47 protein-coding genes (1 of these 47 running past the window's edge) are annotated in these 57,671 nt (G+C 72.2%); 25 read left to right on the top strand and 22 right to left on the bottom strand.

Annotated elements, in window-relative coordinates:
* Positions 1–53: 53 nt before the first annotated feature.
* From ACTWPV_RS37475 to ACTWPV_RS37460, 4 genes are read left to right on the top strand one after another with little or no spacing between them, the layout of a single operon-like run.
* Positions 54–1,265, top strand: coding sequence for a glycosyltransferase family 4 protein (locus tag ACTWPV_RS37475; protein ID WP_347643350.1), 1,212 nt, complete (start codon positions 54–56; stop codon positions 1,263–1,265).
* Positions 1,262–5,422 (top strand): alpha-(1->3)-arabinofuranosyltransferase, encoded by a 4,161-nt coding sequence (locus tag ACTWPV_RS37470; protein ID WP_443155415.1) that lies wholly within the window; start codon positions 1,262–1,264, stop codon positions 5,420–5,422. The genes ACTWPV_RS37475 and ACTWPV_RS37470 overlap by 4 nt, the downstream gene beginning before the upstream one ends.
* Positions 5,419–7,269, top strand: a complete 1,851-nt coding sequence (locus ACTWPV_RS37465) for a hypothetical protein (RefSeq protein ID WP_443155414.1) — start codon at positions 5,419–5,421, stop codon at positions 7,267–7,269. Before ACTWPV_RS37470 ends, ACTWPV_RS37465 begins: the two co-directional genes overlap by 4 nt.
* Positions 7,270–7,274: 5 nt before the next feature.
* Positions 7,275–8,243 (top strand): DUF3068 domain-containing protein, encoded by a 969-nt coding sequence (locus ACTWPV_RS37460; protein ID WP_443155413.1) that lies wholly within the window; start codon positions 7,275–7,277, stop codon positions 8,241–8,243.
* Here the strand turns inward: ACTWPV_RS37460 and ACTWPV_RS37455 are convergent.
* Positions 8,184–8,924 carry a class I SAM-dependent methyltransferase gene (locus ACTWPV_RS37455; protein WP_443155412.1) on the bottom strand — a complete coding sequence of 247 codons (741 nt, stop codon included), beginning with the start codon at positions 8,922–8,924 and terminating at the stop codon, positions 8,184–8,186. The two genes, ACTWPV_RS37460 and ACTWPV_RS37455, sit on opposite strands and share 60 nt — an antisense overlap.
* Before the next feature lie 113 nt (positions 8,925–9,037).
* Between ACTWPV_RS37455 and ACTWPV_RS37450 the strand changes: the two genes are divergently transcribed.
* A complete protein-coding gene (locus tag ACTWPV_RS37450; protein WP_443155411.1) occupies positions 9,038–10,867 on the top strand; it encodes a hypothetical protein in 1,830 nt (609 codons plus the stop codon).
* On the opposite strand, the gene ACTWPV_RS37445 is transcribed toward ACTWPV_RS37450, so the two are convergent.
* Positions 10,804–12,057 carry an acyltransferase family protein gene (locus ACTWPV_RS37445; RefSeq protein WP_443155410.1) on the bottom strand — a complete coding sequence of 418 codons (1,254 nt, stop codon included), beginning with the start codon at positions 12,055–12,057 and terminating at the stop codon, positions 10,804–10,806. The genes ACTWPV_RS37450 and ACTWPV_RS37445 overlap by 64 nt on opposite strands.
* 119 nt (positions 12,058–12,176) lie before the next feature.
* On the opposite strand from ACTWPV_RS37445, the gene ACTWPV_RS37440 reads away from it, so the two are divergent.
* The 5 genes from ACTWPV_RS37440 (at position 12,177) to ACTWPV_RS37420 (ending at position 17,221) form a co-directional block, all read left to right on the top strand.
* Positions 12,177–13,097: a DUF3068 domain-containing protein gene (locus ACTWPV_RS37440; protein ID WP_347643357.1), complete on the top strand. Its 921-nt coding sequence runs from the start codon at positions 12,177–12,179 to the stop codon at positions 13,095–13,097.
* Positions 13,094–13,981, top strand: coding sequence for a decaprenyl-phosphate phosphoribosyltransferase (locus ACTWPV_RS37435; protein ID WP_347643358.1), 888 nt, complete (start codon positions 13,094–13,096; stop codon positions 13,979–13,981). Before ACTWPV_RS37440 ends, ACTWPV_RS37435 begins: the two co-directional genes overlap by 4 nt.
* A complete protein-coding gene (locus ACTWPV_RS37430) occupies positions 13,978–15,297 on the top strand; it encodes an FAD-binding protein (protein ID WP_443155409.1) in 1,320 nt (439 codons plus the stop codon). Before ACTWPV_RS37435 ends, ACTWPV_RS37430 begins: the two co-directional genes overlap by 4 nt.
* A complete protein-coding gene (locus ACTWPV_RS37425) occupies positions 15,294–16,031 on the top strand; it encodes an SDR family NAD(P)-dependent oxidoreductase (RefSeq protein WP_347643360.1) in 738 nt (245 codons plus the stop codon). Before ACTWPV_RS37430 ends, ACTWPV_RS37425 begins: the two co-directional genes overlap by 4 nt.
* Positions 16,032–16,114: 83 nt before the next feature.
* The gene (locus ACTWPV_RS37420) at positions 16,115–17,221 is read left to right on the top strand and encodes an NAD(P)H-dependent flavin oxidoreductase (protein ID WP_443155408.1); all 1,107 of its coding nucleotides are present in this window, start codon (positions 16,115–16,117) and stop codon (positions 17,219–17,221) included.
* Here ACTWPV_RS37420 and ACTWPV_RS37415 read toward each other — a convergent pair.
* Both ACTWPV_RS37415 and ACTWPV_RS37410 read right to left on the bottom strand, forming a co-directional pair.
* Positions 17,218–17,634: a peptidase inhibitor family I36 protein gene (locus ACTWPV_RS37415; RefSeq protein WP_443155407.1), complete on the bottom strand. Its 417-nt coding sequence runs from the start codon at positions 17,632–17,634 to the stop codon at positions 17,218–17,220. The two genes, ACTWPV_RS37420 and ACTWPV_RS37415, sit on opposite strands and share 4 nt — an antisense overlap.
* 244 nt (positions 17,635–17,878) lie before the next feature.
* Positions 17,879–18,688: a crotonase/enoyl-CoA hydratase family protein gene (locus ACTWPV_RS37410; RefSeq protein WP_443155406.1), complete on the bottom strand. Its 810-nt coding sequence runs from the start codon at positions 18,686–18,688 to the stop codon at positions 17,879–17,881.
* A gap of 117 nt (positions 18,689–18,805) precedes the next feature.
* Here ACTWPV_RS37410 and ACTWPV_RS37405 point away from each other — a divergent pair, with 117 nt between their 5' ends.
* Genes ACTWPV_RS37405 through ACTWPV_RS37385 form a run of 5 tightly spaced genes read left to right on the top strand, consistent with a single transcriptional unit; the run spans position 18,806 to position 25,053 of the window.
* On the top strand, positions 18,806–20,353 hold the full coding sequence (locus ACTWPV_RS37405; protein ID WP_443155405.1) for an acyl-CoA synthetase: 1,548 nt from the start codon (positions 18,806–18,808) through the stop codon (positions 20,351–20,353).
* A complete protein-coding gene (locus tag ACTWPV_RS37400) occupies positions 20,343–21,242 on the top strand; it encodes a Zn-ribbon domain-containing OB-fold protein (protein ID WP_443155404.1) in 900 nt (299 codons plus the stop codon). The genes ACTWPV_RS37405 and ACTWPV_RS37400 overlap by 11 nt, the downstream gene beginning before the upstream one ends.
* Entirely contained in the window at positions 21,239–22,258 is a 1,020-nt protein-coding gene (locus ACTWPV_RS37395) for a lipid-transfer protein (RefSeq protein WP_443155403.1), read from the top strand. The genes ACTWPV_RS37400 and ACTWPV_RS37395 overlap by 4 nt, the downstream gene beginning before the upstream one ends.
* Positions 22,258–23,406: a thiolase domain-containing protein gene (locus ACTWPV_RS37390; protein ID WP_347643366.1), complete on the top strand. Its 1,149-nt coding sequence runs from the start codon at positions 22,258–22,260 to the stop codon at positions 23,404–23,406. The genes ACTWPV_RS37395 and ACTWPV_RS37390 overlap by 1 nt, the downstream gene beginning before the upstream one ends.
* Before the next feature lie 45 nt (positions 23,407–23,451).
* A complete protein-coding gene (locus ACTWPV_RS37385; RefSeq protein ID WP_347643367.1) occupies positions 23,452–25,053 on the top strand; it encodes an acyl-CoA synthetase in 1,602 nt (533 codons plus the stop codon).
* Between the two features lie 82 nt (positions 25,054–25,135).
* Here the strand turns inward: ACTWPV_RS37385 and ACTWPV_RS37380 are convergent, their stop codons facing one another.
* The 3 genes from ACTWPV_RS37380 to ACTWPV_RS37370 form a co-directional block, all read right to left on the bottom strand.
* Positions 25,136–31,267, bottom strand: a complete 6,132-nt coding sequence (locus tag ACTWPV_RS37380; RefSeq protein WP_443155402.1) for a hypothetical protein — start codon at positions 31,265–31,267, stop codon at positions 25,136–25,138.
* Positions 31,268–31,358: 91 nt separating this feature from the next.
* Positions 31,359–31,985: a LysE family translocator gene (locus ACTWPV_RS37375; protein WP_347643369.1), complete on the bottom strand. Its 627-nt coding sequence runs from the start codon at positions 31,983–31,985 to the stop codon at positions 31,359–31,361.
* 21 nt (positions 31,986–32,006) lie between these two features.
* Entirely contained in the window at positions 32,007–32,879 is an 873-nt protein-coding gene (locus ACTWPV_RS37370; protein WP_347643370.1) for a LysR family transcriptional regulator, read from the bottom strand.
* 100 nt (positions 32,880–32,979) lie between these two features.
* Here ACTWPV_RS37370 and ACTWPV_RS37365 point away from each other — a divergent pair, with 100 nt between their 5' ends.
* The 3 genes from ACTWPV_RS37365 (at position 32,980) to ACTWPV_RS37355 (ending at position 34,491) form a co-directional block, all read left to right on the top strand.
* The gene (locus ACTWPV_RS37365) at positions 32,980–33,504 is read left to right on the top strand and encodes a cysteine dioxygenase family protein (protein ID WP_347643371.1); all 525 of its coding nucleotides are present in this window, start codon (positions 32,980–32,982) and stop codon (positions 33,502–33,504) included.
* Between the two features lie 153 nt (positions 33,505–33,657).
* Complete coding sequence (locus ACTWPV_RS37360; protein WP_443155401.1) at positions 33,658–34,245, top strand: ArsR/SmtB family transcription factor; 588 nt, start codon at positions 33,658–33,660, stop codon at positions 34,243–34,245.
* Positions 34,246–34,308: 63 nt separating this feature from the next.
* Positions 34,309–34,491: a hypothetical protein gene (locus ACTWPV_RS37355; RefSeq protein ID WP_347643373.1), complete on the top strand. Its 183-nt coding sequence runs from the start codon at positions 34,309–34,311 to the stop codon at positions 34,489–34,491.
* Positions 34,492–34,503: 12 nt separating this feature from the next.
* On the opposite strand, the gene ACTWPV_RS37350 is transcribed toward ACTWPV_RS37355, so the two are convergent.
* A complete protein-coding gene (locus tag ACTWPV_RS37350) occupies positions 34,504–35,688 on the bottom strand; it encodes a DegT/DnrJ/EryC1/StrS family aminotransferase (protein ID WP_347643374.1) in 1,185 nt (394 codons plus the stop codon).
* Positions 35,685–36,047 (bottom strand): hypothetical protein, encoded by a 363-nt coding sequence (locus ACTWPV_RS37345; protein ID WP_443155400.1) that lies wholly within the window; start codon positions 36,045–36,047, stop codon positions 35,685–35,687. Before ACTWPV_RS37345 ends, ACTWPV_RS37350 begins: the two co-directional genes overlap by 4 nt.
* A gap of 303 nt (positions 36,048–36,350) precedes the next feature.
* Between ACTWPV_RS37345 and ACTWPV_RS37340 the strand changes: the two genes are divergently transcribed.
* Positions 36,351–38,192, top strand: coding sequence for a glycoside hydrolase family 15 protein (locus ACTWPV_RS37340; RefSeq protein WP_443155399.1), 1,842 nt, complete (start codon positions 36,351–36,353; stop codon positions 38,190–38,192).
* A gap of 76 nt (positions 38,193–38,268) precedes the next feature.
* Here ACTWPV_RS37340 and ACTWPV_RS37335 read toward each other — a convergent pair whose 3' ends face one another.
* Positions 38,269–39,669, bottom strand: coding sequence for an MFS transporter (locus ACTWPV_RS37335; RefSeq protein WP_443155398.1), 1,401 nt, complete (start codon positions 39,667–39,669; stop codon positions 38,269–38,271).
* 119 nt (positions 39,670–39,788) lie between these two features.
* Positions 39,789–40,298, bottom strand: coding sequence for a hypothetical protein (locus tag ACTWPV_RS37330; RefSeq protein ID WP_443155397.1), 510 nt, complete (start codon positions 40,296–40,298; stop codon positions 39,789–39,791).
* 528 nt (positions 40,299–40,826) lie between these two features.
* Here ACTWPV_RS37330 and ACTWPV_RS37325 point away from each other — a divergent pair.
* Positions 40,827–41,348 carry a DUF7144 family membrane protein gene (locus ACTWPV_RS37325; protein WP_347643379.1) on the top strand — a complete coding sequence of 174 codons (522 nt, stop codon included), beginning with the start codon at positions 40,827–40,829 and terminating at the stop codon, positions 41,346–41,348.
* A 67-nt stretch (positions 41,349–41,415) separates the two neighbouring features.
* Here the strand turns inward: ACTWPV_RS37325 and ACTWPV_RS37320 are convergent, their stop codons facing one another.
* The 7 genes from ACTWPV_RS37320 to argH form a co-directional block, all read right to left on the bottom strand.
* On the bottom strand, positions 41,416–42,555 hold the full coding sequence (locus tag ACTWPV_RS37320) for an AI-2E family transporter (RefSeq protein ID WP_443155396.1): 1,140 nt from the start codon (positions 42,553–42,555) through the stop codon (positions 41,416–41,418).
* Positions 42,556–42,841: 286 nt separating this feature from the next.
* Entirely contained in the window at positions 42,842–44,131 is a 1,290-nt protein-coding gene (locus tag ACTWPV_RS37315) for an MmgE/PrpD family protein (protein WP_443155395.1), read from the bottom strand.
* A gap of 29 nt (positions 44,132–44,160) precedes the next feature.
* The gene (locus ACTWPV_RS37310) at positions 44,161–45,003 is read right to left on the bottom strand and encodes an ABC transporter substrate-binding protein (protein ID WP_347643382.1); all 843 of its coding nucleotides are present in this window, start codon (positions 45,001–45,003) and stop codon (positions 44,161–44,163) included.
* Positions 45,004–45,011: 8 nt separating this feature from the next.
* Complete coding sequence (locus tag ACTWPV_RS37305) at positions 45,012–45,764, bottom strand: amino acid ABC transporter ATP-binding protein (RefSeq protein ID WP_347643383.1); 753 nt, start codon at positions 45,762–45,764, stop codon at positions 45,012–45,014.
* On the bottom strand, positions 45,761–46,582 hold the full coding sequence (locus ACTWPV_RS37300; RefSeq protein WP_347643384.1) for an amino acid ABC transporter permease: 822 nt from the start codon (positions 46,580–46,582) through the stop codon (positions 45,761–45,763). The genes ACTWPV_RS37305 and ACTWPV_RS37300 overlap by 4 nt, the downstream gene beginning before the upstream one ends.
* 10 nt (positions 46,583–46,592) lie before the next feature.
* Positions 46,593–47,159 (bottom strand): helix-turn-helix domain-containing protein, encoded by a 567-nt coding sequence (locus ACTWPV_RS37295; protein ID WP_347643385.1) that lies wholly within the window; start codon positions 47,157–47,159, stop codon positions 46,593–46,595.
* Positions 47,156–48,574, bottom strand: coding sequence for an argininosuccinate lyase (argH, locus tag ACTWPV_RS37290; RefSeq protein ID WP_443155394.1), 1,419 nt, complete (start codon positions 48,572–48,574; stop codon positions 47,156–47,158). The genes ACTWPV_RS37295 and argH overlap by 4 nt, the downstream gene beginning before the upstream one ends.
* A 106-nt stretch (positions 48,575–48,680) precedes the next feature.
* On the opposite strand from argH, the gene speB reads away from it, so the two are divergent.
* Positions 48,681–49,613, top strand: a complete 933-nt coding sequence (gene speB / locus ACTWPV_RS37285) for an agmatinase (protein ID WP_347643387.1) — start codon at positions 48,681–48,683, stop codon at positions 49,611–49,613.
* Complete coding sequence (locus ACTWPV_RS37280; RefSeq protein WP_443155393.1) at positions 49,610–51,184, top strand: thiamine pyrophosphate-binding protein; 1,575 nt, start codon at positions 49,610–49,612, stop codon at positions 51,182–51,184. Before speB ends, ACTWPV_RS37280 begins: the two co-directional genes overlap by 4 nt.
* Before the next feature lie 22 nt (positions 51,185–51,206).
* Here the strand turns inward: ACTWPV_RS37280 and ACTWPV_RS37275 are convergent, their stop codons facing one another.
* Entirely contained in the window at positions 51,207–52,562 is a 1,356-nt protein-coding gene (locus ACTWPV_RS37275) for a dipeptidase (RefSeq protein ID WP_443155392.1), read from the bottom strand.
* 266 nt (positions 52,563–52,828) lie between these two features.
* On the opposite strand from ACTWPV_RS37275, the gene ACTWPV_RS37270 reads away from it, so the two are divergent.
* The gene (locus ACTWPV_RS37270) at positions 52,829–54,211 is read left to right on the top strand and encodes an aspartate aminotransferase family protein (protein WP_347643390.1); all 1,383 of its coding nucleotides are present in this window, start codon (positions 52,829–52,831) and stop codon (positions 54,209–54,211) included.
* 58 nt (positions 54,212–54,269) lie between these two features.
* Entirely contained in the window at positions 54,270–55,379 is a 1,110-nt protein-coding gene (ald, locus tag ACTWPV_RS37265) for an alanine dehydrogenase (protein WP_443155391.1), read from the top strand.
* On the opposite strand, the gene ACTWPV_RS37260 is transcribed toward ald, so the two are convergent.
* Both ACTWPV_RS37260 and ACTWPV_RS37255 read right to left on the bottom strand, forming a co-directional pair.
* Positions 55,376–55,825 (bottom strand): VOC family protein, encoded by a 450-nt coding sequence (locus ACTWPV_RS37260; protein ID WP_347643392.1) that lies wholly within the window; start codon positions 55,823–55,825, stop codon positions 55,376–55,378. The two genes, ald and ACTWPV_RS37260, sit on opposite strands and share 4 nt — an antisense overlap.
* On the bottom strand, positions 55,822–56,139 hold the full coding sequence (locus ACTWPV_RS37255) for a PadR family transcriptional regulator (protein ID WP_347643393.1): 318 nt from the start codon (positions 56,137–56,139) through the stop codon (positions 55,822–55,824). The genes ACTWPV_RS37260 and ACTWPV_RS37255 overlap by 4 nt, the downstream gene beginning before the upstream one ends.
* Before the next feature lie 56 nt (positions 56,140–56,195).
* Here ACTWPV_RS37255 and ACTWPV_RS37250 point away from each other — a divergent pair, with 56 nt between their 5' ends.
* Positions 56,196–56,567 carry a VOC family protein gene (locus ACTWPV_RS37250; RefSeq protein WP_443155390.1) on the top strand — a complete coding sequence of 124 codons (372 nt, stop codon included), beginning with the start codon at positions 56,196–56,198 and terminating at the stop codon, positions 56,565–56,567.
* 98 nt (positions 56,568–56,665) lie between these two features.
* Here the strand turns inward: ACTWPV_RS37250 and ACTWPV_RS37245 are convergent, their stop codons facing one another.
* Positions 56,666–57,671 carry the 3' portion of a tetratricopeptide repeat protein gene (locus tag ACTWPV_RS37245; protein ID WP_443155389.1) on the bottom strand. The gene runs 380 nt beyond the window's last position, so only the last 1,006 of its 1,386 coding nucleotides appear in the window; its start codon lies off the right edge, out of view; the stop codon is at positions 56,666–56,668.

The raw sequence follows: 57,671 nt of genomic DNA, 5'->3' as shown, positions 1-57,671 counted from the left end.
ACAGCACAAGGGTTGGCTTCGCCATGCCCGCACGCCCGCTGTGAGGAGTGACGGTGGTCTTTACCGGTGACCCGGAGGCGGCGGCCCCGCCCGCGCCACGGGCCGGCGGCGAAGGGGGAGAGCGGCCGCTCGCGGGAATCCGCGTGGCCATGCTCAACTTCCGCGAGCCCCGGCAGTCGACCGCCGGCGGCGCCGAGGAGTACGCCTGGCAGGTCAGCCGGTTCCTGCTGGCCCAGGGCGCCGTGGTGACCTTCGTGACCGGCCGGCAGCGGGGACAGCGGCGCGCCGAGGTCCTGGACGGCGTCCGGCTGCGCAGGATGGGCAACCCCTACCTGGTCTACGTGCTGGTGCCGCTCTGGTTGTTGTTCCACCGGCGCCGGGTCGACGCCGTCATCGACACGATGAACGGCATCCCCTTCTTCTCCCCCCTCGTCGTACGCCGCCGCACACCCGTGCTCTGCCTCGTCCACCACGTCCACGACCGGCAGTTCCACGCCTTCCTCCCGCGCTGGCTGGCCAGGATCGGCTGCTTCGTCGAAGGGCCGGTCGCCCGGCTGCTCTACCGCCGCTGCCTGACCGTCACCGTCTCGGAGTCGTCCAAGCGGGAGCTGGCAGGGAAGCTGCGCTGGCTCGCCCCGATCACCGTCGTGCCCAACGGCTGCGCCGAGCCCGAGACGGGCGCGCCGGAGCCGGGACAGGGCGAGCCCACGATCGTTTACGCGGGGCGGCTCGTCGGGCACAAGCGCATCGAGCGGGTCGTCGACCTGGCCGCCCACCTCGACGCGTCGTGGCCGGGGCTGACCGTGCACGTCATCGGGCGCGGCCCGGAACAGGGCCCGCTGGCCCGGCGGATCGCGGACCACGGGCTCCACGGGCGGGCCGTGCTGCACGGATACCTGCCGGCGGCGCGCAAGAACGCGCTGCTCGGCGCCGCGCGCCTCAACGTGACGGCCTCGGAGTTCGAAGGCTGGGGGCTGACGGTGATCGAGGCCGCCGCCCTCGGGGTCCCGACGGTTGCCTATGACGTGGCGGGCCTGCGCGACTCCGTGCGACACGGCGTCACCGGATGGCTCGTGAGCGAGGACGAGTGCCTGGCCGACGTGGTCGAACGGGCGCTGAAGGAACTGTCGGACCCGTGTCGCAGGGCCGAGGTGGCCGGCGCCTGCCGGGAGTGGGCGCGCGAATTTACGTGGGCCCGAACTGGGGCTAGCATAACCGGACTTATCCTGGCGAAACTCCAAGATCGCGGCGGAGCCCATCAGTGACCCAAGCCTCGCCTGGCCTCCACGAAGAGCTCGCGGAGGCCGCCGCCGAGAGCTACGAGATCCGGGTCAGGCACAGGCTGCGGCTCCTCGCCTCCTGCCTCCTGCTCGGCGCCATCGCGTTCAACACCGCGACCGAGAAGATCATCCCCGAGACCAAGCTCGACATGGCGGTCAATCCGCTGGGATTCCTCGGCCGGGCCCTGCACCTGTGGGACGGCGCGTACTTCGGCCACCTGCAGAACCAGGCCTACGGCTACCTCTTTCCCATGGGACCGTTCTACGCGCTCTGCCTCAAGCTGGGCATGGACTCCTGGGTGGTCCAGCGGTTGTGGATGTCCCTGGTCCTCTGCACCGCCTTTCTCGGAGTGGTGCAGCTCGCCCGCGCCCTGCGCATCGGCGGCCCGTACACCCGTGTGATCGCCGGCTTCGTGTACGCGCTCGCGCCGCACGCGCAGGCGCTCATCGGCATCAACTCCTCGGAGTTCCTGCCCAGCGCGGTCCTGCCGTGGATCGTTCTCCCCCTGGTCAAGGGCGCCAGTGGCGAGCTGCCGGCGCGCCGGGCGGCCGGGTTGTCGGCGCTCGCCTTCCTCTTCTGCGGAGGCGTCAACGCCGTCGCCGAGTACGCCGTGCTCGCCGTGCCACTGCTCTACCTGCTGACGCGGCGCGGCGGGCCGGACAAACGGCGGCTCGTCGCCTGGTGGTTGCCGCTCATCGTGTTCGCCTCGATGTGGTGGCTCGCCCCGCTGCTGACGCTCGGCGGCTACATCTTCTCCTTCCTGCCCTACATCGAGACCGCCAGCGCGACCACAGGCGTCACCTCGCTCGTCAACACGTTGCGCGGGACGTCGAGCTGGCTCAGCTTCCTCAACGTGGACGGGCAGACCTGGCTGCCGGACGCCCACCAGCAGTCCACGGTCCCGTGGCTGATCGTGGTCACCGCCGCCGTGGCGGCGGCGGGCATGGCGGGTCTCGCCTCCCGCAGGATGCCGGAGCGGGCCTTCCTCCTCATCAGCCTGCTGTGCGGGGTGGCCGTCATCACCACCGGCCATCCCGGCACCCCCCACCACGAGCTCATGGTGCAGCTGCTGGACGGCCCGCTCGCCGCCTTCCGCAACCTGCACAAGTTCGACGCGCTGATCAGGCTGCCCGTCGCGCTCGGGGTCGCCGGCCTCCTCGCCACGGCGCGCCCGCGCCTGCGCGTGCCCCTCACCGCCGTCACGGCTGGGCTCGTGGGGCTGTCGGGCCTGCCCATCCTGTACGCCGGCCTCGCGCCGGCCGGCGGCTTCACCACGATCCCCGACTACTGGAAGCAGGCCATCTCCTGGGTCGGCCGCAACGCCGGCGACGGGATGGTGCTGGCCGTGCCGGGGGCCAAACGCGGAGAGTACCTCTGGGGGCGCCCGCTCGACGAGCCGATGCAGGCGCTCTCGCAGGTCCGCTGGGCCACGCACACCATCGTGCCGTGGGGGTCGGCCGGCATCTCCCGGCTGATGGCGGCCGTCGACGAGCGCCTGTCCGCCGGTGTGGGGTCCGCGGGGCTCACGGCCACGCTGCGCCGCATGGGGGTGACGTACCTGGTGGTCCGTAACGACCTGGACCGCGCCACCATCGGCACGGCCTGGCCGGCCCGCGTGCACCAGGCGCTGGAGGACTCGCCCGGCATCGAGCTCGCCGCCCGGATGGGCCCGGGCGTGGGCATCGGCCAGTACGGCAAGGCCGCCGCCTGGCTGGACCAGCCGTACCCCGCGGTCGAGATCTACAGGGTGCCAAGGGCCGCGCCGCTCGTCGGCACCGTCGACGCCACCCGCCCCTTGCGCGTCGGAGGAGCCCCCGAGGCCGTGCTCGACCTGGCCGAGCAGGGACTCCTGGACGACGACAGGCCCGTGCTGCTCAACGACGACGACGGGCATGTCGAGGTGCCAGGGCGCGACACCGTGCTGACCGACACGCTGCGCCGGCGCGAGCTCGCCTACCCCGACCTGCGCGGCAACGCCAGCGCCACGCTCACCGCGGCCGAGCCGTTCCGCGGCGCCTCGCCGTCGAACGACATCCTGGACCCGGGATGGGAGCGGTATCTCGCCACGGCCACGTTCACCGGGATCGCGGGCGTCACGGCGTCCAGCTCCGAGGCGGACGTCACGGCGGCGCCGCGCAGCAGGGAGCCCGGCCACCAGCCGTTCGCCGCGCTCGACGGCGACCGGCGCACCAGCTGGCGCTCCACCGGCTGGAACGGCGCTGCCGGCGAGTGGATCGAGGTCGCCTTCACCGAGCCGCTGGAGGTCGCCACGTTCCAGGTCTCCTTCGAGCACTCGGCCATCAGCCCCGCGCCCGCCGAGGTGGTGGTGGAGACCGGCACCGGCGCCCTGCGCCAGAAGGTCCGGGCCACCTCGGACGCCCAGGAGCTGGTAATGCCGGCGGGCCCGGCCGACCGGTTGCGCCTGAAGGTGGTGGCCACCGCCGGCGAGCCGGAGCGCGGGCTCGGCGGCCGGGTCGGGATCACGGAGCTGACCATTCCTGGGGTGCACCCCACCCGCTCGATCACCGTGCCGGACCCGGACCCGGACCCGGGCACGGGCACGGGCACGGTTGGCGGGGAGCCCGCGGCGGTCGCGTTCAGCAGGACGGGTGACGTTCCCGGCTGCGTCAGGGGCTCGCTCGCCTGGAGTTGCGCCGAGGGCCACGAGGTCCTGGGCGACGACGGGCACGGATTCGACCGCTCCTTCACCGTCAGGAAAGACGGCTCGTACGAGCTCTCCGGCCGTACGGTGCTCACCGAGCGCACGGCCATCGAGCGGCTGACCACGCTGCCCGGTGACGCGGTGAAGGTGCGGGCGTCCTCGACGGCGGTCGAGCACGGCGCGGCGGCCGGCCGGTGGGCGTTCGACGGAGACCCGAAGACCGCGTGGTTTGCCGACCCGCTCGACCCGAAGCCCACGCTGAGCGTCGAGCTGGCCCGTAAGACGCGGTTGTCGCACATCCGCGTCGTCACGCCCGACTCCTACCTCGGGGCGCCTCCTGTTCGCGTGACGATCCGCGCCGAGGGCGGCGTCAGGCAGAGCTGGGTGGGCCAGGGCGGCATCATCCGCTTCCCCGCCATGGAGGCGAAGAAGGTCGAGCTGGAGTTCGGGGCGTCGGGCGGCCGTCCCGTCGAGATCACCGACGTCTCCTTCCCCGAGGTTCGCCCGCTCGGCGCCCTGACCGGCTTCCCGCTCCGCGTGCCCTGCGGGTTCGGGCCGACGTTCACCGCCGGTGGCGAGACCGTGCACACCAAGATCGTCGACGGCTCGCTGAACGACGTGGTCACCGGCAGGCCCGTCGCGTTCGAGAGCTGCGAGCCGCTGCGGCTGGAGGCCGGCCAGGCGCGGTTGTCCCTGCGGCCGGGCGACGCCTACCGCGTCGAGTCGGCGATCGTCCGCCACGAGGACGGCGGCCAGGAGGTCGCGCCCGTGGAGACGAGCGAGGTGGCCGTGACGTCGTGGGCGGACGGGGAGCGGGTGGTCCAGGTCGGCGTCACGAAGGACTCCTACCTGGTCGTCAACGAGAACTTCAACCCCGGCTGGCGGGCCAGGCTGGGCGCCGTCGAGCTCAAGCCGGTCCGGCTCGACGGCTGGCGGCAGGCGTGGTTCCTCCCGTCGCATGTCGCGGGCGCGGTCACGCTCACGTACGAGCCCGACTCCCGCTACCGCGCGGGGCTGGCCGCGGGCGGCGCTCTGGCGCTGCTGGTCGTGCTGCTGGCCCTGGTCAGGACGGCACCGCCCGCGCGCCACCGGGCTCTGGTCCGTCCAGCACGCCTGCGCGCCGCGCACCTCGCGCCGTTCGCCGTCGCATTGGGCTTCTGGACCGGCGGACCGGTGGGCGCGGGCGTCGCGGGCGCCGCCTACGCGCTGGGGACGTGGTCGCGGTCGTTGCGCGCGGCCGAACACGCGCGCGTGCCGCGGTGGCGGCGCCTGCTGACCGGGCCGCCGGGCGGCGTCGCCCTCTTCATGGCCGCCGCGGTCCTGGTGGCCGCCGGCGCCGGCGGGTACTGGCCGCAGCTCCTCTGCCTGCCCCTCCTCGCGCAGTTGCTCGCCGAGATCCCCGCCAGGCGGGCCGCGCGGACGTCCGAACGTGCCGTACCCGCCGCCGCGGGCGGCCCGGCCATGATGAGCGTTCCGTGAGCCGGACGGCCGAGCCGCGCACCGGGATGGTCATCACCGTCCCGGCCCCGATCGCGCGCACCGCCGCGGCGGCGTCCCGGTGGGCCGGGCGGCACGGGGTGCTGCTGGCCGCGCTGGTGCTCGTCGGCGCGGCCATGGCGTGGAAGGCGGCCATCGCCCAGCACGCCTACTTCAAGGAGGACGACTTCGAGTTCGTGGCCAGGGCTGTGGAAAACGATCTCTTCTTCGACTACCTGACCCGGGTGCACTTCGGGCAGTTCATGCCGGGCGGTTTCCTGCTCGCCTGGCTGTCGGCCAGGCTGGAGCCCTTCGGCTGGGGGTACGCGGCGGGCATGGTCCTGGCGCTGCACGCCTGCGCCGCCCTGGCCGTGCTGCGCATGCTCCGCGTCGTGTTCGGGGCGCGGCCCGCGATCCTCGCGCCGCTCCTCGTCTTCCTCGTCGCACCCGTCACCGTGCCCGTGCTCGTGTGGTGGGCGGCGGGGCTCAACACCGTCTTCCTGCAGATCGCCCTGCCCATGGCGGTCGCCTCGCACTGGCACCACCTGCGGACCGGCCGGCTGCGGCACGCCGTTGCCGCCGCGCTGTGGGTGTTGTTCGGGCTGCTGGGCTTCGTCAAGGGTTTCGCGCTGCCGCTGGTGTTGTTCGCCCTCACGGCGATCTATCACGGCGGTCTCCGCCGCGCGCTGCGCGGGCACCTGGCGGCCTGGTCGATGCAGCTCGTCGTGCTGGCGGGCTTCGGCGCGCTCTACGTCCACCGGTCGTCGTCGGCGCCCGGCACCGGGGCACTGCCGATCTTCGATCAGGCGGCGGGCTTCCTGTGGGAGCTGCTGGGCAGGACCTTCGCCACGACCGTGCTGGGCGGCCCGTGGCGGTGGTTCGCCGGCAACGACTGGGGGGTCGCCTCGCCGCCGCTCCCCGTCGTGATCGCCTCCCTCGTGACCCTCGCGGCCATGGTGGCGGTCACCACGTACTATCGCAGGCGCGCCGGCCTGGCGTGGGCGCTGCTGCTCGGCTACGTGCTCGTCGCCGACGCCCTTCCGGTGCTCTGGGGCCGGGTCCACCTGCTCGGCTCGTTCGCCGGCACGGACACGCGCTACGTCGCCGACGCCGTCCCGCTGGTCGCCCTCGTCGCCGGGCTCGTGCTGCTGCCGCTCCCCGGCGAGGCGGAGCCTTACCGGCGGGCGCTGCCCGCCAGGGAACGGGTGAGCGGGGTCTGCGGGGCGGCGCTCGGGCTGTTCGTGGGCGCGTCGCTGGTGTCGGTCTCGGCCTTCGCGGGGCACCTGGGCGCGGAGCGGCGCCACCGCTACATCGAGACGGCACGCGCCGAGCTGGCCGGAGCCGCGCCCGGCACGGTGATCTACGACCGGCTCGTGCCGCCCGACGTGCTGCCGAGCAGCTACGGCGCCTACAGCCTGACGTCGAAGGTGCTGGGCGCGCTGGCCCCGCCGCGGCTCAGGGCCACGATGCAGGCGCCGCCCGCGGCGCTCGACGGCATGGTCTTCGACGACCAGGGCCGCCTGCGGCCCGTGGACGTGCGGGGCGTCCCGCTCGCTCCGCGCACCCGGGACCGGTGCTGGCCGGTCACCGGCGGAACCGTCCAGGTGCCGCTGGACAACCGCGCCAGCCACCCGGAGGGCACCCTGGTCAGGCTCGGGTACGCCGCCCGCGCGGACACGAGGGTCACCCTGTGGATGGCCGACCGCGCCACGGACGTGGCGCTGCGGGCCGGCCTCGGCCGGGTGTTCGTGCTCGCAGAGCCGGGCGCCGACCGCATCGTCATCGACGACCTGCCGCCGGGCGTGTGCATCGGCGACGTGACACCGGGACAGGCGGTGCCGCGACCATGATCGTCATGAGCCGCAGGAACCTCGCGCTGGTGCTGGCCGGCGTGGGCGCCTTCCTGCTGACCCTCATCCCCCTGACCCGCCTGTACGTGGCCGCCCAGGTGCTCAAAGCGCCGCTGGAGCAGCAGAGCATGACCCGGTCGGTGGCGGAGTCGGCGACCTACCTCGACCCGGCCACGATGCGGCCGGTGGTGGGCGAGCTGGTCCGGACCCGCTGGCTGATCGGCGACGTGCTGGCCGGCGACGAGGACCGCGCGGTGTGGGGCGAGTCGGTCTCCCTGGCCACGCGGGAGGAGGAGCGGCTCCACTACCACGAGCGGCGCCTGGCCTTCGACCGCCGCACGGGCGCGATCGTCAACTGCTGCGGCGAGTACCTGGACGAGGACACCACGATCCGGCAAACCGGCCAGGCGTTCCGCTGGCCCTTCAACGCCGAGCGCCGCGACTACACGCTGTTCGACCTGCGGCTGCGCGTGCCGGTCACGGCCGCCTTCGACGGGGTCGAGCGGATAGGCGGCGTCGAGACCTACCGCTATGTCCAGCGCACGCCGCGCCGGCTGGTGCCGGGCGAGACGGCGCCGCTGCCGCGCCGCCTGGTCGGGCTGCCCGGCAAGGGCGACGTCGGGCTGGGCCGCTACGCCGAGATCCGGCGTACGTACTGGGTCGAGCCGGTCAGCGGGCAGCCGGTCAGGACGGTGGAAGAGGTGAAGGAGACGCTGGTCACGGCCGACGAGCGGGGCCGGCTGACCGCGCTGGACGCGACGTTCCGCACCAGCGAGGCCGACGTCGTGGCGGCGCTGGACACGGCGGCGGCCTACCGCCGCTGGATCCTGCTGCTGGGCACGGTCGCGCCGGTGGGCGGCGGCGTGGCGGGCGCGGGCTGCCTCGTGGCCGCGCTCCTGCTCATGCCGCGGCGCTCACCTGCGGCGCAGGACGAGGAGCAGGTTCCAGGTGACCAGCTCGCGGACGCCAGGTAGGTGGACGACATGCCGGGCCCAGCGGGGATGGTAGCGGGGGACCGCGTCCAGCAGCTCGGCGTCGGGGCAGCGCCTGGCCCAGGCCAGCGGGCGGGCCACCCCGACGGCGAACATGCTCTCGCCGTAGACGTTCTTCGGCCGCCTGCCGTGCCTGCGCGTGTACCGCCGGGCGGCGTAGTGGCCGCCCAGGTAGTGCCAGGGGGAGGTCTCGTGGCCGCCCCACAGCGAGAGCCACACCGTGTACGACAGGTAGACGATCCCGCCGGGCCGGGTGACCCTGACCATCTCGGCGGCCATCCTGAGCGGGTCGGGGACGTGTTCCAGCACGTTGGACGAGAAGCACACGTCCACCGAGCCCGTGGCCAGCGGCAGGTCGAGCGCGCTGCCCAGCACGGCGTCGCGCGGCGGCCGGCCGTCGCGCAGGCGCATCTCACCCGCGTCGCAGTCGACGCACACCGGGCGCGCCCCCGCCGCGCGCAGCGCGTCGGCGAAGTAGCCGGGACCGCCCCCGACGTCGGCCACCGTGGCGCCCGCCAGCTCCGTGTACGTGCCGAGCTGGGCGACGGTGTCCATGGCCAGCGTGCCGTAGAAGAAGTCCGGGTTGCTCTGCTCCAGGCGGAAGGCGCGCAGCAGCCGGACGGACCTGCCGAGATCCGCTCGGAACGGTGCGGGGGTGTCCACGGCGCGGAGCCTACCAACACCGAACCCGCCTGCCGGCCTGCCGCGGGCGGGCCCGGCAGAGCCGACACGGCAGTCCGTTCGGGGCATCTCTGACGCAGCGGAAGGAATCGACGATGACGGAAGGCGCCAGGAGCTCCGAACCCGTGCGGATCACGCTGCCCTCGATCCGCACCGGGCCGATCGTGGGCGTCGGCCTGCTCCTCGTCCTGGTCTCGCTGATCTTCAGGGCCCACGTCCTCAGCAAGGCGTACTTCGTCGAGGACGACTTCCTCTTCGTGGCCGGGGCCGCCGACAGCGGGTTCACCTGGGACTACCTGACCCGCGTGCACAAGGGCCATCTCATGCCCGGCTCGCTGGCCCTGGTGTGGCTGCTCACCTGGGTGGCGCCGTACAGCTGGGCGCTGGTGTCGTTCGTGACGCTCGCGCTCCAGGCGGCCGCCTCGATCGTGTTCCTGGTGCTGCTGCGGCGGCTCTTCGGCGACCGCGCCGTGGTGCTGGCCGCCCTGGCCGTCTACGCGTTCGCGCCGCTCACCGTGCCCGCGATGAGCTGGTGGTCGGCGGCGCTCAACGCGGTGCCGCTGCAGCTCGCGCTGGTCGCCGCGCTCGCGGCGCACGTCAGGTACGTCCGCGAGGGCAGGGGCCGCTGGCACGCCCTGATCTGGACCGCCGCCGGGATGGCCTGCTCCACGAAGGGGGTGTTCATTCCCTTCGTCGTGCTGGGGGTCACCAGCGCCTACCTCGGAAGGGGCCTGTGGCTGCGGGCGCTGGGGGCAGAGCTGCGCAGGCCGGTCTGGTGGGCGCACGGCGTGCTGCTGGCCGGGTACGCCGTGCTCTACCTGCTGCGCCGCGACACCGCCGGCCCGGACGCGCTGACCGGGCCGAAGGCCGAGGTGGTGCCGGGGCTGCTGCGCAGGTTACTGGGGGAGACCTTTCCCACGGGCGCCGTCGGCGGCCCGCTGCGCTGGGGCGGGCTGACCTCCACCGGCGGGCTGGCCGACCCGGCCCGGGCCACTGTGATCGCGGCATGGGTGCTGCTCGCGCTGCTGGTCGTGGTCACGTGCGTGTACCGCAGGCGGGCGTGGCGGGCCTGGGCGATCCTGGCCGCGTACGTCGTCGTGGCCGACGCGATCCCCACCACGATCGCGCGGGCGACCGCGTGGGACCTCGTCGGCGCGGAGACCCGGTACGTCGCCGACGCCGCGGTGTTGTTCGCCCTCTGCCTGGCGCTGGCCTGGCATCCGGTCGAGGGCGAGCAGGACGCCCGCCGCCGGCCGGTGGGCGGCGGCCTGTCCATGGCCGCGAGCGTGCTGACCGTGGCCGTGCTCGTCGCGTCGCTGGTCTCGATCAACGCCTACGGTGATACCCTCAGCGGCGACAAAATCAGGAAATATATGGACAACGCGCGGGCCTCCCTGGCCACCGCCGCGCCGGAGACCGACATCTACCCGCGTCCCGTGCCGCCGGAGGTCGTCCTGCCGTGGAACGGCGCCCGCAGGCTGACGTCGTACGCGCTCGCGCCGCTGGCCGATCCCGGGCTCCGGCGGCGCATGCGCGACCCGCGGCCCTCGGCGAAGCCGTACGTGTTCGACTCCACGGGCAAGCTCGTCCCGGTGGGCCGGGTGGCGCCGTTCTTCGACGCGATGAAGGGCGAGAAGTGTTTCGCGAAGGACAAGGTCTTCCCCGTCGAGTCCCCCGGCGGCCCCGGCATGGTGGTGGCCCTGGCCTACACCAGCCCCCGGCAGGTGCACGTGGTGGTGGATCTCGGCGGCGCCGAGCGGGCGGCCACGCTGCCGGCAACCGGCGAGACGGGCGCGCTCTACTACGTGCCGCACGACGGGGCCGGCAAGGGCATGCGGATCAGCGCGGCGGGCGGCCAGGGTCAGGCGTTCTGCCTGAGGGCCGCGGCCTTCGGGGAGCCGGGGCCCGCCCCGCCCGCGGCGTGAGGGACGAACCGGATCAGCCGCCGGGCGGGCTCCTCCACGTAGCGGTGCGTGAGCCCGGCGAGGGCGACGGTCAGGGCGCTGATCGCGACGAGGTTGAGGACGAGGTCGCCGGTCCACGGGCGCTGGCCCGTGAAGTCGTACCAGAGGTAGATGACCACGAACTGCCAGAGGAAGACCCCGTACGAGATCCTGCCGAGATAGCTCATGACCCGGCCGCCGAGCAGCCCGCCCAGCCGGGTGGGCCGCTGGGCCTCCAGCGCCGCGGGCGCGACGAGACAGAAGGCGACGAGCGTGTAGAGCGCCTGCTCGGAGAAGGCCGTCCAGATGCCGCCCAGGCCGACGAAGCGCGGCCCGGTCACCGGGGTGGCGGCGATCAGGTAGGCGAACCCGGCGATCAGCCACAACGTGCCCCACGAGCCGGCCAGGGCCGCGCACAGGCGGCGCACCCGACCGTCCTCCGCCCTGGCCCAGACGGTCAGGACCGCGAGGGCCATGCCGGGCACGAAGAACGTCCACGAGCGTGGCAACCACACGTTCATCCAGGGGCGGTACTCGGGGAAGTACTCGAAGATCGTGTACACGTACGACAGGGCGCCGAAGGCGGCCAGCCCGATCAGCAGGCGCCTGGCCCTGGCCCGCAGGTCGGCTCCCGCGCGCAGCGCGAACCAGCGCAGCGCCGCCGCCATCAGCGGGAGCGTGAGGTAGAAGGTCAGCTCGACCGCGAGGCTCCACATCTGGCCGAGCCCCTTGGGCCCGAGGCCGTACCACCATGGGGCCAGGTCGTAGATGTGCACGAGGAACGCCAGCTGCGCCCACGTCCACGGGTCGGACCGGTGGGCCCCGCCCCACAGCAGGAGGGCCACGGCCACCACCAGCCAGTAGGCGGGGATGATGCGGAAGAAGCGCCGCCACAGGTAGCGGCGCGTGTCCGGGGGCCGCTCGCCGGTCAGCACCTCCGCCGCCCACGGGCGGTAGAGCAGCAGGCCGGAGAGCGTGAAGAAGATCGGCACCCCGATCTCGCCCCTCGACAACACGCCGCCGAGGAACCCCGGCTCCAGCGCCGTTCCCGCCTCCATCGCGACGTGGAAGAGCAGCACGGAGAAGGCGGCCACGGCGCGGATGCCGTCGAGCGGGGCCTGGCGGCCGGAGATCACCGGCAGCCGCGCCGATGTAGAACCTGTTTCGGTCACGTTTCCGCATCCCTGGTGACGATGGTCACTCCCCGCAATAACATACCGGCGAGTAGAAACTTGGTTTCAGTACTTAACCACCCAGACAGGCGTCCGTGCACCTGGCACATGGAGGGTCGATGAACCGGGTCGTCGTTGGCAGCGTCCTCATCGCCGTCGGGGCATTCCTCGTCGTTCTGGCTCCCCTGGTGCGCTTCCAGGTGGCGCCCGCGCTCATGAGCGCCGCAGGCGACCAGTACGGGATCAGCAAGCTGCGGGCGACCGGCGCACAGTACTTCAGCGTCGCCGACGGCAAGGTGCTGACCGCCGACCTCGACATCATCGTCACCACGCGCGGAGACGTGAAGGAGGCGTCCGGCGACCGGGTCGTGTGGGACGAGTTCACCGCCGTGAACGACGTCACCCACGGCAAGCCCGGCATCGACTTCACCGAGCGGCGCAGCGCCTTCGACAAGCGCTCGGGCGTCGGGCTCAACTGCTGCGGCGTCAGCATCGACAAGGAGCCGGTGGAGCTGAAGGGCCAGATCTACAAGTTCCCGTTCGACGTGGAGAAGAAGAGCTACATGGTCTTCAACTCCACGGCGGGCAAGGCGTTCGAGGCCAAGTTCGTCGGCGAGGAGCAGGTCGGCGGGCTGAACACGTACAAGTTCGAGCAGGTCGTCCCCGAGACCGAGACGCAGACGCTCACCGCGCCCGCCGACTGGTTCGACATGGGCGAATCCGGCGACGTGCAGCTCGACCGCGTCTACTCCGGCACCAACACCTTCTGGATCGAGCCCACCACCGGCGCGCCCGTCCGCCAGGAGCAGCAGCGCGACGAGGTGCTCAAGAGCGACGACGGCGTCGAGCGCTCCAAGGCGTTCGTGGCCACGGCCAAGATGACCGACGACACCGTCGACGGGCTCGTCAAGGACGCGAGAGAGGGCAAGAGCCAGATCGACCTGATCAGGGTGACGCTGCCCGTCGTGCTCGGCGTGGTGGGCGTCGTGCTGTTCGTGGCGGGCCTCCTGCTGACCCTGCGCGGCCGCAGGACCTCATGAGCCAGGGCGTGGTGGCTCGTCCCCGGGCGGCCACGCCGGCGCTGGCGCTGGTCAGGGCCGCCAGGCCCCGCCAATGGCTGAAGAACGTCCTGGTCCTCGCCGCCCCCATGGCCGCCGGGGTGCTGGGCGAGCCGCGCGACCTGCTCGCCGCGCTGCTGGTGCTCGCCGCGTTCTGCCTGGCCGCGAGCGGCTCGTACCTGATCAACGACGCCTCCGACGTGGCGGCCGACCGGCTGCATCCGCGCAAGCGGCGGCGGGCCGTCGCGGCGGGAGCGGTGTCGGTGCGGGCCGCCCGGGTGACCGGCGTCGCGCTGCTGCTCCTCGCGCCCGCCGTCGCCGCGCTCACCGGGAGCTGGAAGCCGCCCGCCGTGGTCGCCGGCTACCTCGTCCTGACGTTGTCGTACACGCTGTGGCTTAAGCACCAGGAGGTCGTGGACCTGATCGCGGTCGCCGGGTGCCACGTGATCAGGGCGTACGCCGGAGCCGTGGCGGTCGACGTGCCGGTGACCGGGTGGTTCCTGGTGGTCGTCTCGCTGGCCGCGCTGCAACTGGTGGCGGGCAAGCGCGAGGCCGAGCTGCGCCTCGTGGAGGCGGCGGGGACGCGCGCGACGCTGGCCGCCTACTCGCCCGCCTACCTCGCCCAGGTGCGGACCATGTGCTCGGGCGCGATGATCGTGACGTACTGCCTGTGGGCGCTCAACGCGCACGACGACCTGTTCTACGGGCTCAGCATCGTCCCCTTCGTCCTGCTCGTGCTCCGGCACAACCTGCTGGTCGAGCGCGGGGGAGGCGAGGAGCCCGAGGAGATCGCCCTGCGCGACCGGCCGACCCTGCTCTTCGCCGCCGTGCTCGTCCTCCTCGTCGGCCTGGGGATCTACGCGTGACCACGTTCCTGACCGGCTGGGGGCGTACGGCGCCCACGCCCGCGCGGCTCGCCAGGCCCCGCACCGTCGGGCAGCTGCGCGAGCTGGTCGCGTCCGCGCCGCGCCGGGGCGTGGTGGCGCGGGGCCTCGGCCGCTCGTACGGCGACGCCGCGCAGAACGCCGGCGGGCTCGTCCTCGACTGCACCGGCCTGGACGCGTGGCACTTCGACGAGGGCGGCGGCCTGGTGACGGCCTCCGGCGGTGTGAGCCTGCACACGCTGATGACGGCGCTCGTCCCCAGGGGCTGGTTCGTCCCCGTCAGCCCCGGCACGCGGCACGTCACCGTCGGCGGCGCCGTCGCGGCCGACGTCCATGGCAAGAACCACCACCGCGACTCCTCGTTCGGCGCGCACGTCCGCTCGCTGACCCTGGTGACCGCTGGCGGCGAGGTCCTGACCCTCCGCCCCGGCCACCCGCTCTTCTCGGCCACGGTCGGCGGCATGGGGCTGACCGGGGTGATCGCCGAGGTCACGTTCGGCTGCGTGCCGATCGAGACGTCCATGATGCGGGTGGACGTCCAGCGCACCGCGGACCTGGACGAGACGATGGCGGTCATGGCGGGCACCGACGACCGCCACCGCTACTCGGTGGCCTGGATCGACCTGCTCGCCCGGGGCCGCCGGATGGGGCGCAGCGTGCTCACCAGGGGCGATCACGCGACGCCCGCCGAAGTGGGGCAGGCGTCGCCGTTCGCGCCCGGCGCGCTGGTGCGGGCCCCCGCGTGGGTGCCCGGCGGGCTGCTCAACGGGCTGAGCCTGCGCGCGTTCAACGAGGTCTGGTACCGCAGGGCGCCGCGGCGCAGGACCCTCACGCAGGGCATCGCGCCGTTCTTCCACCCGCTCGACGGCGTCGAGGGCTGGAACCGCATGTACGGCCCGCGCGGCTTCGTCCAGTACCAGTTCGCGGTGCCCTTCGGCGCGGAGGAGACGCTGTGCGGCATCGTCGCGACCCTGTCGGAGCACGGCAGCCCGTCGTTCCTGACGGTGCTCAAGAGGTTCGGGCCAGGCTCGGGCGGCCTGCTGTCGTTCCCCATGCCCGGCTGGACCCTGGCCCTGGACCTGCCCGCCGGCGGGCGCGGGCTGAGCGGCCTGCTGCGCGGCTTCGACCGGCGGGTGGCCGAGGCGGGCGGGCGCGTCTATCTCGCCAAGGACGCGCGGCTGGGCGCTGCCATGATGGCGGAGATGTATCCCGAGCTGGAGCGGTGGCGGCGGATCAGGGACGAGGCCGATCCCGCCGGGCTGTTCCGCTCCGACCTGGCCAGGAGGCTGCGGTTGTGAAGAACGCTCTCGGCGGGGTCGACACCGTGCTGCTGCTCGGCGGGCGCAGCGAGATCGGGCTGGAGATCGTCAGGCTGCTGGCGGGGCTGGGCGCGAGCCGGGTGGTGCTGGCCGCGCGGGGCGGCTTCGACCCGCCCGACCTCGGCGCGGAGGTCCATGTCGTGCCGTTCGACGCGCTGGACGTCCACGGGCACGGCGCCGTCTTCGCCAGGGCGACGGAGCTGGTGGGCGACCTCGACGTGGTGATCTCCGCGTTCGGCGTGCTGGGGACCCAGGAGCGCTACGACGCCGATCCCGTGGCCGCCGCCGAGGCCGTGGCGGTCAACTACGGCGCGCACGTGTCGGCAGGGCTGCACGCGGCCAGGGTGCTGCGCGAGCAGGGCCACGGCACGCTCGTGGTGCTGTCGTCGGTGGCGGGCGCGCGCGTGCGCAGGGCCAATTTCGTGTACGGCTCGGCCAAGGCCGGGCTCGACGGGTTCGCGCAGGGGCTGGGCGACGCCCTGCACGGGTCGGGCGCGAGGGTGCTGATCGTGCGGCCGGGCTTCGTGATCGGGCGGATGACGAAGGGGCTGGCGCCCGCGCCGTTGTCCTCGACGCCGCGGCAGGTGGCGCTGGCCACGGTGGCCGCGCTGCGTGACGGATCGTCCTCCGTCTGGGTGCCGCGGGCGCTCGGGCCCGCCTTCGGCCTGCTGCGGCTGCTGCCCCGCCCTCTCTGGCGCAGGCTGCCTCGTTAGAACGCATTCCATGAGGCTGACCGAGCGAACGTTCTAGAGTAGAACGCGTTGCAGTATGGCTCGCCCGGACTTATCGTCGGTCCATGCGGACACGGGTCACGGACATGTTCGGAATCGAGCTCCCGATCTTCGCCTTCAGCCACTGCAGGGACGTGGTCGCCGCCGTCAGCCGCGCGGGCGGCATGGGGGTGCTCGGGGCTCTCTACTTCACGCCGGAAGAGCTCGAGGTGGAGCTCAAGTGGATCGACGACCACGTGGACGGCCGCCCGTACGGGGTGGACGTCGTCATGCCCGCCTCGTACGAGGGCGCGGACTTCGCCCCCGATGAGCTGGTCGGCCGCCTCCAGTCGATGATCCCCGACGGGCACCGCGCGTTCGTGGAGAACCTGCTGTCCAGGCACGGCGTGCCGGCGCTGTCCTCGGACGCCGACCCGGGGCGGGTGCTGCTCGGCTGGACGGACGCCACGGCCCGGCCGCAGGTCGAGGTGGCCCTGCGGCACCCGACCGCGCTGCTGGCCAACGCGCTCGGCCCGCCGCCCGCCGACGTGGTGGACCTCGCCCACGCGCGGGGCGTCAAGGTCGCCGCGCTCGCCTCGACGCCCCGCCACGCGCTCAAGCAGGTGGAGGTGGGCGTGGACGTCGTCGTCGCCCAGGGCACGGAGGCCGGCGGGCACACCGGCGAGATCTCCACGATGGTGTTGATCCCGCAGGTCGTGGACGCCGTGGACGTGCCCGTGCTGGCGGCGGGCGGCATCGGCAACGGCCGCCAGATGGCGGCGGGGATGGCGCTGGGGGCGGAGGGCGTGTGGACCGGATCCCTGTGGCTCACGGTCGAGGAGGCGGACACGCCGGAGATGGCCAAGCGGCGCATCCTGGCGGCCACGTCCCGCGACACGGTGCGCTCGCGCAGCTGGACCGGCAAGCCGGCGCGGCTGCTCAGGAACGAGTGGACCGAGGCGTGGGAGTCGGAGGAGTCGCCGGGCACGCTGCCGATGCCGCTGCAGTTCATGCTGGTGTCGGACGCGCTGCGCCGCATCGGCCGCTCGGACGTGTCGGAGCTGGCCACGTTCCCCGCCGGTCAGATCATCGGCGTCACCAACCAGGTCAGGTCGACCAAGGACGTGGTGTTCGGGCTGGTGGAGGAGTACGGCGAGGCGCTGGAACGCCTGGGGCGCATCACCGGCGACTAGATGCCTTTGAATGCCAGCGAGCTCGTGCGGTTGTCGAAAGACGGGTTGCCGGAGTTCTTCGTCAGATCAGCGTCGCTGGAGTACGGCTTCGCCTTGTAAAACGTGCCCTTGTAGTTTCTGCCGTCATATAGAAAGACCCAGTATCTACTGTTGTTCTTCACTGAACTCGCGCCGTTCTCGACCGCTCGATTCGTGCCATTCCAATTTCGCCCTACCCCGTCTTCCCCTCCGGTCCACGACAGGTCCCAAGCGTGTGAACCAAAACAGGCCTGTCCACCCTTGTAGTTGTCGTGCTCGTAGAGGCAGATCACCCCATCCCGGATAGAATTCCGAGAATCGGCGTGCGCAGCCGCCCCCGAAGTCCACGTGAAAGTGGCCATGGTGAGAAATGTGCAGACGAGGGCCTTCTTCATGAATGTCCTTTCCGTTCGGCCTCATGGCCGACGTCGAATAGTTAGTGTCGATCATGACTACATCAACACCGAAACTCAAGGACGAGGGCCCCTCGGTTTCGGACATGAACAGAGACTGCTCATCCGCTGCGAAACATCGTCAGGGATGACGCTCAGCGGCCGTGGCCGCCACGCGATCCGCTGCGGGCTGATCACGGCGTGGTGGACTTGATTGGCGGCATCTGGACCGCACCAACCACTAGCACTAGCGGGCGCGGTAGACGGGAGAGCGCTTCTCGCGGAAGGCGCGGGTGCCCTCCTTGGCGTCCTCCGAACCGATCACCGGCCAGCCGAGCTCGTCCGAGACCTTCAGCGCCTCGGGCTCGGCCAGGCCGAGCGTGTCGCGGTAGGTGCGCAGGATCGCTTGGACCGCCAGCGGGCCCGAGGCGGCGACGTCCTCGGCCAGCTCGCGGGCGGCCGCGAGCGCCTGCCCGTCGGGGACCACCCGGTTGACCAGGCCCATGGACAGCGCTTCCGCGGCCGTGATCGCGCGGCCCGTGAGCAGCAGGTCCATGGCGTGGCAGTACGGGATCTGCCGCGGCAGGCGTACGGCGCTCCCGCCCATGGGGAACAGGGCGCGCTTGGCCTCGAACAGGCCCAGCGTGGCCGACTCCGCCACCACCCGCAGGTCGGTGCCCACCAGCAGTTCGGTACCGCCCGCGACCGCGTACCCCTCGACCGCGCTGATGACCGGCTTGGCGGGCAGGTCCTGGCGCAGCAGCCCTTTCCAGTGGAAATCGGGGATCCGCGCGGCCCTGGCCTGGACCTCGGGGTCGGTGGACGGCTGCCCCATCGCCTTGAGGTCGGCCCCGGAGCAGAACGTGCCCTCGGCGCCGGTCAGGACGGCGACCCGGATCTCCGGCTCCGCCGACGCGTACGCCCAGGCCGAGGCCAGGCCGACCAGCATGTCCGAGGAGAGCGCGTTGCGGGCCTCCGGCCGGTTCATGGTGACGGTCAGGACGTGGCCGTCGCGTTCGACCCGGCAGTGGGGGGTGCTGATCGGCAGGAGCTCCACGGATGCCTCCGAATTGCTGAATCAAGCGCTTGCTACAAACTTTCGCCCCAGGATACGCTCCCCCCATCAAACGAGAACAGGTTCCTGTTTGGGTCCGGCCATGAGCAGGGGGAGTAGATGGGCACGCTCGGCTTCTGGAGGCTCGCGCAGGCCGACCCCGAGTGGATCGCCGCCGTCGACCCCGACGGTACGGAGCACCGCGCCGGCGACCTGCTGGCCCGCTCGAACCGGCTCGTGCACGGCCTGCGCGGTCTCGGGCTGGAGCCCGGCGACGGCGTCTGCGGGCTGGTTCCGAACGGCGCCGACGGGCTCGTCCTCTACCTGGCCGCGTTGCAGGCCGGGTGGTACTACACCCCGGTCAACTGGCATCTGACCGGCCCCGAGATCGCGTACATCGTCTCCGACAGCGAGGCGAAGGCGTTCTTCGTGCACCCGCGCTTCCTCCAGGAGGGCGCGAGGGGCGCCGAGGCCGTCGAGCCGGGGCGCCGGTTCGTCCTGGGCGGCCAGGCCGCCGGCTTCCGCCCGGCCCGCGAGCTGACCGACGGGCAGCCCGGCACCGCGCCCGATGACCGCACCGCCGGCGCCACCATGCACTACACCTCGGGCACCACCGGCAAGCCCAAGGGCGTCAGGCGCCACCTGAGCGGGATGGATCCGGACGACTCGGCCGAGCTGATGACGGGTCTGCTCGGGCTGTTCGGCATCACGCCGGGCCGCCCCAACGCCCACCTGGTGACCTCGCCGAGCTACCACACGGCAGTGACCCAGTTCGGCGGGAGCGCCCTGCACATGGGCCACACGCTCGTCTACATGGACCGGTGGGACGCCGAGGAGATGTTGCGGTTGTGCGAGCGGCACCGCGTCACCAGCTCCCACATGGTCCCGACCCACTTCAAGCGGCTCCTCGCGCTGCCCGAGGAGACCAGGCACGCGTACGACCTCTCCTCGCTGCGGTGGATGATCCACGCCGCCGCTCCCTGCCCGGTCCCGGTGAAGTGGGCGATGTTCGAGTGGTGGGGCGACTGCGTGTACGAGTACTACGCGGCCACCGAGGGCGGCGGCACCCTGGCCACGCCCGAGGGCTGGAAGGCGCACCCGGGCACGGTGGGCTCGGCCTGGCCGATCAGCGAGCTGCTCGTCGTGGACGACCAGGGCGAGCCGGTGCCGGCCGGCACCCCCGGGACGATCTACATGAAGATGATGGGCGTCCCGTTCGAGTACAAGGGCGATCCCGCCAAGACCGCCGCCAACCGGCTCAAGGACTACTTCACCGTAGGGGACATCGGATACCTGGACGAGGAGGGCTTCCTCTACCTCTGCGACCGCAAGGCCGACATGATCATTTCGGGCGGCGCCAACATCTACCCGGCCGAGATCGAGAACGAGCTCATGGTCCACCCGAAGGTGGCGGACGTGGCCGTGTTCGGCATCCCGGACGAGGAGTGGGGTGAGCAGATCAAGGCCGTGGTCGAGCCCGCGCCCGGCATCGAGCCGGGGCCGGAGCTGGCCGCCGAGCTGCTCGCGTCGCTGGAGGGCCGCCTGGCCAGGATGAAGTGGCCCAGGAGCATCGACTTCATCGCGGAGATGCCCCGCGACCCCAACGGCAAGCTGGTCAAACGCAAGCTACGCGACCCGTACTGGGAGGGACACGACCGTGCCATCTGATCCGCTGGTAGCCCGGCACGTTCTGGAGTTCCCGGGCGGTTACACGCGCACCACGGGCCCGGTGATCGGCCGGTTCCTCAGCGAATTACGCGGCCGCCGCATCGTCGGGGTGCGCACGAAGGAGGGCAAGGTGCTCGTGCCGCCCCTCGAGTACGACCCCGCGACCGGCGAACCGGTCACCGGCGAGTTCGTCGAGGTCGGCCCGGCGGGGACGGTGACGACGTGGGCGTACGTGCCCGAGCCCGGTGCGGGCCACCCGCTCGACCGCCCCTTCGCCTGGGCGCTGATCAGGCTCGACGGCGCGGACACCGCGCTCGTGCACGCCGTGGACGCGGGTGATCCTAGAAGGCTGCGGGCGGGCCTGCGGGTGTGGCCGGTCTGGAAAGACCGCCCCACCGGCCAGATTACCGACATTTCGTGTTTCGTTCCTGAGGTCACCGACATCGTGGCCAACGTCCGCACCGAGTACCGCCTCCAGGCGGGCGGCGCCCTCCGCGTCTTCCTGGAGGGCATCGAACGCGGCGTCTTCCTCGGCGGCCGCTGCGCCACCTGCGCCAAGGTGTACGTGCCGTACCGGCTGACCTGCCCGGAATGCGGAGACGCCATCCCGGAGACGCTCGAACTCCCCGACACCGGGACGATCACCACGTTCGCCATCAACAACCTGCCCGACCCGCGGGCCCCCGAGGTGCCGTTCGTGTCGGCGTACATCCTGCTCGACGGCAGCGACATCCCCATGATCGCCCTGATCGGGGACATACCAGCACACGACGTACGCCAGGGCATGCGCGTCAAGGCCGTCTGGGTCCCCGAGCACGAACGGACGGCGTCCATGGCGAACATCCGCTGGTTCGCCCCCACCGGCGAGCCCGACGTGGAGCGGCCATGAGAGACGTAGCGATCGTCGCGTTCGCCCAGACGCGGCACACGGGCCACGACACCGGCCTGACCGAGCCCGAGCTCATCGGCCCCGTGATCGGCGAGGTCAAGGAGCGCACCGGGCTCAAGCGGTTCGGCTTCACCTGCTCCGGCAGCTGCGACTACCTGGCGGGCGCCCCCTTCTCGTTCGTGTCGGCCCTCGACGCGCTCGCCGCCTGGCCGCCCATCTCCGAGAGCCACGTCGAGATGGACGGCGCCTGGGCCCTGTACGAGGCATGGGTGCGCCTCCAGCACGGCGACGTCGACTCGGCCCTGGTCTACGGCTTCGGCAAGTCGTCGCTGGGCGACCTGCGCACGATCATGACCCTCCAGCTCGACCCGTACTACCTGGCGCCGCTCGGGCTCGACCAGCTCTCCTACGCCGCGCTCCAGGCGAACGCGGCCGGCGCCGACCGGGCGGAGCTGGACGAGATCGTCAGGCGCAGCCGGGCCGACGGGCGGCGCAACCCGTACGCGCTCGACCTGCCGGACCCCGAAGGCGAGGACGTCGCCGTCCGGCCGCTGAAGACGACGGACGTGCCGCCCATCACCGACGGCGCCGCCGCCGTCGTGCTCGCGGCGGGCGACCTGGCGAGCCGGCTGTGCCCCCGGCCCGCCTACATCCGGGGGATCGCCCACCGCACGGAGCCCCACTACCTGGGCATGCGCGACCTGGCGCGCTCGGCCTCCGCCGCCGACGCCGCACGCGCCGCGGGGGTCGGCAAGGGCCCCGTCGAGGTGGCGGAGCTGCACGCCCAGTTCCCGCACGAGGAGATCATCCTGCGGGAGGCGCTCGGCCTGCGCGACGAGACGGAGATCAACCCGTCCGGCGGCCCGCTGGCGGCCAACCCCGTCATGGCCACGGGCCTCATCCGCGTGGGCGAGGCCGCGCGGCGCATTCACGACGGCGCCGCCCGCCGCACCGTCGGGCACGCCACGAGCGGCCCCTGCCTGCAGCAGAACCTCGTCACCGTGTTGGAGGCGTAGTGGGAAACCGTTGTGCTGTCGTCGGCATCGGGCAGACGCGCTACCGCAGCAGGCGCACGGACGTCTCGATCGCCGGGCTCGTGCGCGAGGCGGCGCTGCGGGCGCTGGAGGACGCCGGGCTGACGTTCAGGGACATCGACGCCGTCGTCATCGGCAAGGCGCCCGACCTGTTCGAGGGCGTGATGATGCCCGAGTCGTACCTGGCGGACGCGCTCGGCGCGGCGGGCAAGCCGATGATGCGGGTGCACACCGCGGGCAGCGTCGGCGGCTCGACGGCCCTCGTCGGCGCCTCGCTCATCCAGGGCGGGGTGCACGAGCGGGTGCTGGTCGTGGCGTTCGAGAAACAGTCGGAGTCGAACGCCACCTGGGCGCTTTCCACACACCTGCCGTTCAGCGCGTCCCTGGTAGTGGGCGCGGGCGGCTACTTCGCGCCGCACATCCGCGAGTACATGCGCACGTCGGGCGCCCCCGGCCACATCGGCACGCTCGTCGCGGTCAAGGACCGGCTGAACGCGCTGAAGAACCCGTACGCCCACCTGAGGATCCCCGGCATCGACCGGGCCATGGTCGAGTCCACGCCCATGCTCTGGGAACCCATCCGCTACCTGGAGACCTGCCCGTCCAGCGACGGCGCCTGCGCCATGGTGCTGTCGTCCGAGTCCGCGGCCACCGGCACCCCCGCCTGGGTGCACGGCACGGCCATGCGCTCGGAGCCGATCTTCCGCGCCGGGCGTGACACGGTCAGCCCGCAGGCGGGCAAGGACTGCGCGGCCGACGTCTACCGCCAGGCCGGCATCTCCGACCCGCGCCGCGACATCGACGTCGCCGAGGTGTACGTGCCGTTCTCCTGGTACGAGCCGATGTGGCTGGAGAACCTGGGGTTCGCCGCGGCAGGAGAGGGATGGAAGATCACCGAGTCGGGCGCCACGGCACTCGACGGTGACATCCCGTGGAACGCCTCGGGCGGCGTGCTGTCCAGCAACCCGATCGGGGCGTCCGGGCTGATCAGATTCGCCGAGGCCGCGCTGCAGGTGCGCGGGACGGCGGGCGAGCACCAGGTGGACGGCGCCCGCACGGCGCTCGGCCACGCCTACGGCGGAGGATCCCAGTTCTTCGCGATGTGGATCGTCGGACGCGACAGACCGTGACCTGCGAGGCAGGCCCCCACACCCCGGACCATGGGAAGGACTTCGATGGAGTTCAACCACGCTGACCTGTTCGAAGGGCTCGCGGACACGATCGGGGACAGGACGGCCGCCGTCTGCGGTCAGGACCGGCGCACCTACGCCGAACTCGACGCCGAGGCCAACCGGCTCGCCCACTACCTGGCGGACCTGGGCGTCCAGCCGGGCCAGCACGTCGGGATCCAGCTCTACAACGGCATCCCGTACGTCGCGGGCATGCTGGCCACGCTGAAGATCAGGGCCGTGCCGATCAACGTCAACTACCGCTACGTCGAGGCCGAACTGCTCTACCTGTACCGCGACTCCGACATCAGGGCGCTGATCTACGACGTGGAGTTCGACCCGAGGGTGAGCGCGGTGGCCGGTGCGGCGCCGCTGCTCGAGCACCTGGTCGCGGTCGGCGGGCCGTCGTCGATCGGCTCCGCGGTGCCGTACGCGACGGCTCTCGAACGCGGCAAGCCGGAACGGGGCTTCCCGCCGCGCTCCGGCCAGGACGTCTACATCATCTACACCGGCGGCACCACCGGACTGCCCAAGGGCGCGATGTGGCACGTCGAGGACCTGTTCATGGGCTTCGGCGGCGGCAACCCGTACGGCGAGCCGCGCGCCACCCCGCAGGAGGTCGTCGACGAGGCGGTCAAGGCCAACCCGATGGTGATGATGGCCGCGCCGCCGCTCATGCACGGGGCCGCGCAGATGGCCACGTTCATCGCCTGGTGGATGGGCTCGGCCATGGTGTACGTGCGCAAGTTCGACGCCCCGGAGGTGTGGCGGACGATCGAGCGGGAACGCGTGTTCACCCTGAACATCACCGGCGACGCCATGGCCAGGCCGCTGGCGGACGCGCTGGAGGGCGGCGGCTACGACGTCTCCTCGCTCCTCGTGGTCAGCTCGACCGGGGCCATCCTGTCCGGCGCCGTACGTGACCGGCTGCAGGAGCTGCTCCCGAACGTCATGATCCTCGACAACCTCGGCTCCACCGAGTCCGGCTACACGGCCTCGGGCGTGGCCGGCTCCTCGCCGGAGAAGGGCCTGCGCTACCAGCCCAACTCCGTGGTCAAGCTGGCCGTGCTCGACGAACGGCTCAGACCCGTCGAGCCCGGCTCCGGGCAGATGGGGACGGTGGCCAGGTCGGGCCGGGTGGCGTTCGGCTACTACAACGACCCCGCCAAGACGGTCCGCACGTTCGTCACCGACGAGGAGGGCACCCGCTGGCTGCTCACCGGCGACCTCGCGTCCGTCGAGACCGACGGCACGGTGAACGTGTTCGGCCGGGGCTCGCAGTGCATCAACACCGGCGGGGAGAAGGTGTTCCCCGAAGAGGTCGAGGCGGTGCTCAAGGGGCATCAGGCGGTGTTCGACGCGGTGGTGACCGGCGTGCCGGACGAACGCTGGGGGAACAGGGTGGCGGCCGTGGTCGAGCCTCGGGAGGGCGTCGAGGTCACCGAGGAGGAGCTGGACGCGCACTGCAGGACGTTACTGTCGGGGTACAAGGTGCCCCGTTCGTACGCGTTCGTGGCGGAGATGATGCGCTCGCCGGCAGGCAAGGCCGACTACCGCTGGGCACGAGAGATCGCGGAGGGCGGCTCGCCCGAAGCCCCGCGCGGGTGAGAGCGGCGCGGTTGCAGCCGTCACCGACGATCACGCATTCTACGCGCGGGTGAGGTGCCGGGGCTCCGGCTCCCACCCGCGATCACGGAGCCTGCGTGCGGGCGAGGCGGTGTAACTCGTCCTGGATCGCCGTCGCCTCGTCGTTCCGCCCGGCCCGCTCCATGAGCCGCAGCCGGCCGTGCAGCACGTCACGCAGTAACTCGGCCGGCCCCTCGCCGCGCCCGTCGGCCAGCAGGTCGCGCAGCAGCCCCGCGGAGACCCGCAGCGCGGCGTCGGCGGCGTCGTCCCTGGCCAGTTCCTCCTGGCAGAGGCCGAGCTTGGCGTGCGCCACGGCTCTGAACAGCGTGTCCCGGGTGACCTGCGCGGCCCGGTGGAAGACGAGCCCGGCCTCCAGCGCCCGGCCCGCCTCCATGAGGGCGTCGCCCAGCATGAGCATCGCCCTGGACAGCAGACCCAGCAGCATGGGATGGCCGGGCCCATGGCGTTCGAGCGCCGCGACCGCCTCCCGCAGCGGCTGGATCGCGTCGGCGGCCATGCCCCGCATCCTCAGCGCGGAGGCCAGCGTCAGGCAGGCGCCCGCCCGGCCCGTGTGCAGAGCCTGCGCTTCCATGCCCGCGGCCAGCAGCTCGTCGTAGATCGCGATCGCCTCCCGCGCTCTCGTCTCCGCCTCCGTCCCGCCGTCCAGCCCCAGCAGGGGCAGCAGCTCCGAGCTCTGCGCCAGCGAGTCGGCGAGGATCGCCCGGTGGGTGAGGTCGTCCGGCGACCGCCTGGCCAGCGGGATGAGCTGCTCCACGAGCGCGTTGGCCTCGGTGAGCTCGCCGAGCACCAGGTGGCACCTGGCCAGCCGCTGGATGGCCAGCGCGTGCTTGACGGTGCCGGGGGCGTACCCGGTCGCGGCAGTCCTGGCGTACCCGGCGGCCTCCTCGGCCCGCCCCGACGCCAGCAGGTCGTCGGCGATCGTCGCGGCGGTATCGGCGGTGGCCGCGTCGTCGGACAGCTGCACGAACAGTTCCAGCGCCTCCACCAGGTGAGCCAGCGCCTCCTGCCCCCTCCCGAACGCCCGCAGCACCTGCCCGCGCACCCGGACGGCCTCGGCCCGCACGTGCGGCAGCTCCTGTCCCGACGCCGCGGCCCGGTCCAGCTCCGCCAGCGACCAGGTGATCGCCTCCAGCGCGGCCTGCGGACGGTCGAGCACGGACAGGCCGGTGCCGAGCCGGGCGTAGGTGACGGCGGCGAGGGCCGGGTCGTCCAGCTCGTCGCAGAGATCGGCGGCGCGCTCGCAGTGGGCCAGGGCCTCGACGGCCCGGTCCTCTTCGAGCAGCCGGACGGCATAACGGTTGAGCACGTCGACCAGCACGCCGCCGGGCCGGCGGCGCGTGCCGGCCGTCGTGTCGCCCGGCCGTTCGCCGGGCCGACGGGGTTTGCCGCCCGGTCGTTCGCCGGGCCGGTCAGGCGTGCCGGCCGGTCGTTCGGTGAGGAGGTCGATGGCCTGCTCCATGACGGCGAGGTCGGCGTGGCCGATCCTGGCCAGGGCGGCCAGCGCGAGGCCCAGCTCCGTACGGTGCGCGCCTGACGCGGCGGCGAGGTTCCGGTGGACACGGATGGTCAGCTCGGCGGTCAGTTCCGTGGCCCGTTCCGGGGGCACGCGGGTGGTCCCGTCGTCTCCCGCCGGCGCTGCCGCGTCCCGGAACCTCGCGAGGCAGCGCCCGTACTTCGCGTGCAGTTCGGGGCCGGTGCCGCTCAGCGGCACCTCCCGCTCCAGAGCGTCGGTGAACGCCGCCAGCGCCGGCCCCAGGTCCGATACGTCGCCCGCGAAACCGGCCAGGGACTCGACCAGGGCCTCCAGCACGTCCACCCCCGGCAACGGCCGCATGCCGAGAATCCGCGCCCACAGAGCCACCCCGGCGGCGGGCCCTTCCTCAGCCACGCGCAGCCCGGCCAGCCTGATCAGCGCCAGCACGTGCGCGTCGACGAGATCCGGCGGGACACGACCGTGCTTCGCCAGCGACGCCGTCCCCTCCTCCAGCTTCGCCCTGGCCTCGCCACTCCGGCCGAGCTCGGCCAGGCACAACCCGCCCAGCTCCAGGCAGGTGGCGACCAGCAGCCCATCGCCGGACGCCGTGCCCGTGACGTCGAGGGCCCGGGTGACCGACTGGAGCGCGCCCTCGGGGTTCCGCCGGGCGAAGCGGATGCCGCCCTGGAGCCGCAGCGCGCCGGCGTGCGCCAGGGGATCATGGAGCCCGTCCGCCACGAGCCCCTCGTACAGCCCCGCCAGCCGGTCGGCGGCGGCCTCCGCGTCCGGTGGGCAACCGGCACGGGACAGCGCGACGGTCTCCAGGATGGCAAGCTCCGCCAGCTCCGTACGGAAGGCGGCGCTCGTACCGGTCTGCGGCTCGTAGGACTCGATCGCGGTGCGCAGGTGCGGAACGGCCTCCTCATGGCGGCCGAGCCCGGCGAGCGAGCGCCCGAGCGCCGCCGCGACCATGCCCACGGCGATCGCGTGGGGCCGATCCGGTACGGGATAGCGCTGCAACAGTTCGGCCGCCTGCATCGCGAGCGCGAGGCCGTCCCCGGCCCGCCCGGCGTCCGCCCAGGCGCGGGCGAGCGTCGCCTGCGCGGCCAGGTAGGCGTGGATCTCCTCCAGCCCCGGTACGCCCGCGCTCTCGAAGGACTGCCTGCACTCCGCCAGCCGCTGTTCCGCGCCGGACACGGCCTGCCCGGGATCGCGGGCGACCATCGCCAGCAGCCAGGGCCGTTCGACGTCGCGAACGTCCGGCGCCGTGCGCATCCGCTCCAGCCTCGCCCGCACCGCCGCCGCTTGCCGGGCGTGGCCGCCGGCCAGGTCGTACAGCTCGGCGGCGGCCTCCAGCTGCGCCGCGCCGTCGGCGGTCCTGCCCAGCTCGTCCAGGCAGAGGCCGAGCAGCCGCCGGGCGTTCGCCCGCGTCGCGGTGTGCCGCTCCGCCGCCACGCACATGACCTCCTGCAACGGGCCGAGCGCCGCCTCGGGCCGGTCGTCCGCCAGCAGCAACTCGCCCAGCACCAGCAGTTGCCCGGCCAGGCGGGTGCGATGCCCGCCCGGGTCGAGCGCGACCAGGGCACGCAGATTCCGTACGGCCTCCGAGGCGGAACGTGCGGCGGCGTCCAGGTCGTCCAGCCGCGTGTGGAGCCTGGCCAGCATGCACGCGGTCTCCGCCAGCATGGACCGCGGCTCCGGCCCCTCGGCGGCCAGGCCGCGCAGCCGTACGGCGGCCGCGCCCGCGGGGACGAGGGCGTCGGCCGGCTTGTCCCGAGCTTCGAGCCAGGCGGCGAGGAGGTGGAGGCGGCGGGCCACGTCCCTGCTCGTCGGGGCCACGTGCTCGACGGCGGCGGTGGCGGCCCTGGCCAGGCACGCGGCCAGCTCGGGCACCGCCGCGGGATCCGGCCCGTCGAACCGCATCAGCGGCGCGGGCGCGGCGACGGCGTCCGTCGTCGGGAAACCCGTTCCCCCGACCGGAACGCCGAGCGGCCGCACACCGCCCGTCGCCGCCGCTCCCGGCACGGACGGCACCACCCCGCCGGCCCCGGCCCCACCCGTCCAGACAACCGCCGTACCCGCCTCGCCAAGAGGGGAACCGGACCGCCCCAGGCGCGGAGCGGGGACGCTCGGCGGTGCCGGGGGTTGCGAGGTCGTGCCGGGGTGACGTGCGGCGGGCACGGACAGGAGGGCAGCCAGGTGCCCCGCGAACTCGCCGTCCCCGCCCGCCGCCTCGTACGCCCGGACCGCCTCACCCAGCCGCCCGGTCTCCAGCAGCGCGCACGCGAGGTTGTGGTGTGCCCGCGCGGCCGCATCCGCATACCGGGGGTCGTCCCCGGCCAGCTTCCGGAACCTGGCCGCCGCCTCCTGAGCGGGCTTGAGCGCGCCCCCGGCCTCGCCCGCAAGCAACAGGCAGGCCCCCAGGTCGAACAGCGCTTCCGCCCGTCCGGCAACCTCCTCGTACGGGGGAGCGGCCGCGTGGATCTCCACGGCCTCGGCCGCCGCGGCGACCGCCTCGCCCACGCGCCCCGCGGCCGCCAGCCGGCCCGACACCGTGGACAGCGCCTCCGCCAGGGCGAACCGCTCGCCTCGTGCCCGGTGACGGTGCACGGCCAGTTCGCCGAGCGTCACGTCGAGGGCCCGCAGGCCGAGCCGGTCGCCCCCGGCCCGTACAGGTAACGCGGCCATGGCCTCCGGTTCGGCGGGAAACAGCCCGAGTACGGCGTCGACCAGGTCGCCGAGCCGCGTCCCCGGACGGGTCACGGCCTCCTCGACCAGGTTGCCGGCCCTGGCCGTGACGAGCGTCCGCAGCGCCGACCTGACCCGCTCCCCACCCGCGGACACCCGCAGGACGTCCAGCATCCGTACGAGATGCCGGGTCGTCCGGCCGTCGAGGTCGTGCACGGCGAGCACGAGCGATTCGAGGTCCTCGGTGCCGGACAGGAGCTGTTCGGCCACGAGGTCAGGGCCCAGGGGAACGAGCCGCGGGACGAGCCGTTCGCCGCCGGGGAGGATCCGGCGGAGCCAGGCCACCACGTCGTGGACGGGGCCGTCGAGCCCGGGCCCGCTGGACGCGGCGTCGCGCAGTCCCGGCACGGCCGCGAGCAGGCCGGGCAGTTCGGCGGGCGTGGGCGCGGTGAGCGTGACCACCGCCACGGCCTGGCGCGCGGTCGCCGCGTCCACCGCCGTAGCCTGGCGCGCCGTCACGTCGTCCATCCGCTGGTGGCCGGCGGGCCGGGCCGGTGCCCACTCGTGCAGTTCGCGCGCGACGAACCGCTCCAGGAGCCCGCCGCGCGCGTGCTCGCCCTCGTCGCGCAGCCGCATCAGGGCGGCCAGGTGGACGTGGAGCGGCAGGCCGTACTCGGGATCGTCGAGATGGGGCGGGGCGGGCAGCGCGGCCCGGCTGGGGGCGAACGCCTTCATGGCGGCGCGGGCGTGCTCCGTCCGCTCGGGCAGGGTGAGCGGGCGGGTGTTGAGCTGGATCGTCGTGGTGTTGAGCCGCCGCAGCCAGCCGCCCGCCGCCGTGTCCAGGCGCCGCCACCACCCGGGCTCGCCCGGCTCGCGGGCCACGAGCAGGAGCCGTACGCGGGGGTTGCGGACATGCTTGGCCAGCCGCCGGATCAGCTCCCCCACCAGGGGAACGGACGGTTCGGGATGCTCGACGACGAGCAACGTCGGCCGGACGGCATCCAGCGCGGCACCGGCCCGTCCGCCCACCGCCGCGCAGCCGGCGGCCGCGTCCGGTTCGGGGTCCAGGTCGCAGAGCGCGTCGAGGGGGAGCAGGCCGGCGTCCCAGCCGGACCCCGCCAGCTCCGCGCACAGCTCGCCCGCCAGGCGCGACTTGCCGGTTCCCGCGCGGCCGGTCAGCACCGCGATCGACAGCGGGGCCGGTTCGGCGGCCCAGGCGCGCAGCCGCGCCAGCTCCTCCTCCCGCCCCAGGAAGGGCACGACGGCGTGACGGGCCTGCAGCAGCGTCCAGCCGGGGCCGTCCGGCGGCGGGTCGTCACGGGCGGGCGACAGCAGGTCGGCGAGCGGCACGGAGGGTTCGTCGCCGGTCACGGTCTCGAGCCGGCCGGGCGGCACGCCGGCCAGCTCACGGAAACGCGCGTCGCTCAGCAGCGCGGTCACCGGTACGGCGTCCAGCCGCGGTGCGGTACCTGAGGTGATCACGCCGATGAGCTGGCCGGCCGGTTCGGCGAGCAGGGCGGCGCCCGGCAGGCCGCCCCAGAGCGAGCCCGGCACCGCGTGGCTCCCGGGATTCCCCACGGAGACCGTCAGCGCCTTCGACGCCGCGTCGGCCGGGGCGTCCACCACGCCGGCCAGCGTCTCGGCGTCGCGGAACCCGGCCCGCTGCCCCGCCCGCGGAAACCCTCTGGCCAGGCACCGTACGCCGGGTGCGGCGGCCCTGGCCCAGCGCACGTGTTCGATGCCGGGCAGTTCGGCCCACGGGGAGCCGGGCACCCGCAGCAGCACCGCGCTGGCCGCGCCGCGTCCACGCCACACCTGCTCTGCCGCGATCCACCGGGCCGACCAGGGCGCGCGCACCTGGCACGGCCTGCCGGGCCCGACCACCTGGCCGGAGGCCAGCACCAGGTCGGCGCCGATCACGTATCCGGATCCGGTCACGCCGACGAGGTCGTCGTGACCGGAGTAGACCTCGACGACCCGTTCGAGCGCGAGGCGGTGTGGTGGCGTGTCCATGGGTCCGCCCATTAGGTACGTCGCGACGTGTCGTCCCCCTCGAGCCTGTGATCTCAACTATCGCACTATGGCTGGGAAATTTCCGCCCTTGTCATGCCTTCGCGGATGTGAGCCACGCCGCCAGACCCAGATAGACCACGCCGCTCCCTAGCTCGAGCCGCCGGCGCGCCCTGGCGGACCCGCGGATCCGGCCGGCCAGCGCCGAGGAGAGCATCGCGTACGTGCCGTCCGACGCCACACCGAGCACCAGCCAGATCGCGCCGAGCAGCAGGATCTGCGGTCCGATCGGCCCGGCCCGCTGATCGGCGAACTGCGGCAGGAACGCCACGAAGAAGACGGCCGTCTTCGGGTTGAGCACGTTGACCACGAACCCCTCCCAGAACAGCCGCCGCTTCGACTGCACGTGCAGCTCGACGGTGTCCGCGCCGTCCTCGCCGCGCATCAGCTTGCGCACGCCGAGCCAGAGGAGGTAGGCCACGCCCACGTATTTGACCACGGTGAACGCCGTGGCCGAGGCCGCCAGCAGGGCGCTGATGCCCAGCGCCGCCGCGCCGATGTGGACCAGCGAGCCCGCGTGCACGCCGAGCACGGAGATGACGCCCGCGGCGCGGCCCTGCGCGACGCTGCGGGTGACGATGTAGACGACCGCAGGCCCGGGCACGAGCAGCAGCCCGAGGACGGCCACGCAGAAGACGGCGAGCGTCGCGATGTCTGGCATGCGGCCATCGTAGGAACGGCGTCAAAGGCTTTCTCGCAGCGCCTTCACGAGTGCTTCCGTGGCCGGTGGGTGGGGTGGTTCGCCGTAGACGGCGGCGTACACGTGCCGGGTCGAGCCGGGCACCTCGGTCACGTGAACGCCGGGGTGGCGGTGGGCGGTGAGCGCCAGCCCGGGCAGCAGGGTCAGGCCCAGCCCGGCCGCCACGAGGGCCTGCACGGCCACGATGTCGTCGCTGGTGAACGAGATGCGCGGCGTGAATCCCGCCTTGTCGCAGATGTCCAGCAGGTGGCTGCGGCACCGGTCGCAGCCCGCGATCCAGGGTGAGCCGGCATGCTCGGCCAGCCCGCTCTCCAGCCCTCCGGCCGGGGCGCTGGACACCAGGTAGCTGAGTTCGTCGAAGAGGTGGATCATGTGGAGGCCGTTGTCCTCCGGCGCGGTGTCGTCGTACCGGAACATCACCGCCACGTCGGCCCGGCCCGCCCGCAGCAGCCTGAGCGCCTCCGGCGGCTCGGTCTCCATGAGCTCCAGGCGCAGCCCGGGGTGGGCGGCGGCGAGCAGGCCGGCCGCCTTCGGGATGAACGTGCCGAGCGCGGAGGGGAAGGCGGCCAGCCGCACGCGGCCGGTGCGCAGCCCGACGTGGGCGGCCAGTTCCTCGGACGTGGCGTCGAGGCGGCCGATGATGTCGGCGGCGCGTTCGGCGAGCAGCCGGCCGGCGTCCGTGAGCCGGATGCCGCGCCCGGCGCGCTGGATGAGCTTGGCTCCCGTCTCCGCCTCCAGCCTGGCCAGGTGGTGGCTGACCGAGGGCTGGGAGTAGTGGAGTTCCCTGGCGGCAGCGGTGAGCGACCCCGTACGGGCGACCGCGACCAGGACGTGGAGCCGGGTGACGTCGAGCATCTATCAATCCTATCTATCGATAGGCCAGAAGACTTCTGTTGGACCTATCGATGCAAGTGGGACACGGTGGAAGGGAAGGCGATTTTCCAGGGAGTACCTCATGCGCACCGTCACCGCCGTCCGTCCGGGGCTGGATCTGCTCGTGTCCGGCATCTCCGCGATCGTGGCGCGCGAGATAGAGCCCCGCGACACCGCGCACGCCGTCGCCGATCTGCTCCGCGACGGCCTCCCCGGGCTCGACATCCTCACGCCGGAGGAGCGCGCGGGCTCACCCGACGGGTACGTCTCGCACGTGCTGCACGCCCAGGAGCGCTTCTCGGTGGTGGCGGTCGTGTGGCGGCCCGGCCAGTTCACGATGATCCACGACCATGTGGCGTGGTGCACGTTCGGCATCCTCAGCGGCATCGAGTACGAAACCCTCTACCGCGACATGGGTCACCATCTGGTGGAGATCGGGCGCGCGGCCAACCGCCCCGGCGAGGTCAGCGGGTTCGCGCCGCCCGGTGACATCCACATGGTGCGCAACACCAGCGACGAGGTCGGGGTGTCGCTCCACGTGTACGGCGCCGACGTGAGCCGGCTCGGCAGCAGCGTGCGCCGCGTCTACGACCTGCCCGTGAGGTAGCGACCTCCACCGGCCGCCCGGCGCCTGACGGCGCCGGGCGGCCTTTGCGCGCGCTCCCGTCGCTCAGGAGCCGGTCGTCCTCGCGCCCAGATAGGAAGCGAAATTTGTGCAACTTGTATTGCGCAAATTTCCTTTCGCTTCTATGGTGGAATCATGGTCACCGAGAAGAACCATCGCGTCAAGGACATCGACACGCTCAAGGCGCTGGGCCACCCGCTGCGCATCAAGCTCTACCGCGCGCTCTTCATGGTGGGCACGGCGACCGCGTCCCAGCTGGCCGACAAGGTCGACGAGGCCGTGTCCCTGGTCAGCTACCACCTGCGCAAGCTGTCCGCGCACGGCATCATCGAGGAGGCCGAGCCGGGCAGCGGCGACGGCAGGGAGCGGTGGTGGCGGCCGGTCTCCACCACCGTCAGCACCAGGGACGAGGACTGGCGCGACGCCCCAGAACGGGCCGCCGTCCACACCGCCGTCTCCCGCGTGTACGCCCGCCAGCGAAACGAGATGTACGAGGAATACCTCGACAGCAAGCACGCGTGGAGCGACGACTGGCGCGGCGCGTCGTTCAGCTCCGAGTTCCTGTTCACGCTCACGGCCGAGGAACTGCAGGAGCTCGGCCGCGAGCTCGGCGAGCTGGTCGCGAAGTGGCGCGAACGCGGCACGGCGGCCCGCGAGGCCGGCGACACGCAGGGCCGCGAAAATGTCGCCCTGCACGTCAACGCTTTCCCGTTCCGCGTCTGAAGCGACCCGCTCCCCGCCCCGAAGCGATCCACTCCGTGCCTGAAACGACCCCTGGGAGGGCCGATGAACACCGACCTGTTCCTGTACGTCGAGCGCGTCCGCGCCCTTGAACTGCGCGCCGAGGCTGAGCGCAGCCGCCTGGCCGAGACACCCGTCCATGCCGCCCGCCGCTGGGAGACCCGCCTGGGCTGGGCACTGATCGAGATGGGCCTGCGGCTCGTCCACCGCCGCCCCGCCCACTCCTGACCGGTGCCCGCCTCAGGCCAGGACGTCGTGGAGCGCCGGCGCCGGGTGGACGCCGAGCTCGGTGAGCAGCGCTTCGACGCGCTCGGCGTCCAGGGGGTCGACGGGCAGGACGTGGCGGGTCCACCAGCGGGCGTGGGCCTGGGCGGGGCCCGGTCGCACCAGGGCGAGATAGTCGCTCAGCGGCGGGTCGTAGATGAAGCCGGGCACCACGCCGCGCCGTTCGAGGGCCCGCACCACCTCGTCCCGCTGCCGGACGAGCAGCGGGACGCGGAGCAGGGGCAGGGCCAGCCCTTCCTTGACGCCGTCGGCGGCCCAGGGCGTCGCCCGCAGCCTCTCGACGCCGACGATCCTGCGCCCGCGTTCACGTTCGGCCGTGCGCAGGCGGGTCAGCTGGTAGCGGCGCAGCCCCGCGGTCTGACGCGTACGCCAGGCGGCCTGGTCGACGCGGAGCCAGCGGTCGAGCGCCGACAGCCGCGCGTTCTCGTCGCTCAAGGGCATCGCCAGCGTGGCACGCAGCTCGGGCTCGCGCGCGGCCACGCGGTGCCCCTCCCAGCGGGCTCCCCAGGATGCCAGGCCGGTCGCCTTCATCGCCTGCCACACGGGGCCGGTGAGCCCGGCCCGGGCGACGGCTTCGCGGGCCATCGGCCGCAGCAGGTCACGCAGGTGGCCGTGCCAGGTCCCCGGCCGCAGCAGCGTGTCCAGCGTGCCCGCCGCCCCGGCGAGCCGGGCGGTGTCGGCGCTGGTCAGGAAGCCGCCCGACATGGCGCGGCCGTGCTTGGCCAGGCTCAGCACCCCGACGTCGCCGAAGGTGCCCAGCGGGCGCCCCGCCACCTGCACACCCAGCGCGTGGGCGGCGTCGTCGACGAGCACGAGGCCTCGTTCCCTGCAGGCGGCCTCCAGCTCGACGATCCGGTCGGGCTGACCGTACAGGTGGGTGGTGACGACGCAGGCAAGCCCCCGGTAGTCGACCCTGGCCGGGTCGATGTTGCCGTCGCGGATGCTGACCGGGGCCATCACCGGCTCCAGCCCGGCGGCCAGGGCGGTGAACAGCACGGTCTCGCAGTTGGTCGGCGCGATCAGGACCCGGTCGCCCGGCCGCGTCCAGTGGCGCAACGCCAGGTAGAGGCCGAGCCGCGCGGAGGGCACGTGCACGCACGGCTGGCCGAGCCGCCGGGCCATCGCCGCCCGCAGCATCATGCCGCACCCCGCAAGCGGGGGCGGCGCGCCTCTCCCGACGCGATGACGCCCGTGGCGTTGCCCAGCGCGTCCTTGTACTCCGATTCCGCCCTCACGCTGAGGTCGATGGTGCGAACCCCGGCCGCCGCGGCGGCCTCGGCCATCCGTACGTGCTGGATCAGGCCCGCCTTCGTCCGATACTGCCCGGACTTCCACCGGCGCAGCAGGCTGAACTGCTGCGGCCGGCCACGCTGCATCGCCCGCCACGCCGCGAGGGCCTCGGCGGTCAGCTCCCCGGGCCGTACGACGTCCAGCGTTCCCACGTGCTCGGTCCAGCGCGGGTGCGAAGGTTCGTCCACGTAGTACAGAGATTGCGTCACGACGATCACTTTCATGCGACGAGCGCCGCCACCCCCGACGACGCAGCCGGCGCCAGGGGCCGATCAGGTGGCGCACCACCGGACGCCGGTCGGCGACGGTCACGTCTGATCAACCTAGGGAGCGGAGCGCCGGGCGGTCCATGGCCGGGAGTCGCGGGCCCGTTGACTCTGCGTCCACCCGAGGCGGCTCCGTGCCGTGTCCCGTGGTTAGAGTGGAAAGTACTGCTCCGTCCCCTCGGCGGCCGGTCACCCGGCAGGCGTGGAGGCAGTCGCTCGGCACGCCCGGCGAACGACGGAGGAACCATGAACGACTACCCGCAGATCGCGGACCACGGCATGGTGGGGGACCTGCAGACCGCCGCGCTCATCTCCGGAACGGGCGCCATCGACTGGTGGTGCACGCCACGGTTCGACTCCCCGAGTATCTTCGCCTCCCTGCTCGACAGCGAACGCGGCGGTTTCTGCCGGCTCGCCGTCGACTCCGGCCGCGTCGCCGGAGTGACCATCCGGCAGCTCTACCTACCGGACACCGCGATCCTCGTCACCCGCTTCATGGCTCCCGGCGGCGTCGGAGAGGTCGCCGACTTCATGGAACCGAACCCCTCCAGCATCCCCACCGACCGGCACCGTCTGGTGCGGGTCGTCCGGGTGGTCCGGGGCAGCCTGCCCTTCTCCTTTGTCTGCCGTCCCCGCTTCGACTACGGGCGGGCACCGCACACCCTCACTTTCCTCGATGACGGCTCGGCTCTTCTCCGTGGCCCGGGAACGGACCTGCACGTGCAGGTTCCCCCCTCTCTCTCGCTGCGCCCCGACGGCGACGACGTGACCGCCGACTTCGTCCTCCAGGCCGGTGAGACGGCCTTCGTCGTCCTGACCACCGAGAGCGGTGCCGGCGGGAGCGGCGGGCACCACGCGGCAGCCCCTCTGACCGCCGACGAGGTGCGCGCGAGCATCGAATCGTGCCGCGCCTTCTGGCATGACTGGCTGCGCGCGTCCCGGTACCGCGGCCGCTGGCACGATATGGTCAACCGTTCGGTGATCACTCTCAAGCTGCTCACCTACGCGCCCACCGGCGCGCCGATCGCCGCCGCCACGATGGGCCTGCCGGAACAGATCGGCGGCGAGCGCAACTGGGACTACCGGTACACGTGGGTCCGCGACGCGTCGCTGTCCGTCCGGGCCCTGATCGACCTCGGCTTCGTCGAGGAGGCCCAGGCCTTCCGCAGATGGCTGCGCGAGCGCCTGGAGGCCGGCGGCACCGCCTCGGGCGAGCCGCTGCAGATCATGTACCGGATCGACGGCGACCCCTACCTGACCGAGGAGGTCCTCGACCACCTGGAGGGGTACCAGAAGTCCGCGCCGGTCCGGGCCGGCAACGCGGCCGCCGACCAGCTCCAGCTGGACATATACGGTGAGGCCGCCGACGCCCTGGCCCAGGCCCAGGAGATTGGGGACATCCGTGGTTGGCGATCCTTCGCCGGCGTGCTGGACTGGCTGGCCGACGCCTGGGACCGTCCGGACGAGGGCATCTGGGAGACCCGCGGCGGGCGCCAGGACTTCACCTACAGCCGTCTGATGACCTGGGTCGCCTTCGATCGCGGCATCCGCATGGCCACCACCTACTCGCGCCCGGCCGATCTCGTCCGCTGGATGGCCACCCGCGACGCCGTCTTCAGCCAGATCGTCGACCGCGGATGGAACCCGCGCAGGCAGGCCTTCGTCCAGCACTACGCCACCGACGTGCTGGACGCCTCGCTCCTGCTCATGCCCCGCGTCGGCTTCATCTCCCCGCGTGACCCGGCCTGGCTGAGCACCCTCGACGCCATGGACCGCGAGCTGGTCAGCGACAGTCTCGTCTACCGCTACGATCCAGCCGCCTCCCCGGACGGGCTGCGCGGCTGCGAGGGCACCTTCAACCTGTGCAGCTTCCTCTATGTCGAGGCCCTGGCCCGCGCCGGCCGGCTGCAACAGGCCCGCTACGCCTTCGACAAGATGCTCACCTACGCCAACCACGTCGGCCTGTTCGCTGAGGAGATCGGCCCGTCGGGCGAGCAGCTCGGCAACTTCCCGCAGGCGTTCACGCATCTGGCGATCATCGCCGCGGCCGTCGCCCTCGACGAGCAGCTCGACCGCGCCGGCCGGTAGGCGGCGCGGCGCAGCCCAGGGCCGGAGGCCCGCGGCACGGCGGACCGGAGGCGTCCGTACGGCACGGCCCGGCAGGCTATGCCGGGCCGGGCGGCCCCGAACCGGACGGGAGGCTGATGGCGGCGGCGAGGCCGATCAGCGCGAAGACCGCGAGAGCGATCATGGCGAGAGCGTAGGAATGTTCCCCCTCGGCCGACCTGGAGATGAGGATCGTGCCGACGATCGCCGTGCCGAACGACGAGCCGAGGTTGGAGACGCTGCGTGACAATCCGGAAATCTCACCCTGCAGTTCTTCGGGGAAGCTGGACTGCACGACGTTGACCGACGGGGTCAGCATCACGCCCACGCCGAGGCCGATCAGCAGCAGTCCCGGCGCGAAGGCGACGACTCTCGAGGACGCCCCGACCAGGGCGAGCAGGATGCCGATCCCGGCCACGGTCATGGCGAAACCCGCCGAGATCAGCGACTTCTGCGAATACTTCCTGGCCAGCCGCTCCGCTGCCAGCGACGCGACGAGGGCGCCCACGGTCGCCGCGGTGAAGATGACCCCGGTCTGGATCGCGTTGTACCCGCGGACCGTCTGGAGGAAGACGGAGACGACGAACGACGTTCCCATGAGGATCAGCCACTGCATGTTCTGGGTGACGAGGCCGAGATTGGACGTGTGGTTCCGGAACAACCCCGTCGACAGCAGCGGCTCCCGCCCCGCCCGCTCCCGGGATCGGATGTGCAGGAAGAACCAGGCCAGCAGGACGGCCCCCACCGCGAGGAACGCCGCCATCAGCGCGGCGTCGTTGTCGGCCTGGAGGATCCCGAACACCACGAAGAACATGCCGACCGCCGACAGAACCGCCCCGGCGGCGTCGAAGGGGCGTTCCGGATCCGGCGCCACGGGGTCGACGAGCCCCCGGCTGAGGAAGAAGATGAACGCGACGACCACCGCCTGGAAGACGAAGGCGGCCCGCCAGTCGATCGCCGTCGCGATGAATCCTCCGATCAGCGGGCCCGCCGCCGCCCCGACGCCACCCAGGCCGCTGATCACGCCGAAGGCCCGGGCCCGCGACGGGAGATCGTCGTACGCCATCGTCGCGAAGATGTAGACCGGTGGGATCAGCAACGCCGTACCCACCCCTTCGAGCACCGAGTTGCCGAGGATCAGCACGCCGAGACCGGGCGAGAACGCGCTGATCAGGGCGCCGGCCCCGTACAGGGCGAGGCCCGCCAGAAAGCACCGCTTGCGGCCCCAGCGGTCGGTCAGCTTGCTGGCGGGGATCATGAGCACCGCCATGATCAGCAAGAACAGCGTGATCGTGCCCTGCACGCCCTGCACCGTCGTGTCCAGGTCCTCGCCGATGTCGTTGATCATCACGTTCATGTTCGAGCCGGCGAAGCTGCAGATGAACTGGGCCAGGGCGAGGGGCGCCAGCAGCCTCCGCGACGAGGCGGCCGGGCCGTGGGCGGCGGGAATCCTGGTCACCCTGCACTCCGTCCGCCGACCGGCCGGCGCGCGTGCAGAGCACGGACCTCCCTCTTCCACCTGCGCATAGTCACCTCACATCGATCGGCCGCACCCGCCGGTCCGGCGGGCGAGCCTGGTCAGTGGTGGAGTACGGCCTTGAGCGCCACGATGACCAGTCCGAGCAGCAGGTTGATCACGCTCGTGACCGCCACCATCCTGAGGGAGGCCCCGATCCTCACCGCCGCCGTGGCCGCCCAGGCGACCTGCGAGGCGACGGCGACCGCGAGAGCCAGCCATGCGGTGCCCTGCGCCCCAAGCCCCAGCAGCGGGCCGACGGCCACGGCGACGGCCGGCAGGACCGCCGCCTCGACGATCGGCCGCTCTTCCGAACAGGCCCTGCGGATGTCGGCCATGCTCATGGCCCGGAAGACCGTACGGGCACCGAACACCCGGGCGTACACGTGGGCGGCCCAGAACACGACCCCGGTGCCCAACAACAAGATGATCAGTTCCAGCCGGGGGAACCTGCCGAGGCTCCCGGCACCGACCACCACGGAGGCGGCCAGAAGCGATCCGTAGACGGCGCCGGTGTAGTTCCTGTGGACGGCGCCGGCCTGCGGATGAGCCGGCGCGTGCGGATCGGACATGGAGCACCGCCTAGCGGGCGGCCAGGCGGTTCCGCACCGTCACGGCGGTGGCGGCATCGGGACAGGAGATGGCGACGAGGTTGCTCATGGGACGTCTTCTCTCTGGTCGGTGGTGTCACGATGAGGCCACCGCCCAGGACGGGCCGGGCGGCGGTGCCGGATCGGTGCAGCTGCGACCGCTGTCTTCTGCGGCAGGGCAGTTGTCGAAGCTGTCCATGCCTCTCCATATGTCCTGGTGGTCCCCTTGTTTTCGTCGGGCGAGCGCCGCGAAGAGGTAAAAAGTCCAAGGGGGAAAGATGCGTCCCGAGGCCCAGAAGCGAGGTTACGCCTCATTTGCCCACTTTTGGGAGAGGGTGCGGAGAGTGCTGACGTGGCGGGGTAGAGGGGGAGGCGAAAGAGCGGCGCCGAGCGTGCTTCTGAGCGGCTCGACCGTCGCATTCTCGGAGATTGCACGGACGAAGCCGGCGTGCAGGCGCGGTCGCGAACGCGGACCACCTCCCAAGCTCCGCCGTGCGGAGGGAGCCGAGCATGGTAGACCCACGGCACGCGCGCACGCAGCAGCCATCCCGGGACCAGATCCCGGAGCAGGCGACGCCGCCGCGCACGGAGACGGCCCGGACGCAGACGCCGCTCGCGGAAGAGGCGCCTCGGCCCACCGGCTGGGTGGGTTGGGTGATCTTCGCCGGCATCGGGATGATCATCCTGGGCTGCTTCCAGGCGATGATGGGGCTGGTAGGGATCTTCAACACGGATTTCTACCTCGTCACCGCCAACAACCTGGCGATTCCCGTCAACTACACGGCCTGGGGATGGTTCCACCTGATCATGGGTGTGGTCGTCCTCCTCGCCGGCGCCGCCGTCATGTCGGGTAAGACCTGGGGACGGGTGGTCGGGATCGTCCTCGCCTCCCTCCAGGCGCTCGTCAACTTCGCCTGGTTCCCCGCCTACCCGTTCTGGTCGCTGATCGTCATCGCCTTCGACGTCGTCATCATCTACGCGCTGGCGGTCCACGGCCGGGAGATGAAGTCCTTCGACAGAAGCGGCCTGTAGGGGATTTCGCGCCGGGCCTGCGAGGTCCGCGGCGCGAGCGCCGAAGTGACGCGGGTGTGTCCCCGCGTCACTTCGGCGGCGCCGGTTTCGCCGCCGGCGGGGGCGGCTTCTTCGCCGCGGCCTCCAGCACCTCCTGGCGCGTGGCGAACGTGTCGACCAGCGAGAGCAGCATGGCCACCATGGGCACGGCCAGCAGCGCACCGATCGCACCGAACAGCGACGCCCCCAGGATCACTGCCGCGAACGACACCCCGGGATGGATGTCCACCGCCCTTGAGCTGATCTTCGGCTCCAGCGTCAGGTTCTCCACCTGCTGGTACAACAGTCCCCAGCCCAGTGCCGCCAGGCCGATCCAGGGCCGGGGCGAGACCAGCCCCACCACGACCGGCAGGGCGACGGAGATGTAGGTGCCGATGGTGGGCACGAGCTGAGCGACGAGGCCCGTCCACGCCCCGAGCGCGAGCCAGGACGGCATGCCGAGCGCCAGGAACACCAGAGCCGAGGCGGTGCCGTTGATGGTGGCGAGGACGAGCCGGGAAGAGACGTACCCGCCGGTCTTGCTCGTGGACACGTCCCAGACGGTGACGAAGACCTCCTGGAACCGGCCGGGCAGCAACTGCGCGATCCATCGGCGCAGCCGCGGCCCGTCGGCCGAGAAGTAGAACGTCAGCAACAGCAGGGTGAACATGTTGAACACCGCCCCCACCACCGTCCCCAGCAGGCCGAGCACGCCGCTGAGCGCACCCTGGGCGTACTCGGCCGCCTGCTGCGGGGTCAGGTTGACGGAGGCGAGGATGTCGGAGATGTCATAACGCGTGCCGAGACGGGTGTTGAGCCATTCCACGACGCCGGTGATGATCCCGGGCAGCGCCTCCAGCAGTACCGCGACCTGCTGCACGAACAGGCTGCCGAACAGGAGGAAGAAGACCACCACGGCCAGGGTGAACAGCGTCATCACCAGCAGCGTGGCCCTCCCGCGGCTGGTTCGCCGCGACAGGCGGCGCACGGCGGGCTCCATGGCCAGCGAGAGGAACCACGCCATCACCAGCATGGTGATCAGCGATCCCGCGTCGATGAGCACGAAGCGTACGAAGAACACCACGGCGACGACGGCCGCTATGCCGAGCCCGGCGCGCCAGACGTCTGCGGGCGCGATCAGTACCCGCACCGCGGGCGCCTTCTCGCGCGGCACCACCGGCTTCTCCATGACCCTCCAGGGACTCGGCGCCACACCCCTGCGTGGACCGCGCGGCAATCACTGCGAACGGACGTGGCCGGCCGGGGAGGCACCGGACGTCGACCTCTTGGGCGTGCCCGGCATCGAGGACGTGGTCCCGGTCACGCCGGACGCTGAGGTGACGTACTCAACGTACAAGGGCCGGGCGCTCCAGCCGGGCATTCACCGGCCGGTCGGCTCGTCGGCACGCGCGGCCCGGCAGCCAGGGCGGCGCGGCCGGCCTTCGCCGCGGGCGCCATCCGCTCCGAGACGGGCGTCACAGGAGCGGGAGAAGGCCGCGCGCGTCCGGGCGGGAGTCGAGGGCCATGACCTGATCCGCCAGGGGTGTCCGGCCCGGCGCGAGGCCGTGGAACTTGGCGAGCAGCCGCTCGTCGGAGAGGGGGTTGGTGGGAGAGCCGAGCGGGTCGCTCACCCTGGCCCGCCGGACGGCGCCCGTGGTCGTGGTGACGGTCAGGGCCGGCTCGTCGATGCCGCCCATCGTCGGGTCCACCTCCAGGTCGATGCGCTCCATGAGCTCGGTGGCCCGGGGGTCGCCGCGCCGTTCGGGGGAGTAGGCGGCCAGGTCGGCGTCGCCGTACAGGATCCTGGCGGCGATGGCGTACGGCAGGCTCAGCTGCGCGCGGGGAAGGGTGGTCGCGTCACGGCCGCCGCACATGCCGGCAACGAGCGGGCTCAGGCGCACGTGGATACGGTCGATCTCGCCGGCGTGCAGGTCCAGGCCGCCGATCGCGTCGATGGAGGAATGGGTGCTGCGGCACGACGCGTACGGCTTGATGGAGCAGCGCGAGATCCGCCACGCCGTGCCGAGGTCGCGGGTCAGGGCACCGGGATCGGCGCCGGCGCCCGCGTAGGTCCGCAGGAAGCCGCCCCACACGTCGTCGAAGATCCGGCCGGGCCCGCTCGTGCCGGACGCGGCCAGCAGTGCGGCGGTCAGCCCGCCCTCGGCGGCGCGGCCCGCGTGCAGCCGCTTGCTCGCCGCGCCGTCATGCACGAACGCCCACAGGCCACCGGAGAAGCCGGCCGCCAGCCCCAGCGCGTGGGCGGCTCGCGCGCTGTCCAACCCGAGCAGCCGCGCGCTCGCCGCCGCCGCGCCGAACGTGCCGCAGGTGCCCGTCGAGTGCCATCCGGTCTCGTTGTGCGCGGCGTACCCGCCGCACGCCTCCAGCGTCCGGCGGGCCACGTCATACCCCAGGACGACCGCCTCCAGCAGCTCGGAGCCGCTGACCGGGCGGTCGGCGAGGCTCAGGCAGGCCAGCGCGGCGGGCACCACCACGGCCCCGGAATGATCGCAGCCGCCGGTGTCGTCGAGTTCGAGCGCGTGCGCCGCGACGCCGTTGAGCAGTGCCGCGTCGCGCGGCGCCACGGCCAGGCCGGTTCCCCAGACGGGTGCGTTCCCGGGCGCGGCCAGGCCGGGAGCGGGGGAGGAAGCGCCGGCCATGGCGGCGCCCAGCGTGTCGAGGAGGTGCCGCTTGGCCCGCTCGATCACGTCGCGTGGCAGCGGCGGGGGCTCGGCGACGACGGCGGCGAGCGCCCGGAGGGGTGTCACGTGGGCGGCGTCCTCATGGGCCGGCGTCCTCACGGGGCGGCGGTCCCGTTGAGGGTGACCTGCTTGATGGCGTTGCCCTTGAGGCCCCACTTGTCGAGCAGGCTCGCGTAGGTGCCGTCCTGCTGCAGGGCGCGCAGTGCCTTGACGACCGCGTCGCGCAGGCGCGGGTCCTGCTTGGCGAATCCCATGGCCTGGTTGACCTCGGTGAACGGCTCGCCGATGAGGTGGAACTTGCCGGGGTCCTGCTGGGAGATGTAGGGGAGGGTCTCGCTGCCCTGGACCGCGGCGTCGACCCTGCCCTGGGTGAGCTGGGTACGCGCGTCCGCGGAGCCCTCCGTGCCGACGACCTTGATCGGCTTGCCGGAGCAGTTCTCCTTGCTCCACTTCTTGATCTCTCCGGGGAAGGAGGTGCGGCGGCTGGCCCCCACGGCCTTGCCGCACAGGCTCTTCGGATCGGCGACCTCGCTCGTGGAGAAGAACTGCGCGCCCGAGCTCAGGTAGCCGACGAGGTCGAGCGTCTCGCGGCGTTCTGGCAGGTCGCTCATCCCTGAGAGGATCATGTCGATCCGCCCGGTGGTGACCGCGCTCTGCAACTGCTCGAAGGACGTCTCCTGCCATTTGACCGTGACTCCGAGCTGCTTGCCGATGGCGTTGCCGAGATCGATGTCGAAGCCGGTGAGCTGGTTGGTCGAGGGGTCCTTGAACTCCAGCGGCGGGTAGTTGGGGACGTTGCCGACCACCATGGTCCCGGACTCGGCGATCTTCGGGGGAAGCCCGCCGTCCGACGCGGTCGCGAGGTTCTTCGGCGCCTGCGCGGTGCAGGCGGTGGCGGTCAGGGCGAGGCAGGCGAGCAGAAGCATGGGACGGGACAACGGAACTCCTAGAGAACTGCTGAGAGGAAGGTCTTCGTACGCTCGTGGGCGGGGTTGACCAGGACCTGGTCGGGGGGTCCCGTCTCGATGACGCGGCCGTCGTCCATGAACACCACCTGGTTCGCCACCTCCTTGGCGAAGCCCAGTTCGTGGGTGACGACGACCATGGTCATGCCGGACGCGGCCAGGTCGCGCATGACCGCGAGCACGTCGCCGACGAGCTCCGGGTCGAGCGCCGAGGTGGGTTCGTCGAACAACATCAGCCGCGGCCGCATCGCCAGCGCGCGGGCGATCGCGACCCGCTGCTGCTGCCCGCCGGACAGGGTCGTGGGGTAGGCGCCGGCCTTGTCCTCCAACCCCACCCGCTCCAGCAGCTCCAGCGCCCGCGTCCTGGCGGCGTCACGCGGTTCGCGCAGCACCCTGATCGGCCCCTCGATCACGTTCTCCAGCGCGGTCATGTGCGGGAACAGGTTGAAGCGCTGGAACACCATCCCGATCGGCCGCCGCTGCCGGGCGATCTGGGCGTCGCTGAGCTGGTGCAGCTTCCCGCCGCGCTCGACGTGGCCGAGCAGCTCGCCGTCGACCCAGACGGCGCCCTCGTCGATCGTCTCCAGCTGGTTGACGCAGCGCAGGAACGTGCTCTTGCCCGAGCCGGACGGCCCGATGACGCACAGCACCTCACCCGCCGCCACCTCGAGCGAGATGCCCTTGAGGACGTGGTGGGCGCCGAAGCGCTTGTGGACGTCGACTGCCTTGATCATTTCTTCACCCCTCGGGAGAAGCGGCGCTCGATGACCATCTGGCCCAGGCTGAGGATGGTGACCACGATCAGGTACCAGAACGTCGCCACGAACAGCAGCTCCATGACGCGGTTGTTGGCGTAGTAGATGTTCTGGGAGCTGTGCAGCACCTCCTGGTACTGGATCGCGCTGGCCAGAGACGTGAGCTTCACCATGCTGATGAACTCGTTGCCGATCGGAGGCAGGATGACCCGCATGGCCTGCGGCAACACGATCCTGCGCAGCGTCTGGAAGCGCGTCATCCCGACCGCCTGCGCGGCCTCCGTCTGCCCCTGGTCGACCGAGAGGATGCCGCCGCGCACCACCTCGGAGGTGTAGGCGCCCTGGCAGATGCCGAGCCCGAGCAGCGCGGCCACGAACGGGGTCATCAGGTCGACCATGCGCGCCTCGACGATGCCGGGGATGACGACGTAGGGGAAGACCAGCGCCAGGTTGAACCAGAGGAACAGCTGCAGCAGCTGCGGCGTGCCGCGGAAGATCCACGTGTAGAGGTACGAGACGCCGCGGGTGACGGGGTTCCGCGACATCCGCATCACCGCGAACAACACGCCCAGGGCCACTCCGAGGATCATGGCGAGCACGGCCATGACGAACGTGTTGACCACGCCGGTCAGGATGGCCTGCGCGGTCAGATACCGCCCGACCACGCTCCACTCGATCTGCGCGCCGGCGAACGAGGAGACGATCGCCACGAGGACGGCCACGACGACGATCGCCGCCACGTAGCGGCCGTAGTGCTTGCGCGCCACCCGGGGCAGGTGGGCGACATCTGTGGACATGTGGATCTCCTCACGAGCGAGAGGTCAGTGCGGGTGACAACACCCACAGAACTCGGGTGATCTCGTCGCCGGGGTTGGTGAAGGTGTGGGGAGTGTCGCCGGGGAACAGGAACGAGTCGCCCTCGCGCATCTCGACCCGCTCGCCCGAGGCCTCGATCGTGAACAGTCCTTTGAGGATGTGCACGAACTCGATGTCGACGGGAAGCGCGTACGGCTCGTGGCCCGACCCGCCGCCCGGCTCGATCTCGCTGAGCAGGACCAGCAGCCTGCGCTCGTCCTTCGGCGTCAGCTGGTACTCGGTCATTCCGCTGCCGCCGAACTCGAGCCTGGCCCGGCTCTCCGACCTGACCAGCCGCCCGCTGGAGCCGTCGAACAGGTCGGCCACGTCGAGGTCGAGCGCCTTGCACAGGCGCAGCAGCGAGGCGACCGAGATGGACACCTGGCCGCGTTCGAACCTGGACAGGAAGCCCTTGGTGAGCCCGGCCCGCTCGGCCGTCTCGGTCAGGCTCAGCCTGCTCCGGCGGCGCAGTTCGCGGGCCCTCGGTCCGAGACTGGGGGAGTCCGGGATCGAGATCACGTCGCGGGTCCCCGGTAGGCGCGGGCCCAGGCGCGCTGCCGCGCCAGCAGGTCGGTGAGGCGGTCGATCTGCTCCAGGACCCGGTCCGGCGAGGTGGCGCCGTAGCCGGTGCGCGCGGCGAGTGCCGCCTCGACGGTGAGGTGCGGGCGCACGTCCGGGGTCAGCCGCGCGTCCACCGCGGCGAGGTCCTCGTCCGGCAGTTCGTGCAGGTCCAGCCCTTTGTCCTCGCACATCCGCACGAGCGCGCCGGTGATCTCGTGGGCCTCGCTGAACGGCACGCCGCGGCGCGAGAGCCAGTCGGCCACCTCGGTGGCCAGCGTGAAGCCCTCGGTCGCCTGCCTGCGCAGCTCGTCGACGTTCACCGACAGCGTGCGCACCAGCCCGGCCATGGCGGGCAGCACGATCGTGAGGGTGTCCACGGTGTCGAAGACGGCCGCCTTGTCCTCGGACAGGTCCCTGTTGTAGGCCAGCGGCATCGCCTTCAGCGTCGCCATCAGGCCGCCCAGGTTGCCGAGCAGCCGGCCCGCCTTGCCCCTGGTGAGCTCGGCGATGTCGGGGTTCTTCTTCTGCGGCATGATCGAGCTGCCGGTGGCGAAGGAGTCGTGCAGCTCCACCCAGCCGAACTGGCGCGAGGCCCAGGTGGAGATCTCCTCGGCCAGCCGCGACAGGTTCACCCCCAGCATGGAGGTGGCGAACAGGAACTCGGCCACGTGGTCGCGACCGGCGACGGCGTCGATGGAGTTCTCGCACGGCCCGTCGTAGCCCAGCTCCGCGGCCGACAGCTCAGGGTGCACGGCTATCGCCGAGCCGGCCAGGGCCGCCGAGCCCAGCGGGGAGCGGGCGGTGCGCCGGTCCCAGTCCTCGAGCCGGTCGGCGTCGCGGGCGAACGCCTGCGCGTGGGCCAGCAGCTGGTGCCCGAACACGATCGGCTGGGCGGGCTGCAGGTGGGTGAAGCCGGGCGCCGCGGTGCGGACGTGCGCGCGGGCCTGCTCCACCAGGCCGTCCTGCAGCTCGGCCAGGGCCAGCACCAGCTTCCTCGCGTGATCGCGCAGGTACAGCCGCAGGTCGTTGGCCGTCTGGTCGTTGCGCGAGCGACCGGCGCGCACCTTGCCGCCCACCTTGCCCAGCCGCTCGACCAGGACCCGCTCCAGGAAGGTGTGCACGTCCTCGTCGGAGCTGTTCGGGCCGACCCGTCCGGCGCGTACGTCCTCGTCCAGCGTGTCGATCTCCGCCAGCAGCCGCTCCGCCTCGGCCGCGTCGAGGATCTCGGCTCTGAGCAGCTCACGGACATGGGAGCGCGAGCCCGCCAGGTCGTAGGCGGACATGCGGAAGTAGCTGTCGGGCGCGCGGGAGAGAGCGAGCAGCGACGGATCGGCGGGCGAGCGGAAGCGTCCACCCCAGAGCTGTTCGGACAACGCGGTTGCCTTCCGGTAAACGAAGTTTTCCGACATAGTGGTCTGCGTTGCCAGGGGTGTCAATAGCACCTCTTAAGCAGAAATATGCCGTTAACGAGGGAGTTTCATGTTTCAGGGACCCGTCGACGCCTCGCAGGTCCCACGCTTCGCAGGTCCCGACACCTATGCCCGGTTGCCCCGCCTCGACCAGGTGGAGCGGGCGGATGTCGCGATCGTGGGCGTGCCGTTCGACAGCGGGGTCTCCTACCGTTCCGGCGCCCGCTTCGGCCCGGCCGCGGTGCGCCAGGGCAGCAAGCTGATCAGGCCCTACAACCCCGCGCTGGACGTCTCTCCGTTCGCCGACCTGCAGGTCGCCGACGCCGGGGACATCGCCTGCAACCCGTTCGACATCGGCCAGGCCATCGACACGATCGAGCAGGCCGCCGGGGGGTTCGACGCCAAGCTGGTCACCATCGGGGGCGACCACACCATCGCGCTGCCGCTCCTGCGTGACGTGCACCGCAAGCACGGGCCGCCGGCGCTGCTGCACTTCGACGCCCACCTGGACACCTGGGACACCTACTTCGGGGCCGAGTACACGCACGGCACGCCGTTCCGCCGCGCGGTGGAGGAGGGCATCCTCGACACCGAGGCACTCAGCCACGTCGGCACCAGAGGACCGCTGTACGGCAAGGCCGACCTGGCCGAGGACCGCAGGCTCGGCTTCGGCATCGTCACCTCGGCCGACGTCATGCGGCGCGGCCCCGACGAGATCGCCGACGCCCTGCGCCAGCGGATCGGCGACCGGCCGCTCTACATCTCCGTCGACATCGACGCGCTCGACCCCGCCCACGCCCCGGGCACGGGCACCCCGGAGGCGGGCGGCCTGACCAGCCGCGAGCTGCTGGAGATCCTGCGCGGGCTGTCGGGCTGCAACCTGGTCGGCGCCGACGTGGTGGAGGTGGCCCCCGCCTACGACCACGCCGAGATCACCTCGGTCGCCGCCGCGCACGTCGCCTACGACCTGATCAGCCTGTTCGCGCTGGGGAAACGGACATGAGAACCGGGGGAGACCTGGTCGCCGAGACCCTGGCCGCGCTCGGCGCCACCACGGTGTTCGGCGAGCCGGGCCAGCACGCGCTCGCCATGTTCGACGCCCTGCGCCGCTCCCCGCTGCGCTACGTCGGATGCCGCACCGAACTGGGCGTCGCCTTCGCGGCCGACGGCCATGCCCGGGCCACCGGGACGGCGACCCCGTTCCTGGTCTCCACCGGCCCCGGTGCGCTGGCGACCCTGCCCGCCCTGATGGAGTCGCGCCTGGCCTGCGCCCCGGTGGTCGGGATCTCCAGCCAGATCCCGTCCGACGGGCTGGGCGGCCGCAGGAAGGGATACCTCCACGAGCTCCCCGACCAGGCGGCTTCCTTCCGCGGCGTGGTCACGTCGGTCCAGGTCGTGCGGGCGGCCTCGCAGATCCCGTCCGCCCTGGCCCAGGCCTGGGAGGCGGCGCTCAGCGTGCCGCAGGGCCCCGCGTGGGTGGAGATCCCGCAGGACGTCCTGCTCGCGCCCACGGACGTCCCGGTGGTGGCCGGCCCGAGCGTGTGCCCGCGCACGCCGCAGCCCCGTGCCGAGCTGGTACGGCAGGCCGTACAGGCGCTCGACTCCGCGTCGAACCCCGTCATCCTGGCCGGCGGCGGGGTCAACCTGTCAGGGGCGGGGCCGGAGCTCCTCGCCCTGGCCGAGCGGCTGCGCGCGCCGGTGGCCACCACGTTCGCCGCGAAAGCGGTCTTCCCCCGCGAGCACCCGCTGTCGCTGCAGTCGTGGCTGGAGGACCGCTTCGTCACCGAGTTCCTCGAGGAGGCGGACGTGCTGCTGGTCGCGGGTTCGGGGCTGGGGGAGCTGTCCAGCAACTACCACACGATGCGCCCGCGGGGGCGCGTCGTCCACATCGAGGCCGATCCGGGAAAGCTGGAGGCCAACACGAGCGGTTCGCTCGCCGTGCACGGAGATGCGAAGGCGACGCTGGGCGCGTTCGCCGCGGCGGTGCGGCCCAGGGAGGGCGACGGGCGCGCGGAAGCGGCCGTGGCGGACGTGCTGCGGCGGGTGCGCGACCGGCTCGCCGGCCACGAGCAGGAGTTCGCGCTGCTGGAGGCGATCCCGTCCGGCGTGCCGGCGTTCTGGGACATGACCATCCTCACCTACTGGGCGTGGTCGGCCTTCCCCGGCCACATGTGGTCGGCGCAGGGCGCGGGCGGCCTCGGATACGCGCTGCCCGCCGCGGTCGGCGCGGCGGCCTCGGGACAGCGCACGCTGGCGATCTCGGGCGACGGCGGCGCGATGTACGGCCTGGCGGAACTCGCCACCATGCGCCAGCACGGCCTGGACGTCACCTGGCTGATCGTCGACGACGGTGGCTACGGCATCCTGCGGGAGTACATGACCGGCGCGTTCGGCACGCCTACCGGCACCGAACTGGCCAGGCCGGACTTCGCCCGCCTGGCCGCGTCGTTCGGGGTCGCCGCCCGCGACGCGACGCCCGGTTCCCTGGCCAAGGAGCTCGCCGGCTCCCTGGCCGAGCCGGGGCCGAGCGTCGTGGTCCTGCACGCCCGCCCCCGCATGTTCGCCCCGACCTAGGAACGACCGGCGAGAGCCCCTCCTAGACGCCGAGCGCCGACGGGAGGCTCAGCTCGTGCAGGAACAGCGCCTCCGCGGTGGCGACGCGGCGGAGCTCCTCCAGGTCGACCCGCTCGTTGGGCGCGTGGATGGCGGCGTCCTCGTCCTCCGCGCCGAACAGCAGGATCTCCGCCGCGGGGTACTGCTTCAGCAGCGTGTTGACCAGCGGGATCGACCCGCCCGCGCCCACGTCGCGCGGCGGGCGGCCGAAGGCGCGCTCCATCGCCCGGTTGAGCGCCGACCTGGCCTTGCCGCCGGAGTCGGCCTGGAAGCCGGAGCCCACGACGACGTCGCCGAACGTCACCTGCACACCCCACGGCGCCACCTGCCGCAGGAACTCCGTCACCGCGCTGACCGTCGTCCTCGGGTCGCCGGCCGGCGGGATGCGGAGCGTCACCCTGGCCCTGGCGACCGGCTGCACGGCGTTGACCGCGCCCGACACCGTCGGCACGTCCATGCCCGTCACGGTGATCGAGTAGGACGACCACAGGCGGTCGGCCAGCGAGCCTGAGCCCACCAGGGAGACCCCGTCGAGCACCCCTGCGGTCTGCCGGAACTCCTCCTCCGACGGCCCCTGGCCGAAGAAGTTGCCCCTGGGCAGGCCCGGCACCCGGACGTCGCCGTTGTCGCCGTGCAGCGCGGTCAGCATGCGCATCAGGGCCGCCAGCGCGTCGGGGGCGGCGCCGCCGAACGATCCGCTGTGCAGGGCCTCGCGCAGCGTGCGGACCTCGACGGTGAAGGCGGCCATGCCGCGCAGCGACGTCGTGACCGAGGCGTCGCCCACGCGCGGGTTGCCGGTGTCGGCCACCACGATGGCGTCGGCCCGCAGCAGCTCGGGATTCTGCTCGACGAACGCCTCCAGGCGCTCGCCCGCGTATTCCTCCTGGCCCTCGATGATGACCTTGATGCCCACAGGGAACCGGCCGTGGAAGGCGCGCAGGGCGGTGACGTGGGAGATGATGCCGGATTTGTCGTCGGCGCAGCCGCGCCCGTACAGGCGGCCGTCGATCAGGGTCGGCTCGAACGGCGGGGTGCGCCACGCCTTCAGGTCACCGGCGGGCTGCACGTCGTAGTGGGCGTAGAGCAGGACGGTGGGCACGCCGGGCGGTGCGGGCGCCTCGCCGTAGACCGCGGGGAAGCTTCCCTCCACCTGCACCTGCTGGACGCGCGGCAGACCGGCGGAACGCAGCAGTTCCTCCGTCAGCGCGGCGGCGGCGCGCACCGGCTCCTCCGGATGCCCGGGGAAGGCCACGGAAGGGATGGCGGCGAGCCGCTTGAGCTCCTCGACGCCTTGGGGCATCGCGGCGGCGACAGCGCTTTCTATCTGGTCAGGAGTCACGGACGGTTCCCTCGGGGGTCGTTCTCACAGAGATTTCTCGAACAGTTCTACAGGGTGACAGGCGCTTTGCCGTCATGGAGCGAGGATACGAGGTTCCGTGACGCGCTGACCGCGCTGAGCCACTGCGGCAGGTGTACGGATTTCGTTGCTGTTACAGAGCGGTTCTGCGGATCTCGATTTTCTTGCAGAGTGTCGCGACCGATTCGCTTGGCAAGCATCAGGTGAACAGGCAAACTGTGGGAAGTCAGACACGAGGGAAGATAGCCATGACGCAGCCGGAAAACGACGTCCTCAAGGCCGCGCAAGACCATCTGTGGTTGCACTTCACCAGGCACAGCTCCTACCAGCAGTCCGAGATCCCGACCATCGTCCGGGGTGAGGGCTCCTACATCTACGACATCCACGGCAAGCGCTATCTCGACGGTCTGGCCGGGCTGTTCGTGGTCCAGGCCGGGCACGGGCGCCAGGAGCTCGCCGAGGCCGCCGCCAAGCAGGCCCAGGAGCTCGCGTTCTTCCCGCTGTGGTCCTACGCCCACCCCAAGGCGGCGGAGCTGGCCCAGCGCCTGGCCTCCCACACCCCCGGCGAGCTCGACCGCGTCTTCTTCACCACCGGGGGCGGCGAAGCGGTCGAATCCGCATGGAAGCTCGCCAAGCAGTACTTCAAGCTCGTCGGCAAGCCGCTCAAGCACAAGGTCATCAGCCGCCAGATCGCCTACCACGGCACCCCGCAGGGCGCCCTGTCGATCACCGGCATCCCGGCGTTCAAGGAGATGTTCGAGCCGCTCGTGCCCGGCTCCATCAGGGTGCCCAACACCAACCACTACCGCGCCGACGAGATCACCGGCGTCAAGGGCATGACCCCCGAGGAGTACGGCTTCTGGGCCGCCGAGCGCGTGGCCCGCGCCATCGAGATGGAGGGCCCCGACACGGTGGCCGCCGTCTTCGCCGAGCCCGTGCAGAACGCCGGCGGCTGCTTCCCTCCCGCCCCCGGCTACTTCCAGCGCCTGCGCGAGATCTGCGACGAGTACGACGTGCTGCTCGTCTCCGACGAGGTCATCTGCGCGTTCGGCCGGCTCGGCACCATGTTCGGCGGCCAGAAGTTCGACTACGTGCCGGACATCATCACCTGTGCCAAGGGCCTGACCAGCGGCTACTCGCCCATCGGTGCCATGATCGCGCACGAGCGGCTGTTCGAGCCCTTCAAGGGCGGCGACACCATGTTCGCGCACGGCTACACCTTCGGCGGCCACCCCGTCTCCGCCGCCGTCGCGCTGGCCAACCTCGACATCTTCGAACGCGAAGACCTGCTCGGCCACGTCACCAGGAACGAGCCGCTGTTCAAGGAGACCCTCGAAGGGCTGCGCGACCTCCCGATCGTCGGCGACGTGCGCGGCTCCGGCTACTTCTGGGGCATCGAACTGGTCAAGGACAAGACCACCAAGGAGACGTTCGACGCCGAGGAGTCGGAGCGGCTGCTGCGCGGCTTCCTGTCCAGGGCGCTGTACGAAGCCGGCCTCTACTGCCGGGCCGACGACCGCGGCGACCCCGTCATCCAGTTGGCGCCCCCGCTGATCGCCGGACCCGAGGAGTTCGCCGAGATCGGGTCCATCCTCCGCAACGTGCTCACCGAAGCATGGGCGCGCCTCTAGGGGCCGCTCGCCGTCACACCATCCGGTACGACGTGCCGGCGCGCGAAAGGATCCACGGATGAAGATCGGCGTTCCCGCCGAGGTCAAGAACCACGAATATCGGGTCGCGGCGACCCCCGCGGGCGTTCACGAACTCGTGCGCAACGGCCACGACGTCACCGTCCAGCAGGGTGCGGGTCTGGGCTCGTCCATCACGGACGAGGAATATCTCGCGGCGGGCGCCAAGATCGTCGACAGCGCCGACGCGGTGTGGGGCGAGGCGAGCCTGGTGCTCAAGGTGAAGGAGCCGGTCGCCGAGGAGTACCACCGGCTGCGCGACGGGCTGGTGCTGTTCACGTACCTGCACCTGGCCGCCTCCCGCCCCTGCACCGACGCCCTGCTCAAGGCGAGGACCACGGGGATCGCCTACGAGACGGTGCAGGTCGGCGGGGCGCTGCCGCTGCTCGCCCCGATGTCCGAGGTCGCCGGCCGCCTCGCGCCGCAGGTGGGCGCGTACAACCTGATGCGCTTCAACGGCGGCCGCGGCGTCCTGCCGGGCGGAGTGCCCGGCGTGGCCCCGGCCAAGGTGGTCGTGATCGGCGGCGGCGTGTCGGGGCTGAACGCCGCCCAGATCGCCGTCGGCATGGGCGCCGACGTGACCGTGCTCGACACCAACGTCGACCGGCTGCGCTTCATCGACGCCATCTACCAGGGCCGGCTCAAGACGCTGGTCTCGACGTCGTACGCGATCGAGCGGGAGGTCCTGCAGGCCGACCTGGTCATCGGCGCGGTGCTGATCCCCGGCGCCAAGGCCCCGACGCTCGTCTCCAACGACCTCGTGTCCCGCATGAAACCGGGCTCGGTGCTCGTCGACATCGCCATCGACCAGGGCGGCTGCTTCGAGGACTCGCGCCCGACCACGCACGCCGAGCCCACCTACCCGGTGCACGACTCGGTCTTCTACTGTGTGGCCAACATGCCGGGCTCCGTCGCCAACACCTCCACCTACGCCCTCACCAACGCGACCCTCCCGTACGCGGTCAAGCTGGCGAACATGGGCTGGCGGGAGGCCGTCAAGGCCGACGCGGGGCTCGCGGGCGGGCTCAACACGCAGGACGGCCGGCTGACGAACCAGCCGGTGGCGGAGGCGCTCGGGCTGGCGTACACGCCGGTGACCGAAGTCGTCTAGCCGTCCACGCGGTACGTCGTGCTGCGCACGATCTCCTCGGGGGTGAGCTGCTCCCTGGCGGTCGTCACGGCCCAGCGGTGGCCGAAGGGGTCGCGGAGCACGCCGTACCGCTCGCCCCAGAACATCTCGCCCACCGGCATCTCCACCTCGGCCCCGGCGCCGATCGCCTGCTCGGCCACCGCGTCGGGGTCGTCGACCTCCAGCAGGATCAACACGGGGCTGCCGCCCAGCGTCGGCGGCGCCGGCGCGCCGAAGGCCGGGGTCTCCTCGCTCACCAGCAGCCGTCCGGCGCCGAGCTGGAGCTCGACGAAGAGGATCGTCCCGTCGGACAGCGTGTTGCGGAACACCTCGACCGCGCCGAGGCCCTCCCGGTAGAACCCGATCGCCGCCTCCGCGTCGCGCACGAACAGGTGCGGGCACAGCCCTTGCGGCCGTAGCGACGTCATGTGACCAGCCCTGCCTCTCTCGCGGCCGTCACCAGGCGTGACATCAGCTCTGCCTCGTCCCGTGCGGCCCGCACACCTTGCGGGGTCAGTTGGTAGTAGCGCCTTCTGGCGTCGTGGGGCGCGGCCGGGTCTCCGGCGTCGACCTCCTCAACCAGCCCGTCGGCCACCAGCCGGTTGATGGTGCGGTAGAGCGTGCCGGGCCCGAGCCTGACCGCGCCACCGCTGATCTCCTCGACGAACCGCATCACCGCGTAGCCGTGCCCGCGGCCGCCGGCCAGTGCCAGGAGCACGTGGAAGCCGGCGGCGGTGAGCATGATTGACACCATAGCACCACTCTGGTTATATCCGTCGTGGATACAACCAGGGAGGTATGATGGCGCTCTCCATCAGCCAGGTCACCCTCTACGTCGGTGACCAGCAGCGAGCGGTCGACTTCTGGACCGGCAAGATGGGTTTCACGGTCACCACCGACATGCCCTACGGCGACGACCGCTGGATCGAGGTCCAGCCGCCCGACGGGGGCGCCCGGCTGGTCCTCATCAAGGCCGACCCCGCCTGGCCCGCGCCGGCCACGGGCATGCCCCACTACGTGTTGTTCCAGGCGGACGACATCGTCAGGACACACCAGGAGCTCGTGGCGCGCGGCGTCGAGTTCGTCACCGAGCCGCAACACCAGCCGTGGGGCTGGTCGGCCGTCTTCAAGGACGAAGAAGGCCACCAGTTCCACCTCGGCCAGCGCTGACCACCGCACCGGATTCACCCCGGCCGGCGCTGACCACCGCACCGGAATCCACCCCCGGCCGGCGCTGACCATCGCACCCGGGTTCCGGCCCCGGCCGCTCAGCGCACTCCCAACCGCCTGCGCAGGTCGCGCGCGGTGGCCAGGACGTGCCGGAGCTCGCCCGGGCTCGGCCACGGGGCGCTGCCGGGACGCAGCAGCGTGCCGCGTACCGAAGCCAGGTGCTCGATCGCGCTCACGTGCACCCCGCTCCGCTCCACCAGCCACCCGACCACCTCGGAATGGTCGTGCAGCGGCCGGGTCACCAGATCCCACGTGCCCAGCACCTCCGCCAGGTCCGCCACGTCCAGCGGCACACCGCCCCTGCGCCCGGTGGCGGCCGAGGCCAGCTCCGCCCGAGCCGTCAGCTCCGGCTCGGCGGACCGGCCCCAGGCCGGCGGCGGCGGGTCGGACAGCCACTCGCGCGCCTCGCCGTGCTCCCCCGCCACCGACAGCAACCCGCCCAGCTCGACCGCGGCCGCGTGGTGCCCGGCCAGCGCCGCCTGCCTGAACCAGTGCTGCCCGCTCGACAGATCGCCGAACTCGGCGATGAGCAGCAGCGCGTAGTCGTAGGCCGACTCGGGGTCGCCGCCCGCCGCCGCCCGGCCGAACCAGTGGCTGGCCGCCGCGTTGTCGCCCAGCTCCACGCAGACGAACCCGGCCATCCGCTGGTCCTCCACCCGCCCGGCGCCCGCCGCCCGCTCGAACCAGGCGCGGGCCGTACGCAGGTCGCCCCGGGACAGCGCGAGACCGCCGAGCCGGGACGAGGAGCCGGCGTGCTCGTGCTTGGCGGCCAGCCGGTAGTAGCCCTCCGCCCCCTCGGGGTCGCGGCTGGCGTGCAGGTAAAGACCCATGCAGTGCGCCGACTCGGCGTGGCCGCCCCTGGCCCCGCGCTCCCACCAGTGCACGGTCTCCTCGTCGTCGCCCGCGGAATAGGCCAGGAACCCCAGGTCGTGCGCCGAGGCCACGTCGCCGTCGGCGGCCGCCTGGCGGTGCCATTCGCGGGCGGCCGCCAGCTCACCCGAGTCCTCGCACAGCAGGGCGAGCCTGCGGGCGGCCGCCCTCGAC

It is taken from the genome of Nonomuraea sp. KM88, assembly GCF_052245635.1.
In the GTDB taxonomy this organism is placed as follows: domain Bacteria; phylum Actinomycetota; class Actinomycetes; order Streptosporangiales; family Streptosporangiaceae; genus Nonomuraea.
This window is presented reverse-complemented; position numbering and strand designations above follow the sequence as displayed.

Coding starts and splice junctions, on each gene's coding strand:
- ACTWPV_RS37440 (WP_347643357.1), top strand. CDS start 12,177: ATGAACCGGGTCGTCGTTGGCAGCGTCCTCATCGCCGTCGGGGCATTC.
- ACTWPV_RS37370 (WP_347643370.1), bottom strand. CDS start 32,879: ATGCTCGACGTCACCCGGCTCCACGTCCTGGTCGCGGTCGCCCGTACG.
- ACTWPV_RS37385 (WP_347643367.1), top strand. CDS start 23,452: ATGGAGTTCAACCACGCTGACCTGTTCGAAGGGCTCGCGGACACGATC.
- ACTWPV_RS37320 (WP_443155396.1), bottom strand. CDS start 42,555: ATGGAGAAGCCGGTGGTGCCGCGCGAGAAGGCGCCCGCGGTGCGGGTA.
- ACTWPV_RS37255 (WP_347643393.1), bottom strand. CDS start 56,139: ATGCTCACCGCCGCCGGCTTCCACGTGCTCCTGGCACTGGCCGGCGGC.
- ACTWPV_RS37305 (WP_347643383.1), bottom strand. CDS start 45,764: ATGATCAAGGCAGTCGACGTCCACAAGCGCTTCGGCGCCCACCACGTC.
- ACTWPV_RS37365 (WP_347643371.1), top strand. CDS start 32,980: ATGCGCACCGTCACCGCCGTCCGTCCGGGGCTGGATCTGCTCGTGTCC.
- ACTWPV_RS37450 (WP_443155411.1), top strand. CDS start 9,038: ATGACGGAAGGCGCCAGGAGCTCCGAACCCGTGCGGATCACGCTGCCC.
- ACTWPV_RS37380 (WP_443155402.1), bottom strand. CDS start 31,267: ATGGACACGCCACCACACCGCCTCGCGCTCGAACGGGTCGTCGAGGTC.
- ACTWPV_RS37300 (WP_347643384.1), bottom strand. CDS start 46,582: ATGTCCACAGATGTCGCCCACCTGCCCCGGGTGGCGCGCAAGCACTAC.
- ACTWPV_RS37460 (WP_443155413.1), top strand. CDS start 7,275: ATGAGCCGCAGGAACCTCGCGCTGGTGCTGGCCGGCGTGGGCGCCTTC.
- ACTWPV_RS37405 (WP_443155405.1), top strand. CDS start 18,806: ATGGGCACGCTCGGCTTCTGGAGGCTCGCGCAGGCCGACCCCGAGTGG.
- ACTWPV_RS37260 (WP_347643392.1), bottom strand. CDS start 55,825: ATGACGTCGCTACGGCCGCAAGGGCTGTGCCCGCACCTGTTCGTGCGC.
- ACTWPV_RS37360 (WP_443155401.1), top strand. CDS start 33,658: ATGGTCACCGAGAAGAACCATCGCGTCAAGGACATCGACACGCTCAAG.
- ACTWPV_RS37280 (WP_443155393.1), top strand. CDS start 49,610: ATGAGAACCGGGGGAGACCTGGTCGCCGAGACCCTGGCCGCGCTCGGC.
- ACTWPV_RS37350 (WP_347643374.1), bottom strand. CDS start 35,688: ATGATGCTGCGGGCGGCGATGGCCCGGCGGCTCGGCCAGCCGTGCGTG.
- ACTWPV_RS37395 (WP_443155403.1), top strand. CDS start 21,239: ATGAGAGACGTAGCGATCGTCGCGTTCGCCCAGACGCGGCACACGGGC.
- ald (WP_443155391.1), top strand. CDS start 54,270: ATGAAGATCGGCGTTCCCGCCGAGGTCAAGAACCACGAATATCGGGTC.
- ACTWPV_RS37415 (WP_443155407.1), bottom strand. CDS start 17,634: ATGAAGAAGGCCCTCGTCTGCACATTTCTCACCATGGCCACTTTCACG.
- ACTWPV_RS37355 (WP_347643373.1), top strand. CDS start 34,309: ATGAACACCGACCTGTTCCTGTACGTCGAGCGCGTCCGCGCCCTTGAA.
- speB (WP_347643387.1), top strand. CDS start 48,681: ATGTTTCAGGGACCCGTCGACGCCTCGCAGGTCCCACGCTTCGCAGGT.
- ACTWPV_RS37435 (WP_347643358.1), top strand. CDS start 13,094: ATGAGCCAGGGCGTGGTGGCTCGTCCCCGGGCGGCCACGCCGGCGCTG.
- ACTWPV_RS37330 (WP_443155397.1), bottom strand. CDS start 40,298: ATGTCCGATCCGCACGCGCCGGCTCATCCGCAGGCCGGCGCCGTCCAC.
- ACTWPV_RS37250 (WP_443155390.1), top strand. CDS start 56,196: ATGATGGCGCTCTCCATCAGCCAGGTCACCCTCTACGTCGGTGACCAG.
- ACTWPV_RS37325 (WP_347643379.1), top strand. CDS start 40,827: ATGGTAGACCCACGGCACGCGCGCACGCAGCAGCCATCCCGGGACCAG.
- ACTWPV_RS37375 (WP_347643369.1), bottom strand. CDS start 31,985: ATGCCAGACATCGCGACGCTCGCCGTCTTCTGCGTGGCCGTCCTCGGG.
- ACTWPV_RS37420 (WP_443155408.1), top strand. CDS start 16,115: ATGCGGACACGGGTCACGGACATGTTCGGAATCGAGCTCCCGATCTTC.
- ACTWPV_RS37270 (WP_347643390.1), top strand. CDS start 52,829: ATGACGCAGCCGGAAAACGACGTCCTCAAGGCCGCGCAAGACCATCTG.
- ACTWPV_RS37340 (WP_443155399.1), top strand. CDS start 36,351: ATGAACGACTACCCGCAGATCGCGGACCACGGCATGGTGGGGGACCTG.